The sequence below is a fragment of the Roseovarius sp. AK1035 genome (genome assembly GCF_003288315.1).
In the GTDB taxonomy this organism is placed as follows: Bacteria; Pseudomonadota; Alphaproteobacteria; order Rhodobacterales; family Rhodobacteraceae; genus Roseovarius; species Roseovarius mucosus_A.
This window is the reverse complement of record NZ_CP030099.1, coordinates 3,915,245-3,971,119: the sequence shown is the minus strand read 5'-3', so window position 1 is coordinate 3,971,119 and position 55,875 is coordinate 3,915,245. Positions and strand designations below refer to the sequence as shown.

Annotated in this window: 53 protein-coding genes, 1 tRNA gene and 2 riboswitches (2 of these 56 only partly in view); of the genes, 34 read left to right on the top strand and 20 right to left on the bottom strand. The window is 62.2% G+C overall.

Annotated elements, in window-relative coordinates; all coding sequences use genetic code 11:
• The 5 genes from RAK1035_RS18925 to miaA all read right to left on the bottom strand — a co-directional run.
• A protein-coding gene (locus RAK1035_RS18925) for an AAA family ATPase (RefSeq protein WP_008280465.1) crosses the window boundary here: on the bottom strand, positions 1–656 show its 5' portion. It extends 223 nt beyond the left edge of the window; the window shows 656 of its 879 coding nt (coding positions 1–656); its start codon is at positions 654–656; the stop codon falls past the left edge of the window.
• Positions 657–723: 67 nt separating this feature from the next.
• Entirely contained in the window at positions 724–3,141 is a 2,418-nt protein-coding gene (locus tag RAK1035_RS18920) for an aerobic carbon-monoxide dehydrogenase large subunit (protein WP_008280464.1), read from the bottom strand.
• A complete protein-coding gene (locus RAK1035_RS18915) occupies positions 3,138–3,632 on the bottom strand; it encodes a (2Fe-2S)-binding protein (RefSeq protein ID WP_008280463.1) in 495 nt (164 codons plus the stop codon). The genes RAK1035_RS18920 and RAK1035_RS18915 overlap by 4 nt, the downstream gene beginning before the upstream one ends.
• 12 nt (positions 3,633–3,644) lie before the next feature.
• Positions 3,645–4,499: an FAD binding domain-containing protein gene (locus tag RAK1035_RS18910; RefSeq protein ID WP_008280462.1), complete on the bottom strand. Its 855-nt coding sequence runs from the start codon at positions 4,497–4,499 to the stop codon at positions 3,645–3,647.
• Positions 4,500–4,636: 137 nt separating this feature from the next.
• Positions 4,637–5,524 carry a tRNA (adenosine(37)-N6)-dimethylallyltransferase MiaA gene (gene miaA / locus RAK1035_RS18905; protein WP_008280461.1) on the bottom strand — a complete coding sequence of 296 codons (888 nt, stop codon included), beginning with the start codon at positions 5,522–5,524 and terminating at the stop codon, positions 4,637–4,639.
• 141 nt (positions 5,525–5,665) lie between these two features.
• Between miaA and pyrH the strand changes: the two genes are divergently transcribed.
• The 8 genes from pyrH (at position 5,666) to RAK1035_RS18865 (ending at position 12,161) form a co-directional block, all read left to right on the top strand.
• Positions 5,666–6,391, top strand: a complete 726-nt coding sequence (pyrH, locus tag RAK1035_RS18900; RefSeq protein ID WP_198133578.1) for a UMP kinase — start codon at positions 5,666–5,668, stop codon at positions 6,389–6,391.
• A gap of 48 nt (positions 6,392–6,439) precedes the next feature.
• Positions 6,440–7,003, top strand: coding sequence for a ribosome recycling factor (gene frr, locus RAK1035_RS18895; RefSeq protein WP_008280458.1), 564 nt, complete (start codon positions 6,440–6,442; stop codon positions 7,001–7,003).
• A 17-nt stretch (positions 7,004–7,020) separates the two neighbouring features.
• Positions 7,021–7,746: an isoprenyl transferase gene (locus tag RAK1035_RS18890; protein ID WP_037297524.1), complete on the top strand. Its 726-nt coding sequence runs from the start codon at positions 7,021–7,023 to the stop codon at positions 7,744–7,746.
• Positions 7,743–8,522 (top strand): phosphatidate cytidylyltransferase, encoded by a 780-nt coding sequence (locus RAK1035_RS18885; RefSeq protein ID WP_008280456.1) that lies wholly within the window; start codon positions 7,743–7,745, stop codon positions 8,520–8,522. The genes RAK1035_RS18890 and RAK1035_RS18885 overlap by 4 nt, the downstream gene beginning before the upstream one ends.
• Complete coding sequence (gene dxr / locus RAK1035_RS18880) at positions 8,519–9,697, top strand: 1-deoxy-D-xylulose-5-phosphate reductoisomerase (protein WP_008280455.1); 1,179 nt, start codon at positions 8,519–8,521, stop codon at positions 9,695–9,697. The genes RAK1035_RS18885 and dxr overlap by 4 nt, the downstream gene beginning before the upstream one ends.
• 3 nt (positions 9,698–9,700) lie before the next feature.
• Positions 9,701–11,050: an RIP metalloprotease RseP gene (gene rseP, locus RAK1035_RS18875; protein ID WP_008280454.1), complete on the top strand. Its 1,350-nt coding sequence runs from the start codon at positions 9,701–9,703 to the stop codon at positions 11,048–11,050.
• 18 nt (positions 11,051–11,068) lie between these two features.
• A complete protein-coding gene (locus tag RAK1035_RS18870) occupies positions 11,069–11,539 on the top strand; it encodes an OsmC family protein (protein WP_008280453.1) in 471 nt (156 codons plus the stop codon).
• A gap of 50 nt (positions 11,540–11,589) precedes the next feature.
• A riboswitch (cobalamin riboswitch) is annotated at positions 11,590–11,789 on the top strand.
• A 102-nt stretch (positions 11,790–11,891) separates the two neighbouring features.
• On the top strand, positions 11,892–12,161 hold the full coding sequence (locus RAK1035_RS18865; protein ID WP_157667265.1) for a hypothetical protein: 270 nt from the start codon (positions 11,892–11,894) through the stop codon (positions 12,159–12,161).
• A 285-nt stretch (positions 12,162–12,446) separates the two neighbouring features.
• Here RAK1035_RS18865 and RAK1035_RS18860 read toward each other — a convergent pair whose 3' ends face one another.
• Complete coding sequence (locus tag RAK1035_RS18860) at positions 12,447–12,674, bottom strand: DUF1127 domain-containing protein (RefSeq protein ID WP_008280451.1); 228 nt, start codon at positions 12,672–12,674, stop codon at positions 12,447–12,449.
• Between the two features lie 248 nt (positions 12,675–12,922).
• Between RAK1035_RS18860 and RAK1035_RS18855 the strand changes: the two genes are divergently transcribed.
• Positions 12,923–13,978, top strand: a complete 1,056-nt coding sequence (locus tag RAK1035_RS18855; protein ID WP_081506609.1) for an Mrp/NBP35 family ATP-binding protein — start codon at positions 12,923–12,925, stop codon at positions 13,976–13,978.
• A gap of 46 nt (positions 13,979–14,024) precedes the next feature.
• Here RAK1035_RS18855 and RAK1035_RS18850 read toward each other — a convergent pair whose 3' ends face one another.
• The 7 genes from RAK1035_RS18850 to RAK1035_RS18820 form a co-directional block, all read right to left on the bottom strand.
• Positions 14,025–14,534 carry a peptidoglycan-binding domain-containing protein gene (locus RAK1035_RS18850; protein ID WP_008280448.1) on the bottom strand — a complete coding sequence of 170 codons (510 nt, stop codon included), beginning with the start codon at positions 14,532–14,534 and terminating at the stop codon, positions 14,025–14,027.
• 35 nt (positions 14,535–14,569) lie between these two features.
• Positions 14,570–14,944, bottom strand: coding sequence for an exodeoxyribonuclease VII large subunit (locus RAK1035_RS18845; protein ID WP_008280447.1), 375 nt, complete (start codon positions 14,942–14,944; stop codon positions 14,570–14,572).
• A gap of 79 nt (positions 14,945–15,023) precedes the next feature.
• Positions 15,024–15,098 (bottom strand) — tRNA-Glu (locus RAK1035_RS18840).
• 124 nt (positions 15,099–15,222) lie between these two features.
• Positions 15,223–16,971, bottom strand: a complete 1,749-nt coding sequence (gene recJ / locus RAK1035_RS18835; protein WP_008280446.1) for a single-stranded-DNA-specific exonuclease RecJ — start codon at positions 16,969–16,971, stop codon at positions 15,223–15,225.
• Between the two features lie 95 nt (positions 16,972–17,066).
• Complete coding sequence (gene glpX, locus RAK1035_RS18830; protein WP_008280445.1) at positions 17,067–18,032, bottom strand: class II fructose-bisphosphatase; 966 nt, start codon at positions 18,030–18,032, stop codon at positions 17,067–17,069.
• Between the two features lie 79 nt (positions 18,033–18,111).
• Complete coding sequence (locus RAK1035_RS18825; protein ID WP_008280444.1) at positions 18,112–19,398, bottom strand: homoserine dehydrogenase; 1,287 nt, start codon at positions 19,396–19,398, stop codon at positions 18,112–18,114.
• 96 nt (positions 19,399–19,494) lie between these two features.
• Entirely contained in the window at positions 19,495–19,800 is a 306-nt protein-coding gene (locus RAK1035_RS18820; RefSeq protein ID WP_008280443.1) for a hypothetical protein, read from the bottom strand.
• 108 nt (positions 19,801–19,908) lie between these two features.
• Here RAK1035_RS18820 and RAK1035_RS18815 point away from each other — a divergent pair, with 108 nt between their 5' ends.
• Complete coding sequence (locus RAK1035_RS18815; protein ID WP_008280442.1) at positions 19,909–20,496, top strand: TetR family transcriptional regulator; 588 nt, start codon at positions 19,909–19,911, stop codon at positions 20,494–20,496.
• Positions 20,497–20,716: 220 nt separating this feature from the next.
• On the opposite strand, the gene RAK1035_RS18810 is transcribed toward RAK1035_RS18815, so the two are convergent.
• Entirely contained in the window at positions 20,717–21,619 is a 903-nt protein-coding gene (locus tag RAK1035_RS18810; protein WP_008280441.1) for a pirin family protein, read from the bottom strand.
• A 155-nt stretch (positions 21,620–21,774) separates the two neighbouring features.
• On the opposite strand from RAK1035_RS18810, the gene RAK1035_RS18805 reads away from it, so the two are divergent.
• Positions 21,775–22,254, top strand: coding sequence for a hypothetical protein (locus RAK1035_RS18805; protein ID WP_008280440.1), 480 nt, complete (start codon positions 21,775–21,777; stop codon positions 22,252–22,254).
• On the opposite strand, the gene RAK1035_RS18800 is transcribed toward RAK1035_RS18805, so the two are convergent.
• Genes RAK1035_RS18800 through RAK1035_RS18790 form a run of 3 tightly spaced genes read right to left on the bottom strand, consistent with a single transcriptional unit; the run spans position 22,251 to position 25,170 of the window.
• Complete coding sequence (locus RAK1035_RS18800; RefSeq protein ID WP_008280439.1) at positions 22,251–22,838, bottom strand: TadE/TadG family type IV pilus assembly protein; 588 nt, start codon at positions 22,836–22,838, stop codon at positions 22,251–22,253. The genes RAK1035_RS18805 and RAK1035_RS18800 overlap by 4 nt on opposite strands.
• Positions 22,838–23,374, bottom strand: a complete 537-nt coding sequence (locus RAK1035_RS18795; protein ID WP_008280437.1) for a TadE/TadG family type IV pilus assembly protein — start codon at positions 23,372–23,374, stop codon at positions 22,838–22,840. The genes RAK1035_RS18800 and RAK1035_RS18795 overlap by 1 nt, the downstream gene beginning before the upstream one ends.
• Positions 23,371–25,170 carry a Tad domain-containing protein gene (locus RAK1035_RS18790; protein WP_050775744.1) on the bottom strand — a complete coding sequence of 600 codons (1,800 nt, stop codon included), beginning with the start codon at positions 25,168–25,170 and terminating at the stop codon, positions 23,371–23,373. Before RAK1035_RS18790 ends, RAK1035_RS18795 begins: the two co-directional genes overlap by 4 nt.
• Before the next feature lie 315 nt (positions 25,171–25,485).
• On the opposite strand from RAK1035_RS18790, the gene RAK1035_RS18785 reads away from it, so the two are divergent.
• The 11 genes from RAK1035_RS18785 (at position 25,486) to RAK1035_RS18735 (ending at position 39,272) form a co-directional block, all read left to right on the top strand.
• Positions 25,486–26,916 carry a Glu/Leu/Phe/Val family dehydrogenase gene (locus RAK1035_RS18785; RefSeq protein WP_008280435.1) on the top strand — a complete coding sequence of 477 codons (1,431 nt, stop codon included), beginning with the start codon at positions 25,486–25,488 and terminating at the stop codon, positions 26,914–26,916.
• Between the two features lie 132 nt (positions 26,917–27,048).
• Complete coding sequence (locus tag RAK1035_RS18780) at positions 27,049–28,302, top strand: sarcosine oxidase subunit beta family protein (RefSeq protein ID WP_008280434.1); 1,254 nt, start codon at positions 27,049–27,051, stop codon at positions 28,300–28,302.
• A gap of 57 nt (positions 28,303–28,359) precedes the next feature.
• Entirely contained in the window at positions 28,360–28,617 is a 258-nt protein-coding gene (locus RAK1035_RS18775; RefSeq protein WP_008280433.1) for a sarcosine oxidase subunit delta, read from the top strand.
• Positions 28,614–31,544: a sarcosine oxidase subunit alpha family protein gene (locus tag RAK1035_RS18770; RefSeq protein ID WP_008280432.1), complete on the top strand. Its 2,931-nt coding sequence runs from the start codon at positions 28,614–28,616 to the stop codon at positions 31,542–31,544. The genes RAK1035_RS18775 and RAK1035_RS18770 overlap by 4 nt, the downstream gene beginning before the upstream one ends.
• The gene (locus RAK1035_RS18765; RefSeq protein ID WP_037297432.1) at positions 31,537–32,094 is read left to right on the top strand and encodes a sarcosine oxidase subunit gamma; all 558 of its coding nucleotides are present in this window, start codon (positions 31,537–31,539) and stop codon (positions 32,092–32,094) included. The genes RAK1035_RS18770 and RAK1035_RS18765 overlap by 8 nt, the downstream gene beginning before the upstream one ends.
• A 60-nt stretch (positions 32,095–32,154) precedes the next feature.
• On the top strand, positions 32,155–32,442 hold the full coding sequence (locus tag RAK1035_RS18760; protein WP_008280430.1) for a hypothetical protein: 288 nt from the start codon (positions 32,155–32,157) through the stop codon (positions 32,440–32,442).
• A gap of 47 nt (positions 32,443–32,489) precedes the next feature.
• A complete protein-coding gene (dnaG, locus tag RAK1035_RS18755; RefSeq protein ID WP_008280429.1) occupies positions 32,490–34,439 on the top strand; it encodes a DNA primase in 1,950 nt (649 codons plus the stop codon).
• 118 nt (positions 34,440–34,557) lie between these two features.
• Positions 34,558–36,543, top strand: coding sequence for an RNA polymerase sigma factor RpoD (rpoD, locus tag RAK1035_RS18750; protein ID WP_008280428.1), 1,986 nt, complete (start codon positions 34,558–34,560; stop codon positions 36,541–36,543).
• Positions 36,544–36,628: 85 nt separating this feature from the next.
• Complete coding sequence (locus tag RAK1035_RS18745; RefSeq protein ID WP_008280427.1) at positions 36,629–36,907, top strand: HlyU family transcriptional regulator; 279 nt, start codon at positions 36,629–36,631, stop codon at positions 36,905–36,907.
• Between the two features lie 337 nt (positions 36,908–37,244).
• The gene (fabB, locus tag RAK1035_RS18740; RefSeq protein ID WP_008280426.1) at positions 37,245–38,474 is read left to right on the top strand and encodes a beta-ketoacyl-ACP synthase I; all 1,230 of its coding nucleotides are present in this window, start codon (positions 37,245–37,247) and stop codon (positions 38,472–38,474) included.
• Positions 38,475–38,480: 6 nt separating this feature from the next.
• Positions 38,481–39,272 (top strand): enoyl-ACP reductase FabI, encoded by a 792-nt coding sequence (locus tag RAK1035_RS18735; protein ID WP_008280425.1) that lies wholly within the window; start codon positions 38,481–38,483, stop codon positions 39,270–39,272.
• 41 nt (positions 39,273–39,313) lie between these two features.
• Here RAK1035_RS18735 and RAK1035_RS18730 read toward each other — a convergent pair whose 3' ends face one another.
• Complete coding sequence (locus tag RAK1035_RS18730) at positions 39,314–40,105, bottom strand: calcium-binding protein (RefSeq protein ID WP_008280424.1); 792 nt, start codon at positions 40,103–40,105, stop codon at positions 39,314–39,316.
• Positions 40,106–40,269: 164 nt separating this feature from the next.
• Between RAK1035_RS18730 and RAK1035_RS18725 the strand changes: the two genes are divergently transcribed.
• Positions 40,270–40,581 carry a hypothetical protein gene (locus tag RAK1035_RS18725; protein ID WP_008280423.1) on the top strand — a complete coding sequence of 104 codons (312 nt, stop codon included), beginning with the start codon at positions 40,270–40,272 and terminating at the stop codon, positions 40,579–40,581.
• 65 nt (positions 40,582–40,646) lie between these two features.
• Here the strand turns inward: RAK1035_RS18725 and RAK1035_RS18720 are convergent, their stop codons facing one another.
• Positions 40,647–41,522 (bottom strand): glycosyltransferase family 2 protein, encoded by an 876-nt coding sequence (locus RAK1035_RS18720; RefSeq protein WP_008280422.1) that lies wholly within the window; start codon positions 41,520–41,522, stop codon positions 40,647–40,649.
• A gap of 114 nt (positions 41,523–41,636) precedes the next feature.
• Between RAK1035_RS18720 and miaB the strand changes: the two genes are divergently transcribed.
• From miaB to trmB, 9 genes are all read left to right on the top strand, one after another.
• On the top strand, positions 41,637–42,959 hold the full coding sequence (miaB, locus tag RAK1035_RS18715) for a tRNA (N6-isopentenyl adenosine(37)-C2)-methylthiotransferase MiaB (protein ID WP_008280421.1): 1,323 nt from the start codon (positions 41,637–41,639) through the stop codon (positions 42,957–42,959).
• 223 nt (positions 42,960–43,182) lie between these two features.
• Positions 43,183–43,722 carry an OmpA family protein gene (locus RAK1035_RS18710; protein WP_008280420.1) on the top strand — a complete coding sequence of 180 codons (540 nt, stop codon included), beginning with the start codon at positions 43,183–43,185 and terminating at the stop codon, positions 43,720–43,722.
• Between the two features lie 12 nt (positions 43,723–43,734).
• Entirely contained in the window at positions 43,735–44,040 is a 306-nt protein-coding gene (locus tag RAK1035_RS18705) for a hypothetical protein (RefSeq protein WP_037297429.1), read from the top strand.
• 226 nt (positions 44,041–44,266) lie between these two features.
• Positions 44,267–45,199 (top strand): PhoH family protein, encoded by a 933-nt coding sequence (locus tag RAK1035_RS18700; protein ID WP_232279184.1) that lies wholly within the window; start codon positions 44,267–44,269, stop codon positions 45,197–45,199.
• A 6-nt stretch (positions 45,200–45,205) separates the two neighbouring features.
• Complete coding sequence (gene ybeY, locus RAK1035_RS18695; protein WP_008280416.1) at positions 45,206–45,694, top strand: rRNA maturation RNase YbeY; 489 nt, start codon at positions 45,206–45,208, stop codon at positions 45,692–45,694.
• Positions 45,695–45,735: 41 nt separating this feature from the next.
• Complete coding sequence (locus RAK1035_RS18690) at positions 45,736–46,623, top strand: hemolysin family protein (RefSeq protein ID WP_008280415.1); 888 nt, start codon at positions 45,736–45,738, stop codon at positions 46,621–46,623.
• On the top strand, positions 46,616–48,136 hold the full coding sequence (lnt, locus tag RAK1035_RS18685; protein WP_008280414.1) for an apolipoprotein N-acyltransferase: 1,521 nt from the start codon (positions 46,616–46,618) through the stop codon (positions 48,134–48,136). Before RAK1035_RS18690 ends, lnt begins: the two co-directional genes overlap by 8 nt.
• Positions 48,137–48,174: 38 nt before the next feature.
• Positions 48,175–48,222, top strand: a riboswitch (SAM-SAH riboswitch).
• 5 nt (positions 48,223–48,227) lie between these two features.
• Positions 48,228–49,394 (top strand): methionine adenosyltransferase, encoded by a 1,167-nt coding sequence (gene metK / locus RAK1035_RS18680; RefSeq protein ID WP_008280413.1) that lies wholly within the window; start codon positions 48,228–48,230, stop codon positions 49,392–49,394.
• Positions 49,395–49,438: 44 nt separating this feature from the next.
• Complete coding sequence (trmB, locus tag RAK1035_RS18675) at positions 49,439–50,152, top strand: tRNA (guanine(46)-N(7))-methyltransferase TrmB (RefSeq protein ID WP_008280412.1); 714 nt, start codon at positions 49,439–49,441, stop codon at positions 50,150–50,152.
• A 36-nt stretch (positions 50,153–50,188) separates the two neighbouring features.
• Here the strand turns inward: trmB and argE are convergent, their stop codons facing one another.
• Positions 50,189–51,352: an acetylornithine deacetylase gene (gene argE / locus RAK1035_RS18670; protein ID WP_008280411.1), complete on the bottom strand. Its 1,164-nt coding sequence runs from the start codon at positions 51,350–51,352 to the stop codon at positions 50,189–50,191.
• Positions 51,353–51,667: 315 nt separating this feature from the next.
• Here argE and RAK1035_RS18665 point away from each other — a divergent pair, with 315 nt between their 5' ends.
• Both RAK1035_RS18665 and RAK1035_RS18660 read left to right on the top strand, forming a co-directional pair.
• A complete protein-coding gene (locus RAK1035_RS18665) occupies positions 51,668–55,438 on the top strand; it encodes an Ig-like domain-containing protein (protein WP_008280410.1) in 3,771 nt (1,256 codons plus the stop codon).
• Between the two features lie 117 nt (positions 55,439–55,555).
• Positions 55,556–55,875: the beginning of a TolC family protein gene (locus tag RAK1035_RS18660; RefSeq protein ID WP_008280409.1), read on the top strand. The gene runs 946 nt beyond the window's last position; 320 of the gene's 1,266 nt are visible here — the first part of the coding sequence; its start codon is at positions 55,556–55,558; the stop codon falls past the right edge of the window.

Below are 55,875 nucleotides of genomic sequence, written 5' to 3'. Positions count from 1 at the left end.
ATCTGGCGGGTGAGGTGCTGGTCGATCTGCGGACAGCGGCTTTGCAATATTGCAAGCTCTGCGGCGCGGTCCGGGTAATCGACATGGGCATAAATGCAGCGCCTGCGCAGCGCATCCGAAAGGTCACGGGTGCCATTGGCGGTGAGGATCACCATCGGGCGCGCGGTGGCGGTAAGAGTGCCCATTTCGGGGATGGTGATCTGGAACTCGGACAGGATTTCAAGAAGATAGGCCTCGAATTCCTCGTCGGCGCGGTCGATCTCGTCGATCAGCAGGACCGGCGATTCTGCCTGCCGGATGGCCTGCAACAGGGGCCGCTCCAAGAGGTAATCATCAGAGAAAATTCGCGCTTCCACGCCTGCGCCGGTCTCGCCGCCCTCTGAGGCGGCGCGGATGGCGAGGAGTTGGCGGGGGTAGTTCCATTCATAGATGGCTTGGGCGGCGTCGAGCCCTTCGTAGCATTGCAGGCGGATCAGGCGCGCGGATTTCATCGCGGCCAGCACACGCGCCACCTCGGTCTTGCCGACGCCTGCTGCCCCTTCCAGCAGGAGGGGCCGTTCCAGTGACAGGGCGATATGCAGCGCCATGGCCAAATCGTCACCTGCGATATAGCCATGATCTGTCATGCCCTGTTGCAGATCGCGCCAGCCTTGCATGCAGTCTCCCTGTTTCTTTTTGGTGCAAATACTCCGGGGGTCCGGGGGCTGGCCCCCGGTCCCGTCCTCAGCCATGCAGCCCGAGGTCATGGGCTGCGCGCCAGATGCGCCAATGATCATGCGGCATATGGCTTTGACGCAGGCCAAAGGGGCGCAGCGCATCATGCACGGCGTTTGAAAAGGCCGGAACACCGCCGACATTCGGGCTCTCACCCACGCCCTTGGCCCCGATGGGGTGGTGTGGCGAGGGGGTTTCCGTATGATCTGTGGTGTAATGCGGCGTTTCCCACGCGGTGGGGATAAAGAAATCCATCAGCGTGCCGGTTTTGACATTGCCCATCTCGTCATAGGCAATTTCCTGTCCCATGGCGATGGCGAGCGCTTCTGTCAGGCCGCCATGCACTTGGCCTTCGATCACCATCGGGTTGATGCGGGTGCCGCAATCGTCAAGTGCGTAGAACTGGCGGATTTGGGTTTCGCCGGTGTCGACGTCAATTTCCATCACGCAGATATAGGCCCCGAAGGGATAGGTCATGTTGGGCGGATCGTAGTAGCTGACCGCTTCCAGCCCCGGCTCGACGCCGGGAATGGCCTGATGATAGGCGGCATAGGCAATCTCGGCCATGGTCTTGAACCGTTCCGGCGCGCCTTTGACGGCGAAGCGGTCGATGTCGAATTCGACGTCATCGTCATGGACCTCTAGCAGATAGGCCGCGATCATCTGCGCCTTGGCGCGGATTTTGCGACCGGCGAGCGCTGTGGCGGCCCCTGCCACGGGGGTAGAGCGGCTGCCATAGGTGCCAAGGCCGTAGGGCGCGGTGTCGGTGTCGCCTTCTTCCACGGTGATCTTATCCGCCGGAATACCGATTTCGGTGGCGAGGATCTGGGCAAAGGTGGTGGCGTGGCCTTGACCCTGAGAGATGGTGCCAAGGCGGGCGATGGCCGATCCGGTGGGGTGGATGCGGATTTCGCAACTGTCGAACATGCCCATCCCAAGGATGTCGCAATTCTTGACCGGGCCGGCCCCCACGATTTCGGTGAAATGCGTCAGACCAATGCCGATCAGTTTGCGGGTTTCGCCGCGTTTGAAGGCCTCGATGCGTTCGGCCTGTTCGGCGCGCAGCCCGGCGTAATCCACAGCCTCGAGCGCCTTGTCCCAGGCGGTGTGGTAATCGCCGCTGTCATATTCCCAGCCAAGCGCTGAGTGATAGGGGAATTGGTCGGCGCGGATGAAGTTGATGCGGCGGAGTTCTGCCGCGTCCATGCCGAGTTCAATGGCCAGTATTTCGATCATGCGCTCGATGAAATAGGCGGCCTCGGTCACGCGGAAGGAGCAGCGATAGGCCACGCCGCCCGGAGCCTTGTTGGTATAGACGCCATCGACGCCCACGTAGGCCACGGGGATGTCATAGCTGCCTGTGCAGATATGAAAGAATCCGGCCGGGAATTTGGTGGGATCGGCGCAGGCGTCGAACGCGCCGTGATCGGCGGTGACATGGCACCAGAGGCCGGTGATCTTGCCCTCTTTGGTGGCCGCGATCTTGCCCTTCATCCAGTAGTCGCGGGCGAAGGCGGTGGCCATCAGGTTTTCCATCCGATCCTCGACCCATTTCACCGGCAGGCCGGTGACGATGGTGGCGACGATCGAGCAGACATAGCCGGGATAAACGCCCACCTTGTTGCCAAAGCCGCCGCCGATGTCGGGCGACACCACGCGGATGTTGTGTTCGTCGATGCCCGACAGCAAGGAGGCCACGGTGCGCACCACATGCGGGGCCTGAAAGGTTCCATAGAGCGTGAGCTTGCCATTCACCTTGTCCATGGAGGCGACGCAGCCGCAGGTTTCCAGTGGGCAGGGGTGGGTGCGGTGGTAATAGATCATTTCCTCGGCCACCACATCGGCGGAGGCTATCACCTCTTCGGTGGTGGATTTATCGCCCTGTTCCCACAGGAAAATATGGTTGGGGTGGCGGCGGGGGCCGTGGGCACCATCGGCACCGGGGACGAGATCCTCGCGCAGCACTGTGTCGGAGTTGAGCGCCTCGAACGGGTCGGTGATGACGGGGAGTTCTTCATACTCGACGTCGACCAGTTCCACAGCGTCGGCGGCAACGTAACGGTCGCGGGCGACGACAAAGGCCACTTCTTGTCCTTGAAAGAGCACCTTGCCATCGGCCAGCACCATCTGTTTGTCGCCCGCAAGGGTGGGCATCCAGTGCAGGCCGAGCGGTTCGAGGTCCTTGGCCGTCAGCACAGCCACCACGCCGTCAAGCGCCATGGCGGCGGAGGTGTCGATGGATTTCACGCGGGCATGGGCATAGGGCGAGCGGACGAAATCGCCAAAGAGCATGCCGGGCATCTTGATGTCATCGACATAATTGCCCTTGCCTTGGGTAAATCGCGCATCCTCGACGCGCTTGCGGGCGCAGCCGATGCCCTTGAGCTTGGCGGTGCGGTCGTCGCGGTCTGGCGTCAGATCGTTCATTCTGCGGCCTCCTTGGAGGAATTGAGTGTGGCAGCGGCGGCGAGCACCGATTTGACGATGTTTTGATAGCCGGTGCAGCGGCAGAGATTGCCCGCCATGCCAAAGCGCACCTCTTCTTCGGTGGGGTCGGGGTTTTCCTTGAGCAGTTGTGCCGCGCGGGTGATCATACCCGGCGTGCAAAAGCCGCATTGCAACCCGTGATGTTCGCGAAACGCCTCTTGCAGCGGGTGGAGCGCATCGGGGCTTCCGAGCCCTTCGATGGTGGTGATGCTGGCCCCGTCTGCCTGAGCGGCGAAGACGGTGCAGGATTTGATCGACCGGTCGCCCATAATCACGGTGCAGGCCCCGCAATGCGAGGTTTCGCAGCCGATATGCGGGCCGGTGATATTGAGGCGTTCGCGCAGGACATGGATCAAAAGCTCGCGTGGTTCTGCCAGCAATTCATGGCGGGTGCCGTTCACGGTGAGGGTGATTTGCATTTTCTTGGACATGGGTGCGTTTCCTCAGGCGCGCGACCAAGCGCGGGCGATGGCGCGGGCAAGGATGATGCCTGCCGCGTGGCGTTTGAATTCGACCGGTCCGCGATTGTCCTCTGACGGGTCGATGGCGGTTTGCATCGCGGTGATTGCGGCGATGACGGCATCTTCGCCGCAGGCGGTGCCGATGAGGGCATTGCCTGCTGCCTCGGCCCAGATGGGCGTGTCCGACAGGTTGGTCATGGCGATGGACGCGGCGGTGCAGTGATCGCCCGAGCGGGTGAGGATCACGGCGGCGGCGGCGGTGGCGTAATCGCCGATCTTGCGTTTCTGTTTCTCATAGGCCTGCCCGCCGGTGGGCGCGTCAAAGCTGACTGCGGTCAGGATTTCGTCATCCTCGCGGGCGGTGAGATAGGCGCTTTCGTAAAATTCCCGCGCGGGGATGGTGCGACTGCCCTCAGGGCCGGTGACGTGGAATGTGGCGTTCAGGCATTGCATCAGGCCGGGCATGTCGTTGCCGGGATCGCCATTGGCGACGTTGCCGCCGACCGTGCCCATGGCGCGCACCTGCGGATCAGCAATCTGAAGGGCGGCTTCGCGCAGGATGGGCGCGTGGGTGGTCAGACCAGCATGGGCGATGATTTCGGCCTGCGTGACCATGGCCCCAAGGGTGATGCGGCTGCCATCCATGGTGATCCCGCGCAGCGCGTCGATCGCTTGCAAGTCGATGAGGTGCGGCACCTCGGCCATGCGCAGCTTCATCATCGGGATGAGGCTGTGACCGCCTGCGATAACACGGGCCTCGTCGCCGTGTTGTTGCAAGAGGGCGAGGGCGGCGGGCAGATCACCGGGGCGGTGATACTCGAATGCGGCTGGAATCATGTGGTCTCCTCCCAAAGACGGGGCCGGGCGGCCTTGGGCGGAATTGGAGAGGGCAGGGGAGATTTGTCGCCTCACAAGTCCTGAAAATCGTGGTTCGCTGCACGAAATGCGAAATGCTTGCACGAAATGCGAGCGTTTCAGGCGGTGAGCGTTTCGGCCTCTATCGGCTGCCATGCCCGCATCCGCGCGCGGAACCATGTGCGCTGGCGTTTGGCATATTGGCGGGTGGCGATGGTGGCGGCCTCGCGCGCCTGATCGAGCGTCATTTCGCCGCGTAAATGCGCGATGAGTTCGGGCGCGCCGATGGCCTTCATCGAGGGCAGGGCAGGATTCCAGAGGGGCAGATTGGCGCGCACCTCGTCCAGCGCCCCGGCGGCGAGCATGGCGTCAAAGCGGCGGGCGATGCGGGCATTTAACCAATCCTTGTTGGCGGTGATCAAAAGCGGGGTGCAGGCGGTGAGTGGCAGAAGGGGCGGCGGCGTGTCATCCTGCCATGCGGCCAGTCCGTGACCTGTGGCGCGCTGCACCTCCCACGCGCGCTGGACGCGCATGGGGTTGCGGGTGTCGATGCGCGCAAGGGTCGTGGGATCAAGGGCGGCAAGGAGTGTGGATAGCCCTTGTGTGGCCATGAGGTGATCGGCCTCGGCGCGCAAAGCGGGTGGGGTTGGGGGAATCTCGGCCAGACCTTCGGTCAACGCGCTGAAATAGAGGCCGGTGCCGCCGATGATGATCGCGCGTACCGGCGTCTGGAGGATTGCTGCCACCTCGCGCAGCCAATGGCCGGTGGAATAGTCGTCCTGCGCGCCGATATGCCCATACAGGCGGTGGGGAACGGTTGCTGTGTCCTCGGCGCTGGGTCTTGCGCTGAGAATGCGCCAGTTTTCATAGACTTGCAGGGCGTCGGCGTTGACGATGACGCCACCTTGGGTGCGCGCGATATGCATCGCGAGCGCCGATTTGCCGCTGGCGGTGGGGCCAGCGATCAAGACGGGGCGGTCAGGGTGGATCTCAACGGGCAGGCTCATAGGCCCCGGTTAGCGCCAATCGCGCGGTTTGGCGAGGCGGTTTGCCGCCTTTTCCCCGCGAAACGGGGTGATCAGCGATTGCACATGGGCGGCATTTGCGACATTTTGCGCGAGATTGACACGACCGAACGGAGAATGCCGATGACCACCCCGGAGAGAGCCAAATTCACTCGTGTGATGCTCAAGATTTCCGGGGAGGCGCTGATGGGGGATCTGGGCTACGGGTTGCATCCCCCAACGGTTGAGCGGATCGCGCGCGAGGTCAAGATTGTGCATGATCTGGGGGTTGAGATCTGCATGGTGATTGGCGGCGGTAACATTTTTCGCGGCTTGCAAGGCAGCGCTCAGGGGATGGAGCGCACGACGGCGGATTACATGGGCATGCTGGCCACTGTGATGAACGCGCTGGCCATGCAGAGCGCGCTGGAGAAAATGGGCGTGTTTTGCCGGGTGATCAGCGCCATTCGCATGGATGAGGTGGCAGAGCCCTATATCCGTCGCCGTGCCGTGCGGCATCTGGAGAAAAAGCGCGTGTGCATTTTTGCCGCTGGAACCGGTAATCCCTATTTCACCACCGATACGGCGGCAACGCTGCGGGCCAATGAAATGGCCTGTGAGGCGATCTTTAAGGGGACCAAGGTGGATGGGGTCTATGACAAGGACCCGATCAAATATCCGGATGCCAAGCGGTTCGAGCGTGTGACCTATGACGAGGTGCTGGCGCAGCATCTGGGGGTGATGGATGCCTCGGCGATTGCGCTGGCGCGGGACAATAACTTGCCGATTATCGTCTTCTCGCTTGACGAACCGGGCGGGTTCAAGGGCATTCTGGCCGGTGAGGGCACCTATACAACCGTGCACGGTTGAGGCAAAACAAGGCTTAGACGCAAGAGCCGCAAGAAGGACCAAGACAATATGGCGGATGATATCGAAATCGACACAGGTGATCTGGAGCGCCGGATGGAGGGTGCGATTGGCGCGCTCAAAACCGAGTTTGCCTCGTTGCGCACCGGTCGCGCCTCGGCCTCGATGCTGGAGCCGATCATGGTCGATGCCTATGGCCAGAAAACCCCGATCAATCAGGTGGGCACGGTCAACGTGCCCGAACCGCGCATGGTGACGGTCAATGTTTGGGACAAGGGCCTTGTCGGTAAGGTGGAAAAAGCCATTCGCGAGAGTGGTTTGGGCATCAATCCGCAGCTTAACGGCACCATTATCATGCTGCCGATTCCTGAGCTGAACGAACAGCGCCGCAAAGAGCTGACCAAAGTGGCGGCGCAATATGCCGAGCATGCCCGGGTTGCTGTGCGCAATGTGCGCCGCGACGGGATGGATCAGATCAAGAAGGCCAAAGGCGATGGCATGTCGGAGGATGATCAGAAATTCTGGGAATCCGAGGTGCAATCCCTGACCGACCGTTTCATCAAGCATGTCGATGAATTGCTGGAGGGTAAGCAAGCGGAGATCATGCAGGTCTGATGGCAAAAAGCGCGCCCATGGCAGGAAAATCCGCGCCGGCCGAGGGGCCGCGCCATGTGGCGATCATTATGGATGGCAACGGGCGTTGGGCGCAAAAGCGTGGGCGGCCGCGTCTCTTTGGTCATCATGCTGGTGCACGCCGGGTGCGTGAGATCGTGCAATCCTGCCCCGGTTTGGGCGTCAAGTATCTGACGATCTTTGCCTTTTCCACTGAGAACTGGAAACGGACCCAGACCGAGGTGGCGGGGCTGATGAGCCTCTTTCGTCGCTACATCATGAAGGAAATGCAGGAATTCGTGCGCGAGAATGTGCAGGTGCGTTTCATCGGCGACCGGCCCCGGCTGGATGCCAAGCTGCGCGGGCTGATGGATGAGGCCGAGGCGATGACCGCGCATTGCACGGGCACCAACCTGACCATTGCGCTGAATTACGGGGGGCGCGATGAGGTGTCGCGCGCCACCAAGCGGTTGGCGATTGATGTGGCCGAAGGGCGGTTGCGCCCCGAGGATGTCGACGAGGAAACCTTGCCCCGCTACTTGGATACCTGCGTGCTGCCTGATCCTGATCTGGTGATCCGGACCAGCGGCGAGGCGCGGATTTCCAATTTCCTGCTGTGGCAATCGGCCTATGCGGAATATGAATTCATCGACACGCTTTGGCCAGATTTCACGCCGGATGTGTTCGCCCGGTTGCTGGCGCAATATGGCGCGCGGGATCGCCGCTTTGGGGCTGTGCCTGCATGAGCGGGGCGGCGCGCTGGGCGGACCTGTGGCCGCGCCTTGTGTCGGGTATCTTGCTGATCGTTGTGGGCGCAATTGAAATCTGGTTGGGCGGTCTGCCCTTTGCCGCGCTGGTCTGTGTGCTGGCGGGCGCGATGATCTGGGAAGCGGCGCGCATGTTCGCGGCCCCTGACGCGCTGCGCTCGGGCGGGCTGGCGGCTGTGGCGGTGGCACTGGCGCTTTGGTTGCCGGGGATCATGGTGTTGCCGATCCTTTTGGCTGCGGTCGTGGTTGCCGCAAGTTCGGTCGAGCGCGAACGCGGGCCGTTCTTTGCGCTTGCGATTTGGGCCTTGTTGGGGTGCTACGCCATGGGCACGCTGCGCGCCGAGGCGGGGCTGATCTGGGTGTTATGGCTGGTGGCGGTGGTGGTGATCTCTGACGTTGCGGGCTATTTTGCCGGGCGCATGCTGGGCGGGCCCAAGTTCTGGCCGCGCATCAGCCCCAAGAAAACATGGTCAGGCACGATTGCGGGCTGGTTTGGTGCGGCGCTGATCGGGGCGATATTCGCCGCGCCGACCGGGGCGGGGCTTGCGCTGGTGCCGCTGTCGGTGCTGGTGGGGTTTGCCGGGCAGATGGGCGATATTGCAGAAAGTGCGGTCAAGCGGTTGCGCGGGATCAAGGACAGTTCCAACCTTATTCCCGGTCACGGCGGCGTGCTGGACCGGTTTGATGCGATGCTGGGCGCGGCGTTGGTCGTGGTGATCATGTGGGCGCTGGGCCTCTTGCCGGGGGTGGCATGAAACGAATTTCCATTTTAGGGGCAACCGGCTCTGTCGGGCAGAACACGATTGACCTGATCCGGCGCGCGCCGGGGGCTTATCAGGTGGTGGCGCTGACGGGGGGGCATCACATCGACAAGCTGGCGCGCGATGCCATAGACCTCGGGGCCGAGGTGGCGGTGACGGCGCATGACGATCTGCTGGTGTCGCTGCGCGAGGCGCTCAAGGGGAGCAAGGTTGAGGCGGCGGCGGGCAAGGCGGCGTTGAATGAGGCGGCCAGCCGACCGGCGCAATGGGTGATGTCGGCGATCGTTGGGGCCGCAGGGCTGGCGCCCGGTTTGGCGGCGCTGGAGCAGGGCGCGACGCTGGCCTTGGCCAACAAGGAATCGCTGGTGACGGCGGGGGCGCTGATGATGCGCACCGCGCGTGCCAACCGTGCCAATATTCTGCCCGTGGATAGCGAACATTCCGCGATATTTCAGGCGCTTGTGGGTGAGGATGCGGCCGCTGTCAGCCGGGTGATCATCACCGCTTCGGGCGGGGCCTTTCGCGATTGGCCGCTGGAGCGGCTGGCGGGGGCCACCGTGGCTGAGGCGTCGAGCCATCCCAATTGGGCCATGGGGCAGAGGATCACCATTGATTCCGCCTCGATGTTCAACAAGGCGATGGAGATGATCGAGGCGCGCGAATTTTTTGGCTTTGCCCCCGATCAGATTGAGGTGCTCATTCATCCGCAATCGCTGGTGCATGCGTTGGTGGGGTTCTGCGATGGTGCGCTTATGGCGCATGTCGGGCCGCCGGATATGCGCCATGCCATTGGCTATGCACTGAACTGGCCGCAGCGGCAGGCGCTGCCGGTGGAGGCGCTGGATTTGGCGGCGATTGGCATGCTGGAATTTCGCCCGCCAGACCCCGAGCGCTATCCCGCGCTGCGGCTGGCGCGCGAGGTGATGCAGGCGCGGGGCCTTTCGGGGGCGGTGTTCAATGCGGCCAAGGAGCGGGCGCTGGATCACTTTATCGCGGGGCGGATCAGCTTTACCGATATGAACATCGTGGTTGAGGAGGTTTTGACCGCCTTGCAGGATGCGCCAGAGGCGCGGAATTCCGAGATGACCCTTGATGTGGTGGCGCATATGGACCATCTGGCTAGGAAGCAGGCCGATCTGGTCGTCTCTCAGCGAAGAACCCAAGGATAAAGCGTGGAAATTCTGACCTCTCTGCCGCAATTCGGCAATCTATTCCTGACCCTGTTGGCCTTTGTTGTGGCGTTGTCCGTGATCGTGGCGGTGCATGAATATGGCCATTACATCGTTGGGCGCTGGTCAGGGATCAAGGCCGAAGTCTTCTCTTTGGGGTTTGGCCCGGTGCTGTTTTCGCGGATGGATCGGCATGGGACGCGCTGGCAGATCGCGGCTTTGCCCTTTGGCGGGTTCGTCAAGTTTCTGGGTGATGCCGATGCGGCGAGCGGCAAGGACGGCGCGGCGATGGCGGCGCTGCCGCCTGAACGGCTGCGCCAGACGATGCATGGTGCCCCGCTTTGGGCGCGCACGGCGACCGTGGCGGCGGGGCCGGTGTTCAATTTCATTCTGTCGATCATCATTTTCAGCGCTGTGATGATGACCGGGGGCAAGACCGCCGACCCGCTGACCGTGGGCGCATTGAAGCCGCTGCCGGTTGAGGGGATCACGCTGGAGCCGGGCGACCGGGTGCTGAGCGTCGAGGGTATGCCCCTGCCTGATGTTGCGGCGGGCGAGGTCTATGATGATATGATCGACGCGCTGCCGCGCGAGGCGCTGTTGCGCTACACGGTTGAGCGCGCGGGACGCGAGATCGAGGCGATGGGCCCGCAGCTTATGCCGCCGTTGATCAGCGGGCTGGCACCGCAATCGGCGGCCTTTGCCGCGGATTTGGAAGCGGGTGATGTGATTACGGCGATCAATGGCACACCGATTGTGGCCTTTGAAGAGCTGAAGGTGGTGGTCGAGGGGTCCAACGGGGCACCGCTGGCGCTGACGGTGTGGCGCGAAGGCGACGAAAGCCACGAGGTCACGATTACCCCGCGCCGGGTGGACGAACCGCAGCCTGAGGGCGGGTTTCGCACCGAATGGCGAATCGGGATCGCGGGCGGCATGGCGTTTGAGCCTGCGACCGAGCGGCTTGGGCTGATTGAAGCGGTGGGGGATGCGGTCGGCCAGACCGGCGACATCATCCAAAGTTCGCTGTCGGGCCTTTATCACATGATCACCGGGGCGATCAGCAGTTGCAACATGTCCGGGCCGATTGGGATCGCGCAGGTTTCGGGGGCGATGGCCAGCCAAGGCGCGGAAAGTTTCATCTGGTTCATTGCGGTGCTGTCAACGGCGGTTGGTCTGCTTAATCTCTTTCCGGTGCCGGTTCTGGATGGCGGGCATCTGGTGTTTTACGCCTATGAGGCCGTTTCGGGCCGCCCGCCGAGCGAGCGGGCGTTGCGGGTGCTGATGACTGTTGGTCTGACGCTCATCTTGTCGCTGATGCTGTTCGCCCTCTTCAACGATATTTTCTGCCCCTAAGGCGCGGGAGGGGTCAAGGTGACGGAGCATGATTATACTGCCCGCGTCGTCTGGACCGGCAACCGGGGCGATGGGACGCGGCACTACAAGGGCTATGACCGGACCTGGAATGTCGAGACGCCGGGCAAGCCCGTGATCCACTGCTCGAACGACCCGCTGCTTGGCGGAAATCCCGGTCTGCATAATCCCGAGGATATGCTGATTGCCGCGCTCAGCGCCTGTCACATGCTGTGGTTTTTGCATCTGGCGAGCGATGCGGGCATTGCCGTGCAAGCCTATGAGGATGATCCGCTGGCGGTGGGTGAGACGGATAGCACCGGGGCCAGCCGGTTTCTGCGCGCCACCCTGCGGCCCCGGATTGCGGTGCCGGCGGGAACCGATCTTGGGCGGGTTGATGCGTTGCATGGGCAGGTGCATGCGTTCTGCTTTATTGCGCGGTCGGTGAATTTTCCTGTGAGCTACGCGGCGCGGTATCGCGTTCTGGCGTGAGCGGCGCGGGCGGCGTCGGTTTCAGACTTGCAGATCGGGGGCCTGCGCGGCTAGGCTGATCCTGTCAGGGTGCCGCCCTTTGGGGCGGAGAATTGGGAAGCCGGTGTAACTCCGGCGCTGCCCCCGCAACGGTAAGGGAGGGCATTTCGGCGATAGGCCACTGGGCAATTTGTCCGGGAAGGTGCCGAGATGCGAGGGCCATTTGGCCTGCCGCCCAAGCCCGGAAACCAGCCTTGGCGGATCGTCGAATCGCGGGGTGCGGTGCGGGCGTGCGCGCCTCATCTCTGTCGTGCCATGGCCCCTGCTGCTCTCGCCCCATCCGACCCGGGGTGCGGTCGGGGAGAAGAGCAGAGTGAGTTTCCTAAGAATCATGAATGGGCTGGAGCGTGATCCGGCCATCGGACGTCAGGCCGAGCAAGTGGCGCGGATCGGGTTTTTGACCTGGGCGTGTTCGGTTGAAGGGCCTGTCACGGCGCAAGTGGCGCGGGCGGCGTTGGACTGCCCCGAAGCGGTGGCGGCGGAAAGCGACGCGGCGCGGGCCTTTGTCGGAATCTTGCAAGAGGCGAGCCGGGCGTATCTGGCAGGCACGATGCGGCGCGGGCGCGCGCGCGTGCAGCACTAAGGCTTGCCGTGCGGCTACCGGAGGGGTGAGCCGCGCGGGGCGGTTCGTGCGACTAGTGAAAAGTTTGCCCTGTCTTGCATTCGCGCAATAAAAAACGGCGGCACCAGGGAGGAGGAGGGGTGCCGCCGTTTCCTATACGTCCGGCCCAGGGAGGAGGAGAGGGCCATTCGCAAAACGAAGGGACTTGTTCAGTCCCGATTTGACGGCCCCGAGCATCAGGGAGGAGGAAAGATGCCCGTGACCGTAACAGATACCCCAGGGAGGAGGAGGGGGGTATCTGATCCTTTAGTACGACCGGTGGCCGTAAACTGTTTCATGCGCAACGCGGCGGATTTCGCTACGGTGCAGGCCCAGATCGGCGAGGTCATGCGCGCTAAGTTGCGACAGCTCATTGACCGTGCGGCGATAGGTGCGATAATTCACAAAGCGCTGCATTGCAGCATAGACAGCCGCGCTCAGGTCTTCGCCGAGGACGGCGGTGGCGGAGCGGCTGGTGTTAAGCGTCGTCGGCATTTTCGGGTCCTTGCGGATTTGATTGTATTAAGGTTCGGCGGGGTTCGTTTCGCCATTTGTTGAGAGTAAGATACGCCTTTGCTGCGCGTGCACAATACCCCTGATAAGCAATGCTGCTATGCAGCAAATGCATAAGCTAAAAGTGACCTAAGGTTAAGCAAATGCGGCATTTTTTAGGCGTTATGTGAAGACTTGCTGCTGTCGCCGTGATGGTGGCTGAGGACCAACCCAGGACCAAAGGACCGAAGATGAACGATTTTCGCAGCGAACTTGAAGCGCGGTTGCGGCATTTGGAATTGCCGGATGGCGGTGATCTCATCTCCCGAGACATGGTGCGGGCGCTGACCGAAGAGGCCGGTGAGGTGCGCTTTGTCATCGAGGCCCCAAGCCCCGAGATGGCGCGGATGATGGAACCCTTGCGCGCCGCCGCCGAGCGCGCGGCCCTGAGCCTGCCGGGGGTTGTCCGCGCCCGCGTCGTGCTGACGGCGCAGGCGGCCCCGCCTGTGCTCAAGCTGGGGCAGCATCCCAAGGGCGGCAATGCCTCTATCAGGCCCGAGGGCATTGGCGCGTTGCTGGCGGTGGCCAGCGGCAAGGGTGGCGTGGGCAAATCAACCGTGGCGGCCAATCTGGCGGTAGCGCTGGCGCGACAGGGGCGGCGCGTGGGCCTTCTTGATGCCGATATTCATGGGCCAAGTCAGCCCCGCATGATGGGGCTGAGCGCGCGCCCCGCAAGCCCTGATGGCACGCGGATTACGCCGCTTGAGGCGCATGGCGTCAAGGTGATGTCGATCGGGCTGATGCTCGATCCGGCCAAGGCGGTGATCTGGCGGGGGCCGATGTTGATGGGGGCCTTGCAGCAGATGTTGGCGCAGGTTGATTGGGGCGATCTGGATGCGCTGATCGTCGATCTGCCGCCGGGCACGGGCGATGTGCAACTGACACTCAGCCAACGCGCGCGCCCTGATGGGGCGATCATCGTCTCGACACCACAGGATGTGGCGCTCCTTGATGCGCGCAAGGCGATGGATATGTTCCGCACGCTCGAGGTGCCGATATTGGGCATGATCGAGAATATGTCGTTCTTTACCTGCCCTGACTGCGGGCATGAGGCGCATGTCTTTGGTCATGGCGGGGTGAAGCACGAGGCGGAGGGGCTTGGCCTGCCGCTCTTGGCGGCTTTGCCGATTGATCTTGAGACGCGGCTTGCGGGGGATGCGGGATGCCCGGTGGCTGCGGGCGACAGCCCGGCGGCGCGGGCCTATGCCGAGCTTGCGCTCCGTCTGATCCGGGAGGGGCATGGGTGAGGGTCAATGCCGCAAGCGTGACCCCAATGCCAAAGGCGGAGCAGGATCAGTCGCTGATTGGCGTGGCCACCAACCCAAGGCGGCGGGCGCTATCCAGCGAGAGCGTATCGCTCTCAAGGCCCAATGGCGCTTGATAGCGGGCGATGGCGGCGCGGGTGCGGGCGTCAAACCGCGCGGTGATCTGCCCGGTGTAGAGGCCGCGCGCCGCAAGGGCGCGTTGCACCGAGGCAATGAACTCGGGCGTCAAGAGATCGGCGCAGGGGGTTTCATACCAAGTGGTGACGCGTTCGCGCAGAATCGCCTGACGGGTCACGGTCGCATAGGCGGCGGGGCGCAGGGTCTGGCCGGATGCATCGGTTTCCGCCGGGGTAAGCTGCACCTGTTCGGTGACAGTTTCGATCACGGCGGGGGTGTCTTTTTTGCCCCAGCAGGTGCCCGTGGGCGCGCCCGGCGGCGCTTCGGCCCCTACGTTGGAGCGCTCTGGCCCAGAGGGCACGGGCTGACACGCGGCGAGGGCGAGGGCCAGCGCAAGGCAGAACAGGCGGGGCAGCAGCATGGGCGGGCGTCTCGCGGGCGATGATCGAGACGAGCCTAGCCTGTTTGATCCGGCGGGGAAAGCGGGGTTTCGGGATCGGCCAGAAGGTCAAGCAGCGCCGAGATATCCTCGATCTCTTCTGCGACGAGATGGGTCACGCCGGATTGCCGCTCGACGCGCCCGGTCACACGCAGCATGCGCCCGGCGATCACCGCGCGGCGAAATCGGTCAAACACCTTGCGCCAGATCACGACATTGATGGTGCCGGTCTCATCCTCGAGCGTGACAAAGACCACGCCGCGCGCGGTGCCGGGGCGCTGACGCACCAGAACCAGCCCCGCAACCGTGACGCGCCGCCCCGGTGCCACCTCGGGGAGGGCGGCGGCAATGAGGGCAGAAGGGGGGCGGGGAATGGGGCGCGACGGGGGCATAAGGTCTTTCGGGTGGGCATATCTCTTACAAGAGCGCACTGCGATCACGCATCACGACTTTAACAATTATCAGGAAAAGTGGCAGCCCGTAGGGGAGTCGAACCCCTCTTTTCAGGTTGAAAACCTGACGTCCTAACCGATAGACGAACGGGCCATGCCTTGGCGTGTCGCGTAACTAGGCAAAAGCGGCGGGGGGTGCAAGAGGGATTTTGCAAAAACTTTGCGCCCCATTCAGAAATTTATCCGCCGAGGGCCGGAACGGTCAGGCCTCGCGCGCCTCAGGCTGGGGCGGCGTCTTCCAGGCGCAGTTGCACGGTTTGCCGACCGCCCCAACTGTTGAGATCGAGCCGCCCGGCGAGGTGGAATCGCGCGCCGCCATGGTTCAGGAGCGCAGGCCCCAACGGGCCGTCAAGCGCCCCAAATGCGATGGCGTCAAGGCTTGCCCCCATGCCATCCCCGAAGCGCAACTTGAGATGTGCGCCGCTCAGCGCCTTGGCAAAGGTGATCTGGCAGTCGGGAAAGACATAACGGGGGCCGGGCGCACCTGCGCCAAAGGGGCCTGCGGCCTCGATCTGTTCGACAAGCTCGACCGCTGCGGCACCGGGCATCAAGAGACCGTCAAGCCGCAGATCGGCGGCACCGCCCACGCCTGCGCCCTGTTTGGCAAGCAACTCTGAAAGGCGCGCCATGGCCGCCTCTAGCCGCTCACGCGCGACGGTGAGACCCGCCGCCATCTTGTGCCCGCCGCCTTTGATCAAGAGGCCCTCGCTGGCCAGCCGCTGAATGGCGGCCCCCAGATCAACGCCCGAGACCGAGCGCCCCGAGCCTTTGCCCTCGTCGCCGTCCAGCCCGATCACGATGGCGGGGCGGTTGGCGCGTTCCTTGAGGCGGCTGGCGACGATGCCCACGACACCGGGATGCCAACCCTCGCCTGCGGCCCAGACAAGGGGCGCATCCAGGCCTCGCGCCTCGGCTTGGGCGAGGGCGGCATCGCGCACCTGCGCCTCGACCTCGCGGCGTTCGGTGTTGAGCTGGTCAAGACGTTCGGCCATGGCGCGCGCCTCGGCGGGATTGTCACAGGCCAGAAGGCGCGCGCCCAAGTCCGCCTTGCCGATCCGCCCGCCTGCGTTGACGCGCGGCCCGAGCAGAAAGCCTAGGTGATAGGCGTTGGGGGCGGTGTCCATCCGCGCCACATCTGCCAGCGCCACCAGACCGGGACGCGCGCGCGTAGCCATAACGCGCAGCCCTTGGCGCACAAAGGCGCGGTTGACGCCAATCAGAGGCGCTACATCGGCCACGGTGGCCAGCGCCACCAGATCGAGCATCGCCATCAGGTCTGGCCCCTGAGCGCCGCTGTCGCGCAATTGCCGCCCGGCCTCGACCAGCATCAGGAACACGACACCGGCGGCGCAGAGATGCGCCAGATCACCGCTCTCGTCCTGACGGTTGGGATTGACCACGGCATGGGCGGGCGGCAGGGTTTCCCCGCCCAAGTGGTGATCGAGCACCACCACATCCGCGCCTGTCGCTGCGGCAATCGCCTCATGGCTGAGGGTGCCGCAATCGACGCAGACAATAAGATCGTGGCGCGCGGCCAGATCGGACATGGCGGGCACGTTTGGCCCATATCCCTCATCTATCCGGTCGGGGATATAGAGCGTGGGGCTGGGCGCGCGCATCTGGCGCAGCCAGTCGATCAGCAGCGCGGCAGAGGTGCCACCATCGACATCGTAATCGGCGAAGATGGCGATGCGTTCCCCGCCACGCAGCGCCTTGAGAAACCGCGCGGCGGCCTGTTCCATGTCGCGCAACGCGCGCGGGTCGGGCAGAAGATCCCGCAGGGTCGGGGTGAGATAGGCCTCGGCTGCGTCCTCTGGCACGCCAAGGCGCGCCAATGTCTGACACAGGGGGCGGGGCAGGGCGGTGGCCTGTGCCATGGCCTCGGCCAGTCGGTCGGCCTCGACGCCCGGACCGACCCATCGGCGACTTGTCAACGAGCTCTCAACTCCGAGAAAGGCCGATTGCATGCGCGCCTCCTCTTCCTCATCTGGCCCAAAATACCTCGGGGGAGTCCCGGACTTGGTCCGGGACGGGGGCAGCGCCCCCTTCCCCTGTGCCGCGCTTAGTCCCGCTTGCTGCGATAGGTCATGCGCCGCACGGATCCCGTGCGCGAGCGCATCAGCAGGGTTTCCGTTTCGACATAGCCGGGGCGGCGTTTGACGCCTGACAGGATCGAGCCGTCGGTGACGCCGGTGGCGGCAAATATCACGTCTGATGTCACCATCTCGTCGCGCGAATAGATGCGGTCGAAATCGGTGATCCCGGCCTTGGCGGCGCGGGCGCGTTCATCTTCGTTGCGGAACACAAGGCGTCCCCACATCTGCCCGCCCATGCATTTGAGCGCAGAGGCCGCGAGCACGCCCTCGGGTGCGCCGCCGGTGCCCATATACATATCAATGCCGGTGCGGTCAGCCTCGGCGCAATGGATCACGCCTGCGACATCGCCATCGGGGATCAGAAACACGGCAGCGCCGGTGCTGCGCAATTCGTCGATCATTTCCTGATGGCGGGGCCGTTCCAGCACGCAAACAGTGATTTCGGAGGGGCGGCAGCCACGCGCGGCGGCCAGCGCCTCGACGCGCTCCCGCGGGCTCATGGCGAGGGAGACGACATTCTCAGGATATCCCGGCCCGATGGCCAGCTTGTCCATATAGGTGTCGGGCGCATGCAGAAGCGTGCCGCGCGGGGCCATGGCGATGACGGTCAGGGCATTGGGCATGGCCTTGGCGGTCAGGGTGGTGCCTTCGAGCGGATCAAGGGCGATATCGACGCCGGGGCCGTCGCCGGTGCCCACTTCTTCGCCGATGAAAAGCATCGGGGCCTCGTCGCGCTCGCCCTCGCCGATGACCACGACACCCTTGATGGCAAGGATGTTGAGCTGTTCGCGCATGGCGTTCACGGCGGCCTGATCGGCGGCCTTTTCATCGCCGCGTCCGATCAGGTCGGCGCAGGCGAGGGCGGCCTGTTCGGCCACGCGCGCGAGGCCGAGCGAAAGCATGCGATCGTTGAAAGCGGTATCGGAGGTCATGGGATGGTCCTTGTAAATCAGGTCAAATCAGCATTAGCGCCGCGCGCTCTGGCGCACAAGTCTGGCGGGCGGGGCTATGTCAGACGGTTTCGATGCGCAGTGCGACCGGCTCTCCGTGGAGAACATCAAGACGGCTGATGCCGGTCAGGGCCGTGTCGAGCGCGTCGCGCGTCGTCTTGTGGGTGACGATCAGCACGGGCGCTGTGGTGGCATCGTGGCGATACTGGCGCATCCGGTCGATGGAAATACCGGCCTCGCCCAGAAGGGTCGCAACCTTGGCCAAGGCACCCGGTTTGTCGATCAGCGACATGCGCATGTAATAGGGGGCGGGGGTGGCGCTGGTCGCGGTCTGGCACTGCGCAAGGCTGGCGGCGGGTTGGCCAAAGGTGGGCAAGCGGGCGCCGCGCGCGATGTCCATCACATCGCCCATCACCGCGCTCGCCGTAGGGCCCATGCCCGCACCGGGACCGCGCAGCACGATCTGTTCGACATTGTCGCCTTCCAGCACAACCATATTGGTGCCGCCTTCAAGCTGCCCAAGCGGGCTGGTATCGGGCACAAGGCAGGGCGACATGCGCTGTTCAAGGCCGCGCCCTGTCATCTGGGCCACGCCCAGCAGTTTGATACGATAGCCCATATCGGCGGCGTGGCGGATATCCTCGATGGTGATTTTCTCGATCCCCTCCAGCGTGACACCGTCGAAATTCACCTGACAGCCAAAGGCGATGGACGCGAGCAGCGCCAGCTTGTGACCGGCGTCGATGCCGCCCACGTCGAGTGTCGGGTCGGCCTCGAGATAGCCCAGTTTGGCGGCCTCGTCGAAGACTTGGGCATAGGGCAGGCCTGCCGATTGCATGCGGGTCAGGATATAGTTGCAGGTGCCGTTCATCACGCCCATGACGCGGGTGATGTCATTGCCTGCCAGACCTTCGGTCAGCGCCTTGATGACAGGGATGCCACCGGCGACAGCCGCCTCGAACCGGATCACGCGGCCTGCTGCCTCTGCGGCCACTGCCAGTGCCTGACCGTGGAGGGCGAGCATGGCCTTGTTGGCGGTCACGATATCCTTGCCTGCAGCAATCGCCGCCTCGGTTGCGGCCTTGGCCGGACCGTCAGAGCCGCCCATCAGTTCGACAAACACATCCACATCGGCACGTTTGGCCAAAGCGACGGGATCGTCTTCCCATGCGTAATCGCTAAGGGTGACGCCACGATCCTTGTCCCTTGTGCGGGCTGAGACAGCGGTGATCACCACCGGGCGGCCTGCGCGGGCGGCCAAAAGATTGGCCTTTTGCCGGATGATCCGCACGACACCCGTGCCAACCGTGCCCAATCCGGCGATGCCAAGGCGCAGGGGTGTGTTCATGGGGTTCTCCGATTGTCACTGTTCAGGGATTTTGCCGCGATGTAGCGGGTTCGGTGGTCCCTTGCAACGCGGCTTGCAGGGGATGGACGTTGGTTTTCACTCGCGCACGCCGGTTTGCAGGCGCTCTTGCGTGCCGGGATCGACCACGCCCCCCTTGAGCCGCGCCGCACGGGCGCGCAACCCGGCGCTGCGCTGATCGAGATTGTCGGCGGTGTCGGGCGTGATCTGAGGTGTGGTTGCCTTGGCGCGGATGTTTTCGGCCGGGATCAGATCGGGATAGGCCGCATCCCGTGTACGTTTATCTACAGAGCGGTCGAGCGGCAGGATATCGCTGCATCCCGTCACGAGGCCGGTGATCAGGATCAAAAGGGGCAAGCGCAGAGCCATGAGGGCCGGTGTCATCGGGGCCGGTGTCCTTTGTGCCGGAGGGTGTGCTTGTCTTGCCATTCTTTGGGGGCAAAGGGCAAGCCGGGCTTTGATTTGAACGCGTGTTCAGTTAAACCCGATGTCATGGCACGAACCCAAGGCTCTCATTCCGATATTACAGGCCCGCGTGTGCGCGAGGCGGCGTTGCGGCTTTTTGCGCGGCATGGCTATGCGGCGGTCTCGATGCGGCAGATCGCAGCGGCGGTGGGGGTGCAGGCGGGCGCGCTCTATAATTACACGCCCGACAAGCAGACGCTGCTGTTTGATCTGATGCGCGGGCATATGGAAGAGTTGTTGGCCGCTTGGGATCGGGCGGAGCCTCAGGGCGATGCGATGGCGGCGCTGGAGGCGTTCACGCGGTTTCACATTCGTTTCAACACCAGCCGGGCGGATGCGGTCTTTGTGTCCTATATGGAATTGCGCAACCTTGAGCCTGCGAATTTTGCGGTGATCGAGGGGCTGCGGCGGGATTATGAGACGCGGCTTGAAGCGGTGTTGCGGCATGGTGCGGAGGCGGGCACGATGGTTGTTGCCGAGCCACGGATCGCCAGCATGGCGTTGATTGCGATGCTGACCGGGGTCAACACCTGGTATCGCGCGCAGGGGCGTCTGTCGCTGGCAGAGGTGGAGGCGGTTTATTGGGATATGGTGCGGCGGTCGGTGGAAGGGTGAGGGGCAAAATTGGCCTCCGGGTGCCTTTTGCGAGAGATGAGCAGAGCGAGGACGTTTGCCCTAAACGTTGAGCTGCGCGGATCGCTGGGCCGCGGGACGGCCCAGCGTTCTGTGCCTTGTTCCGCGCGGCGGCGCGTTCAGCACCTTGTTCCGCGCGGATGTTGGTTGATGCCCAGCAACAGGCCAGTCGCGCTCTTAAGTCCCTGCCTGCCCCGCTGCTTCACTTGATGAAACTGCCCTCTCGCAATTCTCGCATCGCTTGACGCAACTCTTCCTTGGTGTTCATCACGATCGGGCCGTGCCACGCGACCGGTTCTTGGATCGGTGCACCGGAAATGAGCAGGAACCGCACGCCTTTTTCGCCTGCCTGCACCGTCACGCTATCGCCGCTGCCAAAACGGATCAACGTACGGTCGCCAGAGAAGTCGCGGATGTGGATCTCTTGACCGGCAACTTCCTTTTCCAGCAAGACTCCGGTGGGTTTTGAGGCATCGGCAAAGGCACCGGCCCCCTCGAACACATAGGCAAAGCTGCGCCGGTACGTGTCGACCGGAAAGGTCTTTTTCACTCCTGCAGGGACCGAGATATCGAGGTATTGCGGATCGGCGGCGATGCCGTCCACAGGGCCGTGCCGCCCCCAGAACTCCCCCACGATCACGCGCACACGCGTGCCGTCATCGTCGATGATCTCGGGTATGTGCGCCGATTGCACGTCTTGGTAGCGGGGGGCGGTCATCTTTTGTGCGGCGGGCAGGTTGGCCCAGAGTTGAAAGCCGTGCATCTGACCCTGCGCGTTGCCGCGCGGCATTTCCTGATGCAGGATGCCCGATCCGGCAGTCATCCATTGCACATCGCCTGCGCCCAAGCTGCCCTGATTGCCCAAGCTGTCGCCATGCGCGACCTCGCCTGCAAGGACGTAGGTGATCGTTTCGATGCCGCGATGCGGATGCCAGGGAAAGCCCGCCGTATAGCGTGCGGGATCGTCATTGCGGAAGTCGTCGAACAAAAGGAACGGGTCAAGTTCGGTTGGGTCCTGAAAGCCGAACGCGCGGTGAAGGTCTACGCCGGCCCCCTCGCGTGTGGGAATGGCCTGACGTTGTTCCAAAACGGGTCTGATGGACATGGTAAATCTCCTTTGAGACAGCATATAGGCAGCGTAGGCGCTGGTGAAATGATGCTGTCTGTTCATGGCTGAACGGCACCTGTGCGTTTTGCGCGGTGCCCCTCTCGCCATGGGGGGCGATCCGGGGTAAAGGCAGGCGCAAAGGGAGAGATCGCATGCAGGATGAAGAGGTTTTGGCGGCATTAGGGGCGTCGGCGGGGCGGCGGATTCTGGGTGTCGGTTCGGTTGCGGGCCTGGGGCTCACGCTGCTTTATCTGGCACTTGTCCAATCCCCGAGCCTTGGCTGGCAGGTGTTCATGGTCGGGTTCGGAGGCACGTGCGTTTTTCTGGCCGAGCGGATGTGGCGGGCGACGGCGCAATGGCTGGTGCTGACGCGCGACGGATTGCGCGACAACACGGGCCGGATGATCGCGCCAGCGGCACAGATTAGATCGGTGGATCGGGGCGTGTTTGCGTTCAAGCCGTCAAACGGCTTTCGCATCCTGCTGACGGAAAAAGCCCCGGCTGTCTGGCAACCGGGGCTTTGGTGGCGTGTTGGGCGCAGTGTTGGCGTGGGCGGAGTAACCGCTGGCACGCCAGCCAAGTACATGGCCGAGCAGATTCAAGAGTTGATCACCCGGCAGTCGCAGGATTAAGCGGCGGTACAGACACCCTCGAAGCACAGTTGCGACGCAAAGCGCAGCGGCACGAACATCCGTGTTTTGATATTGGTGCCATCGGTGAACCCGGTGGAGAAGACCGGGTCATAATCCGAGGATGTCTCGACCAAGATGATTTCCTGGCCATTCAGCATTTGCGGCAGCGTCGCATGGGCGTTGCGCACATCATCCGCGCTCAGAGGGTTGAGATCGCCCGAGCCGCGCACTTCGGACCAGCGCAGTTCGAACTCGTCAATGTTGTTGGTGGCGTCGACGTGGTAGCGAACCACGGTGACACGCACCTGATTGTTTCCGTCATCATTGGTCATGATGTCGAACAGGACTTTGACGTTGTCGATATAGGCCTCGTTCACCTCAGAGGTTTCGCGCGAGAGCATGTCGGCAACTGTGTAGGTCGCCTTTTCTCGGACGCTCTGATAGCGGAACATGTCGAAATATTCGTAGCTGAAGGTGAGCCCCATGAACAGGAAGGGGAACATCACGACCGTTTCCATGGCGGCGGTTCCGGTTTCTTGTTTCCAAAACCGGCGCAGCAGTTTGAGAGCAGGGCGCAGGGTCATCAGATTGGCTCCTGAACAAAGGCAGTCGTGGCGACGAGTGACGCTTGGCTGTCACCGTCTGGGACAAGGCGGCTGCCGAGCATCCCCGCAGGAAACAGCGGCCGGAACTTGAGGCAGGCGCGCAAGAGCATGAGCGCGTTTTGCTGGCCGGGCACGAATTCGCGCACCGGCTTGGCGGGCTCTGCCTGATCCGTGCAATCGGCCTCTGCATCTAGCCCATTGAAGTTGCGGATATCTGCGGGGCGCATTTCCAGGCGCAGGTTGTTTTCGCAATCGTTGATCATGATCGCGTTGGTGCAGATGATCTGTTTGATGTCATCATGCTGCGGTGCCGTTCCGGTGCCAAGGCGCACCTCGCGCACCGCCATATCCAGCCCGCGCTCGAGCAAGGTGGCGCGCATGGTCACAAACCCCATTTCGATCGAAAAGATCATGATGCCGATGAAGAACGGCGCCACCAGAACAAATTCGAGCGAAGCGGTGCCGGTATCGTCCTGCCGGAAACGGCGTAGGAAGTTTTTGAACACGCGGGTCATTGGGTCAACCTCAACTGTTTCACATTCGCCGCGATGGCGCTGAAGGCACTGGCAATATTGACGGTTGTCGCATTGTAGTGATGATTGACCGACGAGGCGCATTTCTTGATCTTGTCGGCCCCCGTTGGCTGACTGCCCATCTCAAAGGCGATGGTATAGATCACGATACCTTCGGATTTGGCCTCGCGGCAGATGTCGTCGAGACGTTCATCTTTCTTCGAGCGGTTAATCGGATTGTTTAGGAAGTTGTTCCACGGTCCCCAGTTGCCAGTCGTGTTGCCATAAAAGCGCGGCGACATGAGGCCCCAAGCGGTTTCCCAGCTCAGACGCTCGCTGGAAATGAAGCCGGGCAGGGTGTTTGAGTTGTAGTTGTTAAAGGTGGACCACGTTACGGAACCGCCATCGGTGACGTTGAACATGCGGCTGTCCGAGGGGCGGCGCAGGAAATAAGCCACCTGTTCCTCGCCTGTCGGCTCATAGATGCATGTATAGCCGCTGTAGTTGCAGTATTGCTGATACTCTGACCCATACCAACGGCGATTGTCATAGTTCCGCTGGAGGTAAAGGAACTGCATTTGCTCGTATGTCAGCTTGAACAGATCCGAGTTCGCCCCGCGATAGGTGCTGCTGAAGCTATACGAATTGTCATTCGCCCCGTCGCCCATGAGCACGATCACCTTGAGCGTTTCGCTTTCGTTGAACACGGCGGGCATGTCGCTGAGCGCGGGTTCAACCAAGGAATAGGTCAGGATGGTGCCGTCATCCTGAGGCACCTGGATCGGTTGCTGGAGGCTTGTGACAACGGGCTGGAAGGCCGGGTCCAGCAAAGCTGCGGCCCATTTCACGCCTTCGTCGTTCGAGGTACTGCCGCCCGCCTGTAGCCCATTGATCTTGTCGTGCAGCGCTGTTTTGGTGGTCGCGTAGGGTAGGATGTTGAAATAATCCTGCGTATAGCACGTCTGGTTATAGGTATCGAGGAAGTCGCCCAGTGGTGTTGTCGTAAGATCGCCAAAGGTTACGCCCTCGCGGGAGGTATAGATCAGCTGATTATAGGCTGTGTTCGGATCAATCGTGGTGTCGGTGAAATGCGAGTCATTCAACTCTAGGCACGATGAATACTTGTGAGTTTCGTTGACGGTCAGCGCCTCGTAGATTTCCTTGGACGGGGTCACGCCCCAGCTGAACGGGACCACTGAGATCACCGCATCATTCGGTTCTGTGCTGTCGAGAATGGAGTCGACAAATTCGATGGCGGCGGGTTTCAATGCGTCGATACGAGCTCCAATCATGGAGCCCGAGACGTCGAGCGCCATGGCGATTTCCAGCTTGGGGATCGTCACCTCTGCGGTAGAGTTGCCCGCTGAGGTCAGCGTGTCCACCCCGGCAAGGCGCATCAGGTAGGTGTCAAGCGTCTGGGTCGCCCGTGCCGTAACCTTGGACGAGTTGAGACGAATGTCGATATCGCCGGCTTCCTGCGCCGCGAGATAGTCGGACTGACCTGATTTGGCGAAGTAATCCTCGATCACGGCCCTGGCCGTGGCGTTGTTGACCGCTGTGGCCCCAGCCAGAACGGCCCGATCCAGCGTAGCCTGAAGGCTGGCGCGCGCCATTTCCTGACGCATCATATCAATGCCGATACCGCCCATGACGAGGAACATAACGAAAATCGCAAATGCGAGTACCGTTACGGTGCCCTCTTCATCCTTGGCGAACCGTTCCGCATATTCTGCTGCGCGCGTCGTCTCGCGCAAGTTCGACCGTGCCCCCCGACCCGACGTCTTGCCATTCCAAAGCATGTAAACACCTCATTGTGACGGAGCATTTCCCCAACCCCGCACTGCACCATCTGGCTTTATCCTTATTCTCTATGGCTGAATTGTGGCGGGTTTCGGACGAAAATGCAGAAGTTAATCAATCAAAATCAACAATGTAAAAGCTGGCGCTCGATTGTATGACCTTTGGCGACAAACACCCAAGGTGGCCCGAATCCGCCAAGGGGCGCGCTGGCGGCGGGTAGACAAACGGCTTTCATCGGGTAGCATACGAGTGCACCGGGGCTGCGCGCTACTTGGGCCAGTCGACAGAGCCGGGCTGCAACAGGGAGAGGACGAATGAACGCCAGCAAGGAACCGAGCTTTCGCGAAAGTGTGGATCTGATGTTCAATCGCGCGGTGGCGCTGATGGATCTGCCGCCGGGGCTCGAGGAAAAGATCCGCGTTTGCAATGCCACCTATACCGTGCGCTTTGGCGTGCGTTTGCGCGGACAGATCCACACCTTTACTGGCTATCGCAGCGTTCATTCCGAACATATGGAACCGGTCAAGGGCGGTATCCGCTATGCCATGGGCGTCAATCAGGACGAGGTCGAGGCCTTGGCCGCGCTGATGACCTATAAATGCGCGCTGGTAGAGGCCCCGTTTGGCGGTTCCAAGGGGGGGTTGCGGCTTGATCCGCGCCAGTGGGAAGAGCATGAGCTGGAGTTGATCACCCGGCGCTTTGCCTATGAGCTGATCAAGCGCGACCTGATCAACCCGGCGCAAAACGTGCCTGCCCCTGACATGGGCACGGGCGAACGCGAAATGGCATGGATCGCGGATCAATATAAGCGCATGAATACAACGGACATCAATTACCGCGCCTGCGTGACCGGCAAGCCGATCAATGCGGGCGGGATTCAGGGCCGGGTCGAGGCGACGGGGCGGGGTGTGCAATATGCGCTGCACGAATTCTTTCGTCATCCCGAGGATATCGCGGCGGCGAAGCTGTCGGGCACGCTGGATGGCAAGCGGGTGGTCGTGCAGGGGCTTGGCAATGTGGGCTATCACGCGGCCAAGTTTCTGAGCGAAGAGGATGGTTGTCTGATCACCGGGATCATCGAGCGTGATGGTGCTTTGGTTGATGCGAAGGGGCTGAATGTCGAAGCGGTGCGCAACTGGATCGCGCGGCATGGCGGTGTGGAGGGCTATCCCGAGGGGCAATTTGTCAAGGAGGGTGCCAAGGTTCTGGAACAGGCCTGTGACATTCTGATCCCCGCAGCGATGGAAGGGGTGATCAACCTGAGCAATGCCGCGCAGATCAAGGCATCCCTGATCATCGAGGCGGCGAATGGGCCGATCACGGCGGGGGCCGATGACATCCTGCGCCAGAAAGGCACGGTCATCATTCCGGATATGTACGCCAATGCAGGCGGTGTCACGGTGTCTTATTTCGAATGGGTCAAGAACCTGAGCCATATCCGCTTTGGCCGGATCGGGCGGCGACAGGAGGAAGCGCGGCATCAATTGCTGGTGACGGAATTGCAGCGGCTCAACCGGGGTTTGGGGGATGCTTGGGAAATGTCGCCCGATTTCAAGCAGAAATACCTCAAGGGTGCGGGCGAGTTGGAACTGGTGCGCTCGGGTCTCGATGACACGATGCGCACCGCGTATCAGTCGATGCGCGAGGTCTGGCACAGTCGTCAGGACGTGACGGACCTGCGCACGGCGGCCTATCTCGTGTCCATCGCCAAGGTCGCGGCGAGCTATCGCGCGATGGGGCTCTGACACGCTCGGGTCGCGCATGGGCCTGAAAATGGCGGGAAAGATGGCAGAGCTTCGGCTCTGCCATTGCTATTGATGGGTGAAGTTGGTTCAGTCGCGCCAGATTGGCGCAGAAAATGGCGCAAGGGGAGTGGCATGCGGTTTTCCGGCCTGCGGGTTTTGAAGGAAGGGCTGACCGGCAACAAGGGCTGGCAGGCGCATTGGCGCGATGCGACGCCCAAACCCGCGTATGACGTGGTGATCATCGGCGGCGGGGGGCATGGTCTGGCGACCGCCTATTATCTGGCCAAGCGGCATGGCATCACCAATGTGGCGGTGCTGGAAAAGGGCTATCTGGGCGGCGGCAGCGTGGGGCGCAACACCACCATCGTGCGCGCCAATTATTTCCTGCCGGGCAATTCGGAGTTCTACAGCCATTCCCTCAAGCTGTGGGAGGGTCTGGAAGAGGACCTGAATTACAACGTGATGCACAGCCAGCGCGGGCAGATCGTGCTGTTTCATTCGGACGGGCAGCGCGACGCCATTGCCCGACGCGGCAATGCGATGATCAATCAGGGCGATGATGCCGAATTGCTGAGCGTGGCGCAGCTGAAACGCATGGTGCCTTATCTCGATTATGATCAGGCGCGGTTTCCGATCCATGGCGGCCTGTTGCAGCGGCGCGCAGGCACGGCACGGCATGATGCGGTGGCTTGGGGCTATGCACGGGGGGCCAGCACGCGGGGCGTGGACCTTATTCAGAATTGTGAAGTGACGGGCATCGACATCGAGAATGGTCAGGTGCGCGGCGTGCAGACGACACGCGGGGCTATTCGTGCCAAAAAGCTGGCGATTGTGGTGGCTGGACGATCCAGCCAAGTGGCGGCAATGGCGGGGATGCGCCTGCCCATCGAGAGCCATGTTCTTCAGGCCTTTGTCACAGAAGGGCTAAAGCCCTGCATCGACCATGTCATCAGCTTTGGCATGGGACATTTCTATATCAGCCAATCCGACAAGGGGGGGCTGGTCTTTGGCGGGGATCTGGACATGTATGCCTCTTACGCCGCGCGGGGCAATCTGCCGATTGTCGAGCATGTGATGGAGGCGGGCATGACCTTGATGCCGATGATCGGCAATGCAAGCCTGCTGCGCAGTTGGGGCGGGATCATGGATATGTCGCCCGATGGTTCACCCATCATTGATCACGCGGGGATCGAGGGGCTCTATCTCAATTGTGGGTGGTGCTATGGCGGGTTCAAGGCGGTGCCCGGTTCGGGGGATGCGATGGCGCATCTTATCGCCACCGACCGCCCACATCCGGCGGCTACGGGATTCAGGCTGGACCGGTTCCGCACGGGCCGGGGGCTGATGGACGAAGAAGGCACCGGGGCGCAGCACAACCTGCATTGAGCAGCGCAGAGAGGGCGAAATCTTGAGTACTTTTGGAACGATGAAAGCGCGCGCGAAATGAGGCTGGGCTGTCCGATCTGTGGCGAGCGGGATCGTCGCGAATTCTATTATCAAGGTGCCGCGCTCGTGCGCCCCGAGGGTGAAGTCTGGAGCCCGGAGTGGGACGATTACATTCACAACCGCGACAATCCGGCGGGTGTGACGCGCGATCTGTGGCAGCATGAGCAGGGGTGCGGGGCCTGGCTGATCGTGACGCGCGACACGGTTTCGCATGCGGTGCTTGGCGTGGCGTTAGCGGCGGAGTTGGGCGCATGAGGATCGAGGACAAGGGCCTGATCGACCGCTCGCGCCGGGTGCAATTTCAATTCGACGGGCACCGCTATGAGGGGTTTGCGGGGGATACGTTGGCCTCGGCGCTTTTGGCCAACGGGGTGCGGATGGTGGCGCGGTCCTTCAAGTATCACCGCCCGCGCGGGGTGATGACCGCTGGCAGCGAAGAACCCAATGCCCTTGTGACGGTTGGGCGGGGGGCGGCACAAAGGCCCAATTTGCGGGCGACCACGGTCGAGTTGCATGAGGGTCTGGAGGCGCGCAGCCAGAACCGTTGGCCGACGCTGGGGCTGGATGTTCTGGCGGCCAACGATCTTTTTGCGCCATTCCTTGGGGCGGGGTTCTATTACAAGACGTTCATGTGGCCGCGTGCGTTTTGGGAGCGGGTTTATGAGCCTGTGATCCGCCGTGCGGCGGGTCTGGGCGCGTTGTCGGGGGATGCGGCAGAAGACAGTTATGAGCGCGCCTATGCCCATTGTGACGTTCTGGTGATCGGCGGCGGTCCTGCGGGCCTGATGGCGGCGCGGGCTGCGGCAGAGGCGGGGGCGGATGTGATCCTTGCCGAAGAGGACACGCGGCTTGGTGGGCGTCTCTTGGCCGAGACGGAAGAGGTTGACGGGCTGCCCGCTGTGGATTGGGTAGAAGAGATCGCGGCAGAGCTTGCGGCCATGCCCAATGTGCGGATCATGACGCGTACGGCGGTTACCGGCGTGTATGATGGCGGCACCTATGGAGCGCTTGAGCGGTTGGCACCTGATCTGGCCACGCGGCCCCATGCGCCCAAGGGGTGTTTTTGGCGGATCGTGGCGCGGCGCGCGGTGTTGGCGGCGGGCGCATTGGAACGGGCCATTGCCTTTCCCAACAATGACCGGCCCGGTGTGATGATGGCAGGGGCGGTGCGCGCCTATGTCAACCGCTGGGGCGTGGCACCGGGACAGAGCACGGTGGTCTTTGGCAACAATGACAGCGCGCATCGCACCGTCTCTGATTTGCAGGCGGCGGGGGTGCATGTGGCGGCATTGATCGACGCGCGGCCCTATGCGCGCTCTGCTCTGGACGTGCCGTTTTATCCCGGCGCGCAGGTCTGTGGCACGAGCGGGCGGCGTGGGCTTGAGGCGGTGACGATTTCCACGCAGCGGGGTGAGGATCGGATCGCTGCGGATTGTCTTGCGATTTCGGGCGGGTGGAACCCGACGGTGCATCTGGCCTGCCACATGGGCGCGCGGCCCGAGTGGGACGCGGCCCGACAGGCGTTTCTGCCGCCTGCGAATGCCGTGCCGGGGCTGTGTGCGGCGGGGGCGGCAGCGGGGGCGTTTTCCACCCGCGCCTGTCTGGAGAGCGGATTGGCTAAGGGCGCGCGCGCCGCGCAGGATCTTGGATTGCGCGCGCCGGATCTGGCCGCACCAATGGCAACTGACGCGGCCTATGACATCTTTCCGCTCTGGCATGTGCCGGGAAAGGGGCGTGCCTGGCTTGATTTCCAGAATGATGTGACGGTCAAGGATGTGGTGCAGGCGGCGGCCGAAAATTTCCGCTCGGTCGAGCATATGAAGCGCTACACGACGCAGGGTATGGCCCCCGATCAGGGCAAAAACTCGAATGTGGCGGCTCTGGCGGTGCTGGCCGAGGCGACGGGGCGCGGTATTGCCGAGACTGGCACCACCACATTTCGTCCGCCCTATGTGCCGGTTCCGATCGCGGCCCTGGGGGCAGGGGGGAAGGGCAAAGGCTTTGCCCCCGAACGGCGCACCACCTCGCATGCCGAAAGCGTGGCGCGCAATGCGCCGATGATCGAGGCGGGGCTCTGGTATCGGCCCAGCTATTTCCCGCAGAAAGGCGAGAATGCCTGGCGGCAATCTTGCGACCGAGAAGTGGCGATGGTGCGCAGCGCGGTCGGGATCTGCGATGTGTCCACCCTAGGCAAGATCGACGTGCAAGGCGCTGATGCGGCACGGTTTCTTGATTTCGTCTATACCAATATGTTCTCGACGCTGAAGGTGGGCCGTGTGCGTTATGGTCTCATGCTGCGCGAGGATGGGCATGTGATGGATGACGGCACCTGCGCGCGCATGGCAGAGACCCATTTCGTGATGACCACCACGACGGCTGCGGCGGGGCAGGTGATGCGGCATCTGGAATTCGTCTCGCAGGTTTTGCGGCCTGACTGGGATGTGCGCCTTGTTTCCGTGACAGAGCAATGGGCGCAATTCGCGGTGGCCGGGCCAAAATCGCGCGCCCTGCTGAATGGCATGCTGGACGCGCCGATTGACGAGGCGGGGTTTCCCTATATGGCCTGTGGGACGGCGCGGATTGGTGGGGTTGCGGGGCGGCTGTTTCGGATCTCGTTCTCGGGGGAGCATGCCTATGAAATCGCGGTGCCTGCGCGCTATGGGGCGGCGCTCTTTGCGGCTTTGGTGGCGCGCGCCGAAGAGATGGGCGGCGGGGCTTACGGGCTGGAGGCGCTTAATGTGTTGCGGATCGAGAAGGGGTTTATCACCCATGCCGAAATCCATGGCCGCGTCACCGCCTATGACATCGGGATGCAGGGGATGATGAGCGCCAAGAAGGATTTCATCGGCAAGGCGGCGGCCGCACGCCCGGGTCTGACGGACCCGGAGCGTGAGCGTATGGTGGGATTGAAGCCGGTGGGCGCGGTCAAGGAATTGCTGGCCGGCGCGCATATTTTTGACGAGGGCGCCGAAGCGGTTCGCACGCAGGATCGGGGCTATGTCACGAGCGCGTGCTATTCGCCCACGTTGGGGCATGTGATCGGCATCGGGTTTCTGCAGCGCGGACCAGAGCGGATGGGCGACCGGGTGCGCGTGGTGGATCATTTGCGCAAGTCCGAGACGATTTGCGAAGTGACGCCCCTTGTGGCGTTTGATCCAGAAGGAGGGCGGTTGCGTGGCTGACTTAAAGGCTCAGACCCCCTGCGCGGGGCTTTTGCCGGTGTCGGTGGGCGATCTGAGCCTGACCGAGATAAGGCCGGTGCGGATGACATCGCTGGCACCCTACCGGGGCTGCGTGGCGGCGCTGTCTGCGGCGATGCAGGCGGCGCATGGTGTCGCTTGGCCGGAACCGGGGCGTCTGACAGGGGATACGCAGGCGCGCGCCCTGTGGTTTGGGCGCGACATGGCGCTTTTGATCGGTCCGGAGCCTGAGGCCGGGTTGGCGGCGCATGCGGCGCTGACGGATCAGTCGGATGGCTGGGCGGTCGTGCAGTTGGAGGGGCGGCAGGCGGCCGAGGTTCTGGCGCGGCTCTGCCCGCTTGATCTGCGCGATGCGGTCTTTGCGCCGGGCCATACCGCGCGCACGGATGTGGCGCATATGGCCGGGTCGATCAGCCGGTTGGGGCCACAGCTTTGGCAGATTATGGTGTTCCGCTCGATGGCGGCGACACTGGTGCATGAGGCGGAAATCGCCATGCGCCGGGTCGCGGCGCGACAAAATTCCCCCATCTGAGGCGCTGACAGGGCCGAAAAACTGGCTTATGAGAGCGGGGTCTGAAAGAGAGGATCGCCAATGCGCCTGATGCTGAGTGCCGCCCTAAGCCTGATGCCTGCCATGGCCATGGCCGAAAACCCGATCTGTGCGCCCACGGGTGAAATCGTGGCGAGCGCCGTTGACGCGCGCAAAGCGGGTGAGGATGCCCCCGCTACGATCACCACGATCACAGCCGAAATGACGGGTGATATGGCCGTCTATGCGCCTGCGGTGCAGCCTTTGGTCGATTGGGTCTATTCGCTGGACGAGGCACAATTGGCCGAGGATGTGGCGGGCAGCTATGTCACGCAATGCGAGGCACAGTAACACCTCTGACCTCTGGACTCTGAGCGGCGCGCGCCCAATATAGGGGCATGAGCCTGCCCCCCGGATTTTTAGACGAGTTGCAAAACCGCCTGTCGCTCTCCCATGTGGTTGGGCGCAAAGTGACGTGGGACAATCGCAAGTCAAATCCCGGCAAGGGCGATATGTGGGCACCTTGCCCGTTCCACCAAGAAAAAACTGCGTCTTTTCATGTGGATGACCGCAAGGGGTTTTACTATTGCTTTGGCTGTCACGCCAAAGGCGATGCGATTGCATTTGTCCGTGAGACCGAGAATGTCGATTTCATGGAAGCGGTGAAAATCCTTGCGGCAGAGGCTGGCATGCCGATGCCCGAGCGCGATCCGCAGGCGCAGGCCAAGGCGGATCGGCGCGGGCAGTTGATCGAGGTGATGGAGCAGGCGGTCAAATTTTTTGGCCTGCACCTGCGCAGCGGGGCCGGGGCGGCGGCGCGTGACTATCTCAAGGGTCGCAAGCTGGCTGAGGCGACGCAGGCGCAATTCGACATAGGCTTTGCGCCCGATGGCTGGCAGGGGCTGTGGGAGCATCTGACGGGCAAGGGCGTGCCGCCCGACATGATCCTTGCCTGCGGTTTGGCCAAGGAAAGTCAGAAGGGGGGCAAGCCCTATGACACGTTTCGCAACCGGATCATGTTTCCGATCCGGGACGCGCGCGGGCGCTGCATTGCCTTTGGCGGGCGGGCAATGGACCCGAGTGACCCGGCCAAGTATCTGAATTCGCCGGAAACCGAGCTTTTTGACAAATCTCATACGCTCTACAATCATGGACCTGCGCGGGAGGCATCGGGCAAGGGCCAAACGCTGATCGTGGCCGAGGGGTATATGGATGTGATCGCCCTTGTGGCGGCGGGATTTGGTGCGGCGGTGGCCCCCTTGGGCACGGCTGTGACCGAGCATCAGTTGCAGCTTATGTGGCGGATCAGCCCAGAGCCGGTGATTGCTCTTGATGGCGATACGGCGGGGCTGCGCGCGGCCTACCGGGTGATTGATCTGGCGCTTCCGCTGTTGGAGGCGGGCAAATCGCTGCGGTTTGCGTTGATGCCCGAGGGCAAAGACCCGGACGATCTCTTGCGGTCCGAGGGGGCGGGCGCGGTGCAGGGGCGGATTGATGCGGCGCTGCCGATGGTGCAGCTTTTGTGGCAGCGCGAGACCGAAGGGCGCGATTATGACAGCCCCGAGCGTAGGGCGGCGCTCGACAAGGTGCTGCGTGAAAAGATCATGTTGATTCGCGACCCGTCGATTCGCAGCCATTACGGGCAGGCGATCAAGGACCTGCGGTGGCAGTTGTTCAATCCGCGCCGGAGCACCGGTTTTACGCCCCGTGCCCGTGGTGGCAAATGGCCGCCGCCGGAACCGGCGCGGGCGGCGACCAAATCCTCGCTCTTGGTGGCTGCGGGCGGGGATGGCACGGTGCATCTGCGCGAGGCGGTGGTTCTGGCGACGCTCATCTCTTGCCCGTCCGTGGCCGCGCGGTTCGAGGCAGGTCTTGAAAGGCTTGAGTGTCGTGACCCTGATTTGGCCCGGCTGCGGGACCTGATCCTGCGCCATGCGGTAAGCGGTGCCGAGGGCTTGCGCGCCCGGATTGAAGCCGAGATCGGATCGGCACCCCTTGAAAAGCTGATGACTTTGCCCCATGTCGCGCTCATCCCGCCGGTGCGGCGCCCCGGAGATGAGGAGCTTGCCATCCTGACCCTGACCGAAGAATTTGCCAAACTGACGGCCCAACGTGGCTGGATGGCAGAGCTGTCCGAGGCGACCGAGGACATTGAGGGGCTTGTGGACGAGTCACTGACGTATCGTCTGGGGCAGGCAGCCGAGGCGCGAAATCGTGCTGTGCGCAGCCAGCAAGAGGACCGGGCGGAATATGATTTGGGCGAAAATGGCGCGCGGATCAAACGAGATGAGAAACAACAGTTCGACGCCTTGCTCGACAAGATAACCTTTTCTAAACCGGGAAGATGATTGTTTTCGTAAGGAAGCGCCGAATAAATCAGGGTAGACGGGTGTGCGAATCAACAGAACACGCTATTGATTCGGGTCAACCGAATCACCCGCCCCGCCCATAGCCGAGGAGTCATTCATGGCCGCCAAAGATACCGACGACGATAAGCCAGAGGAAGCCGAAGCCGAGGTTTCGCTCGACATGAGCCAGGCGGCGGTCAAGCGGATGATCGCGGAGGCGCGGGAAAAGGGCTTTATTACCTATGACCAGCTGAACGAGGTTTTGCCCCCGGATCAGGTGTCGTCGGAACAGATCGAAGACGTGATGTCGATGCTCTCGGAGATGGGGATCAACATCATCGAGGCCGAGGATGCGGAAGAGGAAGAGGGGCGTTCGACCGCCGTTGCCGAGATCGGGCGACGGGGCGAGATCACCCTTGGCTCGGGCAAGGAAGAAAAGCTCGACCGTACAGATGACCCGGTGCGGATGTATCTGCGCGAGATGGGATCTGTCGAGCTTTTGAGCCGTGAGGGCGAGATTGCCATCGCCAAGCGGATCGAAGCCGGGCGCAACACAATGATCGCAGGTCTCTGCGAAAGCCCGCTGACCTTTCAGGCGATTACCATCTGGCGCGACGAACTTTTGGGTGAAGACATCCTGTTGCGCGATGTGATCGACCTTGAGGCCACGTTTGGCACGCAATTGGGCGACGAAGACGCCGAGCCGGTGGTGGGGGCTGCCAATGTGACCAGCGCCCCCGGCGGTATGGGGCGTGATGACAGTGAGCCTGATCTGGATGCCGATGGCAATCCGATCCATTCCGACGACGATGACGAGGACGACGAACAGGCCAATATGAGCCTTGCGGCGATGGAAGCCGCGCTCAAGCCGCGCGTTCTGGATACGCTGGACCGGATCGCGGCGGATTATGCCAAGCTGAGCGAGATGCAGGATAGCCGGATTTCGGCCACGCTGAACGAGGATGGATCGTTCAGCCGCGAGCAGGAAGCCACCTATCAGACCCTGCGCAGCGAGATTGTCGAGCTGGTTAACGAGCTGCATCTGCACAACAACCGGATCGAGGCGCTGATTGATCAGCTTTACGGCATCAACCGCCGGATCATGCAGATCGACTCTGCCATGGTCAAACTGGCCGATCAGGCGCGTATCAACCGTTCTGAATTCATTGAAGAATATCGCGGTCGCGAGCTTGATCCCAACTGGTTGGACGATATGGCCCGCAAGGCCGGGCGCGGCTGGCAGATGTTCATTGAGCGCAGCCCTGAAAAGGTAGCCGAGTTGCGCGCCGACATGGCGCAGGTGGGGCAGTATGTGGGTTTGGACATTTCCGAATTCCGCCGCATCGTGCAGCAAGTGCAGAAGGGCGAGAAAGAGGCGCGCCAAGCCAAGAAGGAAATGGTCGAAGCCAACCTGCGTCTGGTGATTTCGATTGCCAAGAAATACACCAACCGTGGCCTGCAATTCCTTGATCTTATTCAGGAAGGCAATATTGGCCTAATGAAGGCGGTGGATAAGTTCGAGTATCGCCGGGGCTATAAATTCAGCACCTATGCGACCTGGTGGATCCGTCAGGCGATCACCCGCTCGATCGCGGATCAGGCGCGCACCATCCGGATTCCGGTGCATATGATCGAGACGATCAACAAGCTGGTGCGCACGGGTCGTCAGATGCTGCACGAGATTGGCCGCGAACCGACGCCCGAGGAACTGGCCGAAAAGCTGCAAATGCCGCTGGAAAAGGTCCGCAAGGTGATGAAAATCGCCAAGGAGCCGATTTCGCTCGAGACGCCGATTGGCGACGAGGAAGACAGCCAGCTTGGTGATTTCATTGAGGATAAAAACGTTATTCTTCCGTTGGATAGCGCTATTCAGGACAACCTCAAGGAAACCACGACACGGGTTCTGTCATCGCTCACACCGCGCGAAGAGCGGGTGTTGCGGATGCGGTTTGGTATCGGCATGAACACCGATCATACGCTGGAAGAGGTGGGGCAACAGTTCTCTGTCACCCGCGAACGTATCCGGCAGATCGAAGCCAAAGCGCTGCGCAAGCTGAAGCATCCGAGCCGGAGCCGCAAGCTGCGGAGTTTTCTGGATCAATGAGCTGGGTGAAAGCCCACGTTTGAAAACAGGGGGTTATGGGGTGCGCAATGAATGCGCACCCTAGGGTGCATAATCTGGAGGCCGTATGTCGATCCTGTCGCGATTGTTTGGGGGCAAGCCCAAAGCAGAGCCTGAGGCGCAGCCGGAAATATATAAGGATTTCCGTATCTTCCCCGCGCCACAGGCGGCAGACGGGGGATACCGCGTGGCGGCGCGGATTGAAAAGGACATCGCGGGCGAGGTGAAAGTTCACCAGCTTTTGCGGGCCGATACCATTGCCAGCCTTGATGAGGCGCGGGCGTTTTGCGTGCGCAAGGCCAAGCAGGTTATCGACGAGCAGGGCGAGGCAGTTTTCCGCAAATAGGCGAATGCGCTGGATATGCGAGGCCCCGGATCAGGCTCGGATCAGGCCCGGTGCGGGCATCTGGCGCGTGTAATCTCTGTAAGGTTTGTCAGGGGATTATGTAAGGTCGCGGCCTCGTGCTGCGTCTTGTGCGATGCGCGGGCGGGCGGTTGTCGGAGGCTTAACCTTTGCGGGCGTGCGGGGCGTTAACCTATGAAGCCCGCGCTTGCATATCTGGCCGGGCTTCTGCGCAAAGGGTGACCAGTGCGCGCGGTGTTGCGCGGATCGTCCCGCTAACCGCTTGCCCCTCAAGTCACGCTGTCTTACAGAGGCTGTAACAAAGCAGAGGGAGGCACCCATGCGTCGTGTCGTCGTCACAGGTCTGGGGATCGTCTCCAGCATTGGCAACAACGCCCAAGAGGTTCTGGCATCGCTCCGAGAGGGGCGCTCGGGCATCACCGCGAATGAGGCTATGGCCGAGCATGGCTTTCGCAGCCGGGTGGCCGGGGCGATCAAGCTCGATGTGACCGAGCATGTGGACAAGCGCGCGTTGCGGTTCATGGGGGGCGGGGCGGCCTATGCGCATATCGCCATGGCGCAGGCCATTGCCGATGCGGGGCTTGAGGAAAAAGACGTGATCAACCCGCGCACCGGGGTTGTTGCGGGATCGGGCGGGCCATCGACCAGTGCCATGCTGGCGGCGCATCAGGTGGCGCTGGACACCGGATCGACCAAGCGGATCGGGCCGTTTGCTGTGCCCAAGACCATGTGTTCGACGATTTCGGCCAATCTGGCGACGTCCTACAAGATCAAGGGTCTGAACTATTCGATCACCTCGGCCTGTTCCACAAGCCTGCATTGTATCGGCCATGCCGCAGAGCAAATCATGTTCGGCAAGCAGGATGTGATGTTTGCGGGTGGTGGAGAGGAATTGGATTGGTCGCTGTCGTGCCTCTTTGATGCGATGGGCGCGATGTCGTCCAAGTACAATGACACGCCCGAGACTGCGAGCCGGGCCTTTGACGTGGGGCGCGACGGGTTCGTGATCTCGGCGGGGGGCGGTATTGTCGTGCTGGAAGAGTTGGAGCGGGCGAAGGCGCGCGGGGCCAAGATCTATGCCGAAGTGACGGGCTATGGCGCGACGTCGGATGGGGCCGATATGGTGGCACCTTCGGGCGAGGGCGGCGAGCGCGCGATGCGGTTGGCGGTGGCGACACTGCCTGAGGGACGCCGCGTGAGCTATATCAACGCGCATGGCACCTCGACGCCTGTCGGCGATGTGGGCGAGGTTGAGGCGGTGCGCCGGGTCTTTGGGCAGGGCAGCACCCCGCCGATCAGTTCCACCAAGTCGATGACAGGGCATTCCCAAGGGGCCACCGGCGCGCAAGAGGCGATTTACTGCCTTTTGATGCTGGAAAACGATTTCATTGCCCCGTCGATCAATGTTGAGACGCTCGATCCGGCCCTTGATCCGGCCGAGATTGCAACGGTGCGGGTGGACAAGGCCGGGCTGGATACGGTGATGACGAATTCCTTTGGTTTTGGCGGCACCAATGGCTCGATGTTGCTGAGCAAATTTCACGGGTGAGATGAGATGACGATTGCGATGCAGGGCAAGCGCGGCCTGATCATGGGGGTGGCCAATGACCGCTCTATCGCTTGGGGCATTGCACGGGCGATGCATGCGGCGGGGGCGGAGCTGGCCTTTTCCTATCAGGGCGAGAATTTCGCCAAGCGGGTGGAGCCCTTGGCGGCGAGCGTTGGCTCTGACCTGCTGCTCGATGTCGATGTGACCGATGATGCCTCGCTTGATGCGGCCTTTGGGGCGCTGGCGGGGCGGTGGCCGACGATTGATTTCGTGGTGCATGCGGTGGCTTATTCCGACAAGTCGGAATTGACCGGGCGGTTCCTGAACACCAGCCGCGCCAATTTCAAGCATTCGCTGGAAATCTCGGCCTATTCTCTTATCGAGGTGGCGCGGCGCGCCTATCCGATGATGAAGGATCAGGGCGGTTGTCTGCTGACCCTGACCTATCAAGGGTCGAACAAGGTTGTGCCGAATTACAACGTGATGGGCGTGGCCAAGGCGGCGCTGGAATCGGCGACGCGCTATTTGGCGAATGATCTGGGGCCGGATGGTATCCGCGTCAACGCGATCAGCCCCGGCCCGATGAAGACGCTGGCAGGGGCCGCGATTGGCGGCGCGCGCAAGACGTTTCGCCACACCGAGCTGAATGCGCCGATGCGCGCCAATGCGACGCTCGAGGCTATTGGTGGCACGGCGGTTTATCTGGCGTCCGATGCGGGGGCCTGCACCAGCGGTGAGGTCATCCATGTTGATGGCGGCTATCACGTGCTGGGGATGCCGCAGGCCGAGAACCTCTGATCAGGGTCACGCCCCCGCCGGTGGCGGGAGCGCGCAAGACGTCACAGGATGAAATCATCCGAGTCGAGCTGTGACAGGCTGAAATTGCGCAGGGTGAGTTCATGCGCGCCGAAGTCGAGCACGACATCGCTGCCCGAGATGCGGGCGGCGCTGAGCACATCATCGAAATCGTTGAGGCCGCTGATGCCGGTGAGGTCGATCTGATCATCGCCGGGCTCAAAATCGGTGATGACATCGCGCCCGAATTTGAAGACGAAAGTATCGGCCCCCACGCCGCCGGTCATCAGGTCATTGCCGTGGCCACCGTCGATGAAATCATTGCCCTCGCCACCCGAGAGCACGTCACGGCCACCGCCGCCACGCATCACATCATTGCCTTCGCCACCAAAGAGGCGATCCGCGCCGGCCCCGGCGTTCATCACATCGTCGCCGGAACCGCCGTGCATCACGTCATTTCCGGTGCCACCGTTCATTGTGTCATTGCCTTCGCCGCCGAACATCCGGTCATTGCCGGTGCCGCCATCGAGGCGGTCGTTGCCTTCGCCTGCATCGAGCGTGTCGTCGCCATCCCCACCAAAGAGCCTGTCATCGCCGCTTTCGTCGGTGAGGCGGTCATTGCCGAGACCGCCCAAAAGCGTGTCTTCGCCCTTGCCGCCCGCGATGGTGTCATTGCCTGCACCACCGTCGAGGCGGTCGCCGTCGTCATTGCCATTGATGGCATCATTGCCCCCGCCGCCAAAGATCGTATCGTTGCCGTCAAGGCCGGTGATTTGATCCGCAAAGGCGGTGCCGACCAAGCGGTCGGCGCTGTCGGTTCCTGTCAGTCGAGCCATGGTGCTGGTCCTTTTTTAAGCGCCGCTCTTTGGCGCGGTTGCGTTCCTATTCCCGGATCGCAGTGATCCGGGATGTCAGGTGAACGCTGTGCCGCGGGGTTTATTCCCGGGTCTGGCCGAATTCTTGCCACAGTCTTGCCATGTGGATTTGGAAGGTAGCGGGCATGACACATATCCGCCATTTTGCCGATCCCGCCGAAAGCAAAACCGCCGCCCGTGCGCGCCGCGCGCGGCGCTGGACATGGGTGGCAGGGGTCTCCTTGGGGGTTTGTGGGCTGTTGGCGATCTGGCAAGAGCGGGCGCTGGCACCGGGGGTGCATGACGGGATGCAGCGTCTGGTGGCGCAGGCGCAGGGCGTGATGGACGGCAACGAGGCCGTTCGTGCCCTGCTGGCCGGTGTGGATGGCGGCGTGGACGTGGCCAAGGATGCCGGGCTTGCGCCGCTCACCGCGCTGTTGCTGAGGGCGACAGAGTAAAGCGTTCTGGCGGATCGTTGAATGACCAGAACGCTTTGACTAGGTGCGTTCGCTTTCAGCCGTGCTTAGAACCATTGTCCCGGTTCCATCAGCCCCAGATCGAGCAATTGCCGCGAATGCCACTCGAACGGGATGGAGTTGCGCCATTTGAAGCTGTGGATGTCAAAGGTCGAGCCGGGGTTGCGCTTGAGCGCCTTGGCGGTGCGAAAGGACACGATGGCGCTGGTAAGGTTGTGGTGCCACGGGCAGGCGTAGGTGTTGTATTCCTCGTCCGAGAAGGTGTGATCCTCGCGCAAGCTTAGTTCCGGTTTGGCACGGAAAATCGCGATGCGGTCGATCTTGCGGCGTTTGGCGGGGATGTGTTCCTCGTAGCGCCACCGCAGGCCGCCGTAGAAATCAAGCTGCCGTTCTCTGGGGTGGTTGTGGTTCTCGGGGTCGGGACGGGCGAGGGCGTAATAGCCGGACTTGTCCATATGCGCGGCCTCAAGGGACACGGCATCGGGATAGCGATCCAGATCGCCGGCGTAGAGGTCGATCACATAGGTCAGCATCGCATCGCGGCGTTCTTCGGTGTGAAAGGCCAGCATTTCACCCACGGTGCGGGTCTCGCAGAAGGGGTAGAACAGGTATTCGGCGTTGTAGCAGTAATACATCCAAAGGCCGGGGGCGGCGGCGATAACCGCATTCACGGCCTCGGTCAGGGTATCGCCGGAGGACAGATCATGGCGAATCCGGCTGAGGCCGGGCGCCTCGGCCACGTCGCGGGCCAAGGCGAAATTGTCGGGGGCAAAGAGCAGCACGGCGGCAAAGCCGGTGTCGAGATGGTGACGCAAGGTGGAGTTGAGTTCGCTTTCATCCTCGGCAAAGACCATGGCGATGGGCCCCTTGGCCAGCGCCTTGCCGGGGTTGGCGAGAAAGGTCTTGAGATCGGGGGCGGTCATGCGCGGCTTTACCCTTGGTTTTGGATGCAGAATCCGCCAAACGCAGAGGCATTGCAAGTGCCCTCTCCCCTGATGTAGTCAGACATCTTGAACCCAAGGGCGGAGGCCGGGCGCATGGCGGATGTGAAAAAGCTCTATATCAAGACCTACGGCTGTCAGATGAATGTCTATGACAGCGAGCGTATGGCCGAGGCCATGGGCGGGTCTGGGTATGTCGAGACGCAAGATCCGGCTGAGGCCGACATGATCCTGCTCAACACCTGTCATATCCGCGAAAAGGCGGCGGAAAAGGTCTATTCCGAACTGGGGCGGATGAAGCAACTCAAGCTGGACAAGCCCGATTTGAAGATCGGGGTAACGGGCTGCGTCGCACAGGCCGAGGGTGAAGAGATCATGCGCCGTCAGCCGCTGGTCGATCTGGTGGTGGGGCCGCAGAGCTATCACCGTCTGCCCGAGATGGAGGCGCGGGTGCGCGCAGGGGAAAAGGCGCTCGATACCGAGTTTCCGATTGAGGATAAGTTTGACACGTTGCGGCACCGGCCAAAGGCGCGGCGCGGGCCAACAGCGTTTTTGACGGTGCAGGAAGGTTGCGACAAGTTCTGCGCGTTTTGCGTGGTGCCGTATACGCGCGGGGCCGAGGTAAGCCGCCCGGCTAGCCGCGTGCTGGAGGAGGCGCGCGACCTGGTCGAGCGCGGCGTGCGCGAGATCACGCTTTTGGGTCAGAACGTCAATGCCTATCACGGGGCCGGTGAGGGGGGCGATTGGGGCCTTGCGCGGCTTGTCTGGGCCTTGAGCGAGATTGACGGGCTGGAGCGTATCCGGTTCACGACAAGCCATCCCAATGACATGGATGATGATCTGATTGCCGCGCATGGGGAGTGCGCGAAGCTGATGCCCTATCTACATTTGCCGGTGCAATCCGGGTCTGACCGTATCCTTAAGCGGATGAACCGCAGCCATACCGCCGAAAGCTATCTGCGGCTGATCGAGCGCATCCGCGCGGCGCGGCCGGATATCCTGTTGTCGGGGGATTTCATCGTCGGGTTTCCCGAGGAAACGGATGCCGATTTTCAGGCGACGATGGAGTTGATCGAGGCGGTCAACTATGGGTCTGCGTTTTCGTTCAAATATTCCACCCGTCCCGGCACGCCCGCTGCCGAGCGTCCGCAGGTGCCCGAAGAGGTCAAGACCGAGAGGCTCTATCGTTTGCAAGAGCTCATCACCCGTCAGCAGCGCGCCGCACAAGATGCGATGGTCGGGCGCAGGGTTGGGGTGCTCTTTGAAAAGGCGGGGCGGATGCCGGGGCAAATGGTGGGCAAGTCGGATCATTTGCATGCGGTGCATGTCACGGGGGATGTCGCGATTGGCGATCTGCGTCAGGTCGAGATCATCGAGAGCGGCCCCAATTCATTGGCCGGGCGTTTGCTGTCCTCTTGATTCTTGGGCGATTTTCGTATGCTTTGGGTGAATTGTGGCCAGAGCGTGGCATTGTTTCCTTAAGGGACACAATATGTGGTGAAATTTGCTTCACTTTAAGCGAAGACTTGATACTATTTGACATGATTAAGTGGTTGGGGGCCTTTCTTTCGGCTTCTATCCGGGGGGCAATAAAAGGACTGGGGTCGTGACGAAAAGGATTTCGAATACGCTTCACGCGGTCATGCGGGGGGCGAGTGCCATTGCTCTTGGTGTCGCGGTGATGGCGAGTGGCGCATCCGCGCAGCAACAGCGGACTGTCGTCGGTGAGCGGTATATTCCAACTATCTGGGTGGACCCCGATGGGTGCGAACATTGGGTGATGGATGACGGGGCTGAGGGCTATATGAGCCCGCATGTGACGCGCCAAGGTATTCCGGTGTGTCGCGAGGTCAATCTCTGCGGCGTTGTCAACACCGACCAGCTTTTTGCAACGGACAGCGCGCGTATCCACGCCTCTGGGCAGCAGCGCCTGCGAGAGTTTTTCCAGCAGGCCGGGGCGGTATCCTATACCATCGTTGGCCATACCGACAGCCGCGCATCGGATGAGTACAACATGGACCTGTCGCTGCGGCGGGCCAATTCTGTTGCTGCGGTTGCCCGCAGCAGCGGCGCAAGCATCGCGGATGTCCGCGGCTATGGCGAGCGGGTGCCCAAGGCGTCGAACAACACCGCCGAGGGCATGGCGCAGAATCGCCGTGTCGAAATCCTGTGCTGGCGCTGAGGGGGCTGTGCAATGAAAACCTATAAATTAGCACTCGCCCTGCCTATCGTCGGGATGTTGGCTGCCTGTGACGCGGGGCCGGACAAGACAGTGGACCGCAATATCTTTGACCGCGGGCATCTGAGCCAGATGCAGGCCGGCATTTGGGTTGATCCCAACGGCTGTGACCATTGGATCATCGACGATGGCGTCGAGGGGTATCTGTCGCAGCGTTTGGACAAGTTCGGCAAGCCGGTCTGTTCGGGTGTCGCCCCGCCGACCGTGGCGACGGGCAATTTCAAAGGTGGCTCGACAAGCCTGATCGGCGATCCGATTTGATCGGGCTTGCCCGATATGCTGAACCAATGTGCGGGCCCGGTGTGGCCCGCATTTTTTTCGCCGGTTTTCACGGAATCGTGGCTGGCTGCTTGCGCAGGCGGCGGCATCTTGGCACTGTAAAGGGGAACCTCTGACCCCGTGGGAGATATGCTTGGGTAACAACGCGCCGCCCCCCGCCGCCGATCTGGGCACTTTGCAAGAGTCCGTGATCGAATTCCCCGACAACATGCTGCTGATTGACCTCTGCGGCGAATATGATCGAAACCTAGCCGAAATCGAGCGTAAGCTGGCGGTGCAGATTGTCCGGCGCGGCAATCACTTGTCGGTTTTGGGCGAGGATGGACCGGTGCGTGAAGCCTCGGGCGTGTTGCAGGCGCTGTATTCCCGGCTGGAGAGTGGGCGTGCGGTTGAGAGCGGCGATGTGGACCGCGAATTGCGCATGGGCGGATCGGAGGTCGAGACCGGCGCACATGCGGGTGATCAGCTTGAGATGTTCAAAAGCGGCCCGGTCGAGATCAAGACCCGCAAGAAATATGTGGAGCCGCGCACCGAGGCGCAGAAATCTTATGTGCGGTCGTTGTTTGCGCATGAGCTGGCGTTTGGCATCGGGCCTGCGGGCACCGGCAAGACCTATCTGGCGGTGGCTGTAGGGGTCAATATGTTCATCGAGGGGCATGTGGACCGCATCATCCTGAGCCGCCCGGCGGTCGAGGCGGGTGAAAAGCTGGGCTATTTGCCGGGGGATATGAAGGACAAGGTCGATCCCTATATGCAGCCGCTTTATGATGCGCTGAACGATTTTCTGCCCGCCAAGCAGGTGCAAAAGCTGATCGAAGAGAAAAAGATCGAGATTGCGCCCTTGGCGTTCATGCGCGGGCGCACGCTGTCGAATGCCTTTGTGGTGCTGGATGAGGCGCAGAATGCGACCTCGATGCAGATGAAGATGTTCTTGACGCGCTTGGGCGAAGGCAGCCGGATGGTAATCACTGGCGACCGCACGCAAATCGACCTGCCGCGCGGTGTTCCCTCGGGGCTTGCCGATGCGGAGCGGCTGTTGACGCGGATTCCGCAGATCAGTTTCAATTACTTCACGTCCAAGGATGTGGTGCGGCATCCGCTGGTGGCCGCGATCATCGAGGCCTATGAGGCGGAAGGTTAAGACGCCATGCTGTGCGATGTGGTGATCGAGGACGACCGCTGGCAGGCGGCGGCGCTGGAGGATTTGGCCGAACGCGCCGCAAGAGCCACGCTGGAGCATCTGGCGATGGACCCCGAGGATTGGGAAATCAGCATTCTGGCCTGTGATGATGCGCGGATTGCAGTGCTGAACGAGGATTTCCGCGACAAGCCGCAGCCGACCAATGTGCTGAGTTGGCCCAGCGAAGAGAGGGCGGCGGAGGTGTCGGGGGTACGCCCTGCGCCCCCCATGCCTAGCCCCGATCCGGAACTGGGGGATATTGCGATTGCCTGGGACACCTGTGTGCGTGAGGCGGCAGAGGGCGAAAAACCGCTGGCGGACCATGTGACGCATCTGATCGTTCATGCGGTGTTACATTTACTAGGCTATGATCACGTGCGTGACCAAGATGCCACTCTCATGGAAACAACTGAGGTGGAGATACTTGGCAAACTTGGGGTCAGTGACCCATATTAACCGTGCTGGGGCCCTGTGCCCCGTCACCTGGAAAGAGATGGATGGGCGAGAGTATCGACGGATCGTCTATGGCAGCGCAGAGCGCGCAGCCTGACGATGACAAGGAAACAGAGGAATCAGGCGGGTTTTTTCGCCGGATCCTTGGGGTTTTTTCCACGACTGATGAGGCCGAAGCGGCTGAGGATGAGCATCCGGCGCAAGCCAACGGCGTGCCGGGCATGGGCAATCTGCGGCATATGGCGGTCGAGGATGTGGCCATTCCAAAGGCCGATATCGTGTCGGTGCCCAATTCGATTTCCAAAGAAGACCTTGTGCATGTGTTTCGTGACAGCGGCATGTCGCGTCTTCCGGTCTATGAGGGAACCTTGGATTCGCCCATCGGCATGCTGCATCTCAAGGATTTTGCGCTGAAGCATGGGTTCAACGGCGAGACTGAGGAATTCAAGCTCGAGGATATGCTGCGCCCGCTGCTTTTTGTGCCGCCGTCGATGCCGATTGGTGTGCTTTTGCAGAAAATGCAGGCCGAGCGGCGGCATATGGCGCTGGTGATCGACGAATATGGCGGGGTGGACGGACTTGTGACCATCGAGGACCTGATCGAACAGGTGGTGGGCGAGATCGAGGATGAGCACGACATCGACGAAGATCATTACTGGACGCAGGAAAAACCCGGCTGCTACGTGGCCCTTGCCAAGACCCCGCTTGAGGATTTCGAGGCCGAGATTGGGATATCTCTGACCGAGGCGGACGAAGTCGATGAGGAAGAAATCGACACGCTGGGTGGTTTGGTCTTTATGTTGCTGGGCCGGGTGCCGGTGCGTGGCGAGGTGATCGAGCATCCCGCCGGGCCGGTGATCGAGGTGATGGAGGCCGACCCGCGGCGCATCAAACGTGTGCGCGTGCGTCTGCCCGAGGCAAAGAATGCCTGAAACAGGCCGGGCCGCGGCCCTGATTGATCGGGTTGCGGGCCTGTCATGGCGCGGGCGTGTTCTGGTGTTGGGGGCGCTGGGGGCCGTGGCCGCGTTGGGGCAGGCGCCGGTCGGGGCATGGCCGCTGAGCATTCTGGCCTTTGCACTGCTGTACGGGGTGTTCTTGCGCGCTGCGGGTGTACGGCAGGCGGCATGGATCGGCTGGGCCTTTGGCACTGGCTATTTTCTTGTTTCGCTCAATTGGATCATCGAGCCGTTTTTGGTCGATGTGGCGCGGCATGGCTGGATGGCCCCTTTTGCCCTGTTGGGATTATCCGGGGGGCTTGCGCTGTTTGCGGCGGCGGCCCTTGGGCTTGGGCGTTCCTTGGGCGGCGGTGCCTTGGGGTTTGTCGGGGGTCTGGGGCTGGTCGAACTGGCGCGGGGATATGTGCTGACGGGGTTTCCTTGGGCGCAGCCGGGGCATGTGTTGATCGACACGCCACTTTTGCATTGGGCCTCGTACCTTGGATCGCTTGGGTTGACGGCGCTGGTGCTGCTGGCGGCGGTGGCCTTGTGGATGGCGCTGACGGGGGCGCGGGCAGGATTTGCTGCCTTGGGGGCTATGGCGCTTTTGTGGCCTCTCGGAGCGATGCTGACGCCTGACACGGGGGCCGGGCCAGAGGCCGCGATAGTGCGATTGATCCAGCCCAACGCGCCGCAGCATGAGAAATGGGACCCTGAAAAGATCCAAGGCTTCTTTGACCGCCAATTGGCGTTTTCGGCGGCGGGCGAGGGGCGGCCCGATCTGATCGTCTGGCCGGAAACGGCGGTGCCGGTGATGCTCGAGAATGCCGCGCGCACACTCGAGGTGATCTCGGACGCGGCGGGGGGCGTGCCGGTGGTGGTCGGCCTGCAACGCCGCGAGGAGCTGCGTCTTTTCAACACGCTGGCGCTGGTTGAGGCCGGGGGCAGTGTGGCGGCGGTTTATGACAAGCATCATCTGGTGCCGTTTGGCGAATACATGCCCTATGGGGATGTCTTGGCGCAGTGGGGTATTCACGGGATGGCCTCCAAGGACGGGCAGGGGTTCTCGTCTGGTCCGGGGGCACAGGTGATCGAGATGGGTGCGCTGGGGCGCGCGCTGCCGCTGATCTGCTACGAGGGGGTTTTCGCGCAGGATTTGCGGGCGGCACCGGGGCGGGCGGATTTCATCCTGCTCATCACCAATGACGCGTGGTTTGGCAAGTTTTCTGGCCCCTATCAGCATCTTGCGCAGGCGCGGTTGCGCAGTGTGGAATTTGGCCTGCCGATGATCCGGGTGGCCAATACCGGCGTTTCGGCAATGATCGACGCAGCCGGGCGGGTGACTGAGTCTTTGCCCTTGGGCGAGGCGGGGTGGCGCGATGCGGCGCTGCCGCCACCTTTGCCGCCCACGGTTTATGCGCGGCTGGGCGATGCGCCGATGCTGGCAATTTTCCTTGTTTTGCTGGGGCTGTCGCGGTTGGATCACAGGCGCAGGGCCGCGCGCATATAGGCATTGACGCAGGTTCTAGAGGGGCGTAACCACACGCTAATCCCCCACAACGGCTTCCTGGCGTGGCGGTGACATCAAATGGAGCAACTTCATGTCAAGACAGAATTACCTTTTCACTTCCGAATCCGTTTCGGAGGGGCATCCGGATAAAGTGTGTGACCGGATTTCCGACGCTATTCTTGATGCATTTCTGACCGAAGAAGCCAATGCGCGGGTCGCCTGTGAGACCTTTGCCACGACCAATTGCGTGGTTGTCGGCGGTGAGGTCGGGCTGAGTGATCAGTCGCGGCTCAAGGATTTCATGGGCCGGATTGACGGGATCGTGCGCGATTGCGTGCGCGACATCGGTTATGAGCAGGATGCCTTTCATTGGAATACTCTGAAATTGCAGAACCTGCTGCATCCGCAATCGGCGCATATCGCGCAGGGTGTGGACCGGGACGGGGCCGGGGATCAGGGCATCATGTTTGGCTATGCCGTGGATGAAACACCGGAATTCATGCCGGCACCGATCCTTTATTCGCATGCGATCCTCAAGCGGTTGGCGGAGGTGCGTAAATCCGGTGCCGAGCCGACGCTCGGGCCGGATGCCAAATCGCAGCTGACGTTGCGCTATGAGGGGGGTCGCCCGGTGGCGGTGACGCAACTGGTGCTTTCGACGCAGCATGCGGATGAGAGTCAGACCAGCGATGACATCCGCGCGATTGTAGAGCCCTATATCCGTGAGGTTCTGCCCGCAGGTTGGCTGAGCGATGAGACCGAGTGGCATGTGAACCCCACCGGCACCTTTGTGATCGGCGGGCCGGATGGGGATGCGGGCCTGACGGGGCGCAAGATCATTGTGGATACCTATGGTGGCGCGGCCCCGCATGGTGGTGGTGCGTTTTCGGGCAAAGATCCGACCAAGGTGGACCGTTCGGCAGCCTATGCCGCGCGCTATCTGGCCAAGAACGTGGTCGCGGCCGGTCTGGCGCAGCGCTGCACGCTGCAACTGAGCTATGCCATTGGTGTGGCCAAGCCGCTGTCGATCTATGTCGATACGCATGGCACCGGCCAAGTGCATGAAAGTGCCATTGAAAAGGCCGTGGCACAGTGCATGGACCTGACGCCGCGCGGTATTCGTGAGCATCTGTCGCTGACGCGGCCGATCTATGCGCGCACCGCAGCCTATGGCCATTTCGGGCGTGCGCCCGAGGCCGATGGCGGCTTTAGCTGGGAGCGGACCGATCTGGTTGACGCTCTGAAAAAAGCTGTTTGATCAGAGGGCTGGCGCGTGATCTTCACGCGCCAGTTTAAGTTTGCATGAGCCAAGACAGACATCCGACAGGCGCGCCTTGGCGCAATTTTTATGGCCGGTTCAAGGGTAAGACCCTGCGGCCAAGCCAAGAGACCTATCTGGACGAAGATCTAGCGAAATTGTCACCGGGTGCCGTCGATTGGGATGTGAACCCCGAGCGGCAAGAAATTGATTTGCCGTCGCTTTTCGGCGACCGCGAGATCTGGCTTGAGATCGGGTTTGGCGGCGGAGAGCATATGGTGCATCAGGCCGCGCAAAATCCGCAGGTCGGGATCATCGGCTGTGAGCCGTTCATCAACGGTGTGGCGATGCTCTTGGGGAAAATCCGGGCGGCAGAGACACAGAATGTCGCGGTATATCCCGGCGATGTCCGCAATATGTTTGATGTTTTGCCCGAGGCGTCGGTGTCACGGGCGTTTTTGCTTTATCCTGATCCCTGGCCCAAGGCGCGCCACCACAGGCGGCGCTTTGTGACGCAAGAACATCTGGAACCGCTGGCCAAGGTGTTGAAAAAGGGTGCGATTTTCCGTGTGGCCACGGATATTCCCGATTATGTGCGCCAGACCCTAGAGGAGGTGCCGCGCGCGGGCTTTGAGTGGCTGGCCGAGGGGCCTGCGGATTGGCGCAATCCTTGGGGGGATTGGATTTCGACGCGCTACGAGCAAAAGGCGCTGCGCGAAGGGCGCGTGCCGCATTACCTGACGTTTCGGCGGGTTTAAGCGCGGCGGCGCGCCGCGCAGATCAACGAGCGCCCCTCAGCGCCCAAGCCGATCGCCCAAGCGCCCCAACATGTCGAGACATTGCTGGAGTTGGTCGAGCGAGAGGTATTCGTCGGGCTTGTGCGCCTGATCAATCGAGCCGGGGCCGCAGACGACCGCCGACATACCATAGCTTTGGAACAGCCCCGCCTCGGTGCCGAAGGGCACGAGATCTGCGCCATTGGCGCCGGTGAGTTCCATCATGATGTCGCGGGCTTCGTTCAGATCGGTGGGTTCGAGCCCGTCCACCTCGCCAATGATTTCGGTGACGACGCTGGCATCGGGGCAAATCTCGCGCATGCGGGGGAGCAGCATTTCTTCGCAATAGCGGCGCAGGTCCTCTTTGACGAAATTGGCATCGGCGGCCTGAACGGGGCGCATCTCCCATTCAATGGTGGCGTTGGAGGCGATGACGTTATGCGCCACGCCGCCCTTGAGCGAGCCGGTGTTGATTGTGGTCCAAGGCGGATCGAAGCGGCTGTCTTTGGGGGCGCGGGCGCGCAGCGCCTCTTTGAGTTCCAGAAGGCGGTTGACGTAGCGCACCGCGTATTCCACCGCGTTCACGCCCCGGTCCGGGGCAGAGCCGTGCCCGGCCAAACCGCAGAAATGGGTGGTGTATTCATAGCAGCCCTTGTGCCCTTCGATCACGCGCATCATCGTGGGTTCACCAATGATGGCCACGCCGGGGCGCAGGTTGCGGGCGCGCAGGCTTTCGACCAAGGCCTGCGCACCGAAACAGCCGACTTCCTCGTCATAGGTGAAGGCAAAGTGAATGGGACGGTCGCGCACCCGCTCTGCGAAATAGGGGGCCATGGCGGTTGCCGCCGCGATAAAGCCTTTCATGTCGCAGGTGCCGCGCCCATAGAGCCGTCCCTCGTGTTCGGTCAGTTCGAACGGGTCTGAGGCCCAATCCTGTTCGGCCACCGGCACCACATCGGAATGGCCTGACAGCACGATGCCGCCGTCCACCTCTGGCCCGATGGTGGCAAAGAGATTGGCCTTGTGGCCGATATCGTCGTGAAAGATGTCGACGCGCGCGCCTGCGGATTCGAGGCGGTGCCCGAGATAGGCGATCATGTCGAGATTACTGAGTTCGGAAATCGTGGGAAACGCGATCAACTCGCGCAGGAGGCCAACGGTATCGGAAAGCTGAGTGGTCACGGGGAAGGGTCCTGTGATGGCAAAATGAACAACTGCCCGACAGTGTGGATCGCCGCGCGGCCCGTCAACCCCCCGTCTTGGAGCAGCCTGCGCTATGTCCGGTTTGATTGTGTTGTGGGGTATCTGATCGTCTCAGCCGTGTGGCGGGGCGTGCCCAAAGAGACTCAGTCTGTCCATATCTATGGAAAAGCGGCGTATTTTGGGGGGGCGGGATCAAAAACATCTAGCGATTGCGGCGGAAAAAAGATAATTAAGACACAATAAAACAAATCGGCACACCAAAGTGCCGAACCCTGAGGTCAGAGTGGTGGTGTTATGAAAGCGATTGATTTTGTCGCTCGCACAGATGCGGGCAATTCGCAGCGTGGGTCAATTCCGGGGCAAGATGGCGTAAGCATCATTCCGGCGGGCAACGGACAAGAAATTTCTCTTAATCTTCGGCAAATGGACATTCAGGGTTATGCCCGCGATGGCTCTAACCTTGTGATCAACCTGTCAGATGGCAGGGTGGTTGTGCTGGAGGGATATTACTCCGCAACCGGGGCGCCTGTGAGCCGGCTGTTCATCAGCGCCGACGGTTATCTCAATGAGGTGACGCTGAGCGAGGGCGGCGATGGGCCGGTCTATGCACAGTATGGCCCGACCGAAAATTGGGCCAAATGGAGCCCGGATGAAGAGCTGATCTTTTTGGGCGGCAACGAGGTGACGGGGCCGGTTGAAGATGACGAAGTGTCAATGCTGGGGGCGGCCTTTTTGGGGGGCGGCGGTCTCTTGGGGTTGGGCGGCGTCGGGGCTGCGGGGGCTGCGGCAGCGGTTGTGGCCGGTAGCGGCGGCGGCGATGGTGGCGGTGGCCGCGGTCGGATCGAGCCCACGGTCAATGAGGATGGCACGATCACGATTGGCGGGGATCAGGATGATCCCAAGATCACAATCACCGGCGATGCCGAACCGGGATCCGAGGTGGATGTGACCATCGGCGATCAGACGGTCACCACTGAGGCTGACGAAGACGGGAAATGGGAGGTCGTGTTCGAAGACGAGACCTTCCCCGAAGATGGCGAGCATGATGTGGTTGTCGTCGTCACAGAGCCTGACGGCACCGAGACCACGCTAGAAGGGCCGGTGGTGGTGATCGACACCACGCCGCCCGAGGTGGTGATCGAGGATGGTGTGGTGTCGACCGACGATATCGTGAATGCCGACGACTATGAGGACGGCATCGAGATCACCGGCAGCGGCGAGCCGGGGGCCGAGATTTCCGTTGTGATCGAGGGCGTCACCGAAACCACGGTCATCGGTGAGGATGGTCAGTGGGAAGTGGTGTTTGATCCTGCTGATATTCCCGGGGGCGAGCGCGAGGTGGCGGTGGTGATCACCGCGACGGATGCGTTTGGCAATTCGACCGTGGTCACGGATGTTGTGGCGATTGATACGGTGCCGCATCCGATTGTGATCAACGCGTCTGAGGTTGGGGGCGATGGTGTTGTCAATCTGGTGGAAGAGGGGGCCGGTGTGGCAATCACCGGCAGTTCGACGCCGGGGGCCACTGTCACAGTGACGGTCGAGGGTGTATCCCGCGATGTGCTCGTGGGCGAAGATGGCACCTGGAGAGCAGAATTTGATCCGGGCACCTTGCCCGGTGGGCAATATGAGACTGTGGTGACGGCAACCACTGTTGATGCGGCGGGCAATGCCAGCAGCACCACAGGGACATTCCGCGTTGACACTGAAGTGCGCGATTTCGGCATGACCGGTGCGCCCGGTGGGGCCGATGGTGTGATCAACGCCGCTGAGCAGGGCGATGGCTTTACGATGAGCGGCACGGTCGAGCCGGGCTCGACGGTGCGCCTGACCTTTGGCACGGCGGTGGTGGATGCCGTGGTGGCGGCGGATGGCCGCTGGACCGCGACCTTTACGGGCGCGCAGATTGCGGGCGGCACCTATACCGGTGATATCGTGGCGGTCGCCACGGATGCCGCAGGCAATGTCAGCGAGTTGCGCCAAGCGGTGAGTGTGGATACTGAGGCCAATGATCTGAGCCTTGCGACCGATGGGGTCGGGGGCGACGGCACGGTGAACCTTGTCGAAACGGGCGGGCAGGTGGCGATCACCGGCACTGCCACGCCGGGGGCTACAGTGACCGTCACATTCGCAGGCGTGACGCAGGATGTGGTTGCCAATGCGTCGGGCGCTTGGGTGGCCACTGTCGCGGGCAGCGCGCTGGCGGCGGGAACCTATGATGCGCCGGTCACGGCCGTATCCGTCGATGCAGCGGGCAATCGCGCCGATGTAAGCGGTTCGGTGCGTGTTGACACCGAAGTGCGCGATTTCGGCATGACCGGTGCGCCCGGTGGGGCCGATGGTGTGATCAACGCCGCTGAGCAGGGCGATGGCTTTACGATGAGCGGCACGGTCGAGCCGGGTTCGACGGTGCGACTGACCTTTGGCACGGCGGTGGTGGATGCGGCGGTGGCGGCGGATGGTCGCTGGACCGCGACATTCACCGGCGCGCAGATTGCGGGCGGCACCTATACTGGTGACATCGTGGCTGTGGCCACGGATGCCGCAGGCAATGTCAGCGAGTTGCGCCAAGCGGTCAGTGTGGATACCGAGGCCGGTCTTTTGACGCTGAACGCGGGGGCGATTGGTGGCGACGGCGTGATCAATGGGGCCGAGGCGGATGCCGGCGTGCTGGTCACCGGCACGGCTGATGCCGGGGCAACCGTGATTGTCAGTCTCGACGGGGTTGAGCACACGGTGCAGGCCGATGGCGCAGGTCGTTGGCAGAGCCGCTATGAAAGCGCCGAGATCACGCGCGGCACGCATGTGCCCGAGGTGAGCGCGCGCACGGTCGATGCGGCAGGCAATCCGACCGAAGTCGAGGCGACAGTGCGGGTGGATACGCAGGTCGACAACCTTAGCCTCAGCGATCTGAACCTTGCGATTGGGGCCGATGGGCGCGATGTCATCAATAATGACATTGCGACGGGTGGTTTCAACGTCACCGGCACGATCGAGCCGGGCAGCCGGGTATTTGTCACCATCGACGGGGTGCAGCACGAGGCGCAGGTGGCGGCCAATGGAAATTGGGTGGCACGCTTTGGCCCCAATGAGATTGCACCCGGCGAGCGCGACGTTGCGTTGCGGGTCGATGTGACCGATCCGGCGGGAAATATCGCATTCCTCACCGATACGGTGCGGGTCGATACCTTGGTCAATGAGCTGAGCCAGGATGGGCCGGTGACATCGGACAACATCATCAACATCTCTGAGGCGGCGGCAGGTGTTACTCTGACCGGGCAGGTGGAGCCGGGATCAAGCGCCGAGGTGCGGGTTTTTGGCCGGACCTATCAGGCGGTGGTAGATGCGGCAGGCAACTGGTCTGTGAGCTTGCCCACTGCGGATATTCCCCGGCAGGATGGTCAAGCCCCGATGGTGGTTTTTGCGACCGACGGGGCAGGCAATACGCATCAGATCACGAGCAGCCTGGCGCTCGATATGGTCGCGCCCGAGACGCCGGGGATCGTGGGCTATTTCCGGCAGGGCGACGGCTATCGCAATGCCACGGTGGAAACGAGCGTGGACGATGTGAGCATTCATCAGGTCGATGCGGGCGGGAATGTGCGCGAATTGGCACTGGGTGAGCAGGCCAACCAATTCACCGGCGAGACGGATTACTTCTTTCTCAACGGGGCAGGCCAGTTGGCACCGGTATCGGATGGCTCGCAATTGGTGGTGACGAGCACAGATGCCGGGGGCAATACCGCAAGCACCTATGTTGTGCTGGATGAGACCAGCACATCGGTTGTGAACATCGCCAATCCCAATCTTAGCGCCTTTGACATCGAGACGATTGATCTGCGGTTTGGCGATCAGGCGCAATTGAGCCTGACCGAAGCACAGGTTCTGGCGCTTTCGGGCAATAGCGATACGGTTCTGGTTCAGGGGGGCGCGGATGACCGCGTGACGCTGACCGGGGCCGAGGCCGCAGGCCGCACACAGATCGACGGTCAGACCTATGACATCTACACGCTGGGCAATGATGCCACGGTCGTGGTGGATGAGGATATCCAGATCGTCACCTGATGCCGGACAGGGACGCGCGCCCGTGCCGGGGTGCGCGTCTCCAAAGACAAGGCCGGAACGGTCGGAGGACTATGTATGGGGACTGTAACGAGGGGTTTTTTGCTTGCGGGGGTCTGTTTGGCGCTTGCAGGGTGTTGGCGCGACGACGGTAGCGATGCCGAAGTGTCACGCGCCGCCGCAGGGCCAGACCTTCGCCCGGATGAGGTGGCGCGGGCCAAAGAGGCCGCAGGTTCCGAGATCATCCGCGATTTGCAGGCGCGCCGATCGGTTTTGGCGCCGGGCAGCAGTTTTGATCAGGTGGCTGCATCGGTTTTGGCCGCCTATAGCCGCAGTGCCGAAGCGGATTTGCTGAGTGCGCGGTTGCGCGCCGAGGCGGCATCCAAGAACTGGTTGCCGCGCGTTGGGCCCAATATCAGCCTGACCAGTCTGAGCGATCT

Excerpts from the sequence above, each read along its gene's own strand:
- RAK1035_RS18850 (WP_008280448.1), bottom strand. The coding sequence starts at position 14,534 with ATGCTGCTGCCCCGCCTGTTCTGCCTTGCGCTGGCCCTCGCCCTCGCC.
- RAK1035_RS18725 (WP_008280423.1), top strand. The coding sequence starts at position 40,270 with ATGACACATATCCGCCATTTTGCCGATCCCGCCGAAAGCAAAACCGCC.
- RAK1035_RS18785 (WP_008280435.1), top strand. The coding sequence starts at position 25,486 with ATGAACGCCAGCAAGGAACCGAGCTTTCGCGAAAGTGTGGATCTGATG.
- rpoD (WP_008280428.1), top strand. The coding sequence starts at position 34,558 with ATGGCCGCCAAAGATACCGACGACGATAAGCCAGAGGAAGCCGAAGCC.
- RAK1035_RS18825 (WP_008280444.1), bottom strand. The coding sequence starts at position 19,398 with ATGAACACACCCCTGCGCCTTGGCATCGCCGGATTGGGCACGGTTGGC.
- glpX (WP_008280445.1), bottom strand. The coding sequence starts at position 18,032 with ATGACCTCCGATACCGCTTTCAACGATCGCATGCTTTCGCTCGGCCTC.
- RAK1035_RS18855 (WP_081506609.1), top strand. The coding sequence starts at position 12,923 with ATGAACGATTTTCGCAGCGAACTTGAAGCGCGGTTGCGGCATTTGGAA.
- dnaG (WP_008280429.1), top strand. The coding sequence starts at position 32,490 with ATGAGCCTGCCCCCCGGATTTTTAGACGAGTTGCAAAACCGCCTGTCG.
- RAK1035_RS18780 (WP_008280434.1), top strand. The coding sequence starts at position 27,049 with ATGCGGTTTTCCGGCCTGCGGGTTTTGAAGGAAGGGCTGACCGGCAAC.
- RAK1035_RS18795 (WP_008280437.1), bottom strand. The coding sequence starts at position 23,374 with ATGACCCGCGTGTTCAAAAACTTCCTACGCCGTTTCCGGCAGGACGAT.
- miaA (WP_008280461.1), bottom strand. The coding sequence starts at position 5,524 with ATGAGCCTGCCCGTTGAGATCCACCCTGACCGCCCCGTCTTGATCGCT.
- frr (WP_008280458.1), top strand. The coding sequence starts at position 6,440 with ATGGCGGATGATATCGAAATCGACACAGGTGATCTGGAGCGCCGGATG.
- RAK1035_RS18760 (WP_008280430.1), top strand. The coding sequence starts at position 32,155 with ATGCGCCTGATGCTGAGTGCCGCCCTAAGCCTGATGCCTGCCATGGCC.
- RAK1035_RS18890 (WP_037297524.1), top strand. The coding sequence starts at position 7,021 with ATGGCAGGAAAATCCGCGCCGGCCGAGGGGCCGCGCCATGTGGCGATC.
- miaB (WP_008280421.1), top strand. The coding sequence starts at position 41,637 with ATGGCGGATGTGAAAAAGCTCTATATCAAGACCTACGGCTGTCAGATG.
- dxr (WP_008280455.1), top strand. The coding sequence starts at position 8,519 with ATGAAACGAATTTCCATTTTAGGGGCAACCGGCTCTGTCGGGCAGAAC.
- RAK1035_RS18710 (WP_008280420.1), top strand. The coding sequence starts at position 43,183 with ATGCGGGGGGCGAGTGCCATTGCTCTTGGTGTCGCGGTGATGGCGAGT.
- RAK1035_RS18820 (WP_008280443.1), bottom strand. The coding sequence starts at position 19,800 with ATGACACCGGCCCTCATGGCTCTGCGCTTGCCCCTTTTGATCCTGATC.
- RAK1035_RS18775 (WP_008280433.1), top strand. The coding sequence starts at position 28,360 with ATGAGGCTGGGCTGTCCGATCTGTGGCGAGCGGGATCGTCGCGAATTC.
- RAK1035_RS18720 (WP_008280422.1), bottom strand. The coding sequence starts at position 41,522 with ATGACCGCCCCCGATCTCAAGACCTTTCTCGCCAACCCCGGCAAGGCG.
- RAK1035_RS18920 (WP_008280464.1), bottom strand. The coding sequence starts at position 3,141 with ATGAACGATCTGACGCCAGACCGCGACGACCGCACCGCCAAGCTCAAG.
- RAK1035_RS18800 (WP_008280439.1), bottom strand. The coding sequence starts at position 22,838 with ATGACCCTGCGCCCTGCTCTCAAACTGCTGCGCCGGTTTTGGAAACAA.
- metK (WP_008280413.1), top strand. The coding sequence starts at position 48,228 with ATGTCAAGACAGAATTACCTTTTCACTTCCGAATCCGTTTCGGAGGGG.
- RAK1035_RS18845 (WP_008280447.1), bottom strand. The coding sequence starts at position 14,944 with ATGCCCCCGTCGCGCCCCATTCCCCGCCCCCCTTCTGCCCTCATTGCC.
- RAK1035_RS18770 (WP_008280432.1), top strand. The coding sequence starts at position 28,614 with ATGAGGATCGAGGACAAGGGCCTGATCGACCGCTCGCGCCGGGTGCAA.
- RAK1035_RS18730 (WP_008280424.1), bottom strand. The coding sequence starts at position 40,105 with ATGGCTCGACTGACAGGAACCGACAGCGCCGACCGCTTGGTCGGCACC.
- recJ (WP_008280446.1), bottom strand. The coding sequence starts at position 16,971 with ATGCAATCGGCCTTTCTCGGAGTTGAGAGCTCGTTGACAAGTCGCCGA.
- RAK1035_RS18815 (WP_008280442.1), top strand. The coding sequence starts at position 19,909 with ATGGCACGAACCCAAGGCTCTCATTCCGATATTACAGGCCCGCGTGTG.
- RAK1035_RS18735 (WP_008280425.1), top strand. The coding sequence starts at position 38,481 with ATGACGATTGCGATGCAGGGCAAGCGCGGCCTGATCATGGGGGTGGCC.
- RAK1035_RS18665 (WP_008280410.1), top strand. The coding sequence starts at position 51,668 with ATGAAAGCGATTGATTTTGTCGCTCGCACAGATGCGGGCAATTCGCAG.
- RAK1035_RS18910 (WP_008280462.1), bottom strand. The coding sequence starts at position 4,499 with ATGATTCCAGCCGCATTCGAGTATCACCGCCCCGGTGATCTGCCCGCC.
- trmB (WP_008280412.1), top strand. The coding sequence starts at position 49,439 with ATGAGCCAAGACAGACATCCGACAGGCGCGCCTTGGCGCAATTTTTAT.
- RAK1035_RS18805 (WP_008280440.1), top strand. The coding sequence starts at position 21,775 with ATGCAGGATGAAGAGGTTTTGGCGGCATTAGGGGCGTCGGCGGGGCGG.
- ybeY (WP_008280416.1), top strand. The coding sequence starts at position 45,206 with ATGCTGTGCGATGTGGTGATCGAGGACGACCGCTGGCAGGCGGCGGCG.
- RAK1035_RS18860 (WP_008280451.1), bottom strand. The coding sequence starts at position 12,674 with ATGCCGACGACGCTTAACACCAGCCGCTCCGCCACCGCCGTCCTCGGC.
- RAK1035_RS18690 (WP_008280415.1), top strand. The coding sequence starts at position 45,736 with ATGGGCGAGAGTATCGACGGATCGTCTATGGCAGCGCAGAGCGCGCAG.
- RAK1035_RS18705 (WP_037297429.1), top strand. The coding sequence starts at position 43,735 with ATGAAAACCTATAAATTAGCACTCGCCCTGCCTATCGTCGGGATGTTG.
- RAK1035_RS18915 (WP_008280463.1), bottom strand. The coding sequence starts at position 3,632 with ATGTCCAAGAAAATGCAAATCACCCTCACCGTGAACGGCACCCGCCAT.
- RAK1035_RS18810 (WP_008280441.1), bottom strand. The coding sequence starts at position 21,619 with ATGTCCATCAGACCCGTTTTGGAACAACGTCAGGCCATTCCCACACGC.
- RAK1035_RS18885 (WP_008280456.1), top strand. The coding sequence starts at position 7,743 with ATGAGCGGGGCGGCGCGCTGGGCGGACCTGTGGCCGCGCCTTGTGTCG.
- fabB (WP_008280426.1), top strand. The coding sequence starts at position 37,245 with ATGCGTCGTGTCGTCGTCACAGGTCTGGGGATCGTCTCCAGCATTGGC.
- RAK1035_RS18790 (WP_050775744.1), bottom strand. The coding sequence starts at position 25,170 with ATGCTTTGGAATGGCAAGACGTCGGGTCGGGGGGCACGGTCGAACTTG.
- pyrH (WP_198133578.1), top strand. The coding sequence starts at position 5,666 with ATGACCACCCCGGAGAGAGCCAAATTCACTCGTGTGATGCTCAAGATT.
- RAK1035_RS18745 (WP_008280427.1), top strand. The coding sequence starts at position 36,629 with ATGTCGATCCTGTCGCGATTGTTTGGGGGCAAGCCCAAAGCAGAGCCT.
- RAK1035_RS18700 (WP_232279184.1), top strand. The coding sequence starts at position 44,267 with ATGCTGCTGATTGACCTCTGCGGCGAATATGATCGAAACCTAGCCGAA.
- lnt (WP_008280414.1), top strand. The coding sequence starts at position 46,616 with ATGCCTGAAACAGGCCGGGCCGCGGCCCTGATTGATCGGGTTGCGGGC.